General features: G+C 73.1%; 40 protein-coding genes and 1 riboswitch (1 of these 41 running past the window's edge). Of the genes, 14 read left to right on the top strand and 26 right to left on the bottom strand.

Annotated elements, in window-relative coordinates; all coding sequences use genetic code 11:
* Positions 1–187, bottom strand: the 5' portion of a protein-coding gene (locus tag AC3EQ1_RS14475) for a sulfurtransferase (protein ID WP_432094719.1). The gene continues 650 nt to the left of window position 1, outside the view; 187 of the gene's 837 nt are visible here — the first part of the coding sequence; the start codon lies at positions 185–187; the stop codon falls past the left edge of the window.
* Between the two features lie 260 nt (positions 188–447).
* Here AC3EQ1_RS14475 and AC3EQ1_RS14470 point away from each other — a divergent pair, with 260 nt between their 5' ends.
* Complete coding sequence (locus AC3EQ1_RS14470) at positions 448–1,212, top strand: VOC family protein (protein WP_432094718.1); 765 nt, start codon at positions 448–450, stop codon at positions 1,210–1,212.
* Positions 1,213–1,261: 49 nt separating this feature from the next.
* Here the strand turns inward: AC3EQ1_RS14470 and AC3EQ1_RS14465 are convergent, their stop codons facing one another.
* Positions 1,262–3,964 (bottom strand): type 1 periplasmic-binding domain-containing protein, encoded by a 2,703-nt coding sequence (locus AC3EQ1_RS14465; RefSeq protein ID WP_432094717.1) that lies wholly within the window; start codon positions 3,962–3,964, stop codon positions 1,262–1,264.
* 453 nt (positions 3,965–4,417) lie between these two features.
* On the opposite strand from AC3EQ1_RS14465, the gene AC3EQ1_RS14460 reads away from it, so the two are divergent.
* Positions 4,418–5,182, top strand: a complete 765-nt coding sequence (locus tag AC3EQ1_RS14460; protein WP_432094716.1) for a GNAT family N-acetyltransferase — start codon at positions 4,418–4,420, stop codon at positions 5,180–5,182.
* 187 nt (positions 5,183–5,369) lie between these two features.
* Here AC3EQ1_RS14460 and AC3EQ1_RS14455 read toward each other — a convergent pair whose 3' ends face one another.
* The gene (locus AC3EQ1_RS14455; RefSeq protein ID WP_432094715.1) at positions 5,370–6,524 is read right to left on the bottom strand and encodes a questin oxidase family protein; all 1,155 of its coding nucleotides are present in this window, start codon (positions 6,522–6,524) and stop codon (positions 5,370–5,372) included.
* 36 nt (positions 6,525–6,560) lie between these two features.
* Between AC3EQ1_RS14455 and AC3EQ1_RS14450 the strand changes: the two genes are divergently transcribed.
* The gene (locus tag AC3EQ1_RS14450; protein WP_432094714.1) at positions 6,561–7,052 is read left to right on the top strand and encodes a MarR family winged helix-turn-helix transcriptional regulator; all 492 of its coding nucleotides are present in this window, start codon (positions 6,561–6,563) and stop codon (positions 7,050–7,052) included.
* A gap of 90 nt (positions 7,053–7,142) precedes the next feature.
* Here AC3EQ1_RS14450 and AC3EQ1_RS14445 read toward each other — a convergent pair whose 3' ends face one another.
* The 4 genes from AC3EQ1_RS14445 to AC3EQ1_RS14430 form a co-directional block, all read right to left on the bottom strand.
* Complete coding sequence (locus AC3EQ1_RS14445) at positions 7,143–7,826, bottom strand: thymidine kinase (protein WP_432094713.1); 684 nt, start codon at positions 7,824–7,826, stop codon at positions 7,143–7,145.
* A gap of 67 nt (positions 7,827–7,893) precedes the next feature.
* Positions 7,894–9,093, bottom strand: a complete 1,200-nt coding sequence (locus AC3EQ1_RS14440) for an alkaline phosphatase family protein (protein WP_432094712.1) — start codon at positions 9,091–9,093, stop codon at positions 7,894–7,896.
* Positions 9,093–9,680 (bottom strand): DUF5998 family protein, encoded by a 588-nt coding sequence (locus tag AC3EQ1_RS14435; RefSeq protein ID WP_351505042.1) that lies wholly within the window; start codon positions 9,678–9,680, stop codon positions 9,093–9,095. Before AC3EQ1_RS14435 ends, AC3EQ1_RS14440 begins: the two co-directional genes overlap by 1 nt.
* Positions 9,681–9,869: 189 nt before the next feature.
* Positions 9,870–12,677 (bottom strand): bifunctional acetate--CoA ligase family protein/GNAT family N-acetyltransferase, encoded by a 2,808-nt coding sequence (locus AC3EQ1_RS14430; protein ID WP_432094711.1) that lies wholly within the window; start codon positions 12,675–12,677, stop codon positions 9,870–9,872.
* Positions 12,678–12,795: 118 nt separating this feature from the next.
* Between AC3EQ1_RS14430 and AC3EQ1_RS14425 the strand changes: the two genes are divergently transcribed.
* Complete coding sequence (locus AC3EQ1_RS14425) at positions 12,796–13,077, top strand: HPr family phosphocarrier protein (RefSeq protein WP_351505038.1); 282 nt, start codon at positions 12,796–12,798, stop codon at positions 13,075–13,077.
* Between the two features lie 261 nt (positions 13,078–13,338).
* On the opposite strand, the gene AC3EQ1_RS14420 is transcribed toward AC3EQ1_RS14425, so the two are convergent.
* From AC3EQ1_RS14420 to AC3EQ1_RS14405, 4 genes are all read right to left on the bottom strand, one after another.
* The gene (locus AC3EQ1_RS14420) at positions 13,339–14,046 is read right to left on the bottom strand and encodes a GntR family transcriptional regulator (RefSeq protein WP_432094710.1); all 708 of its coding nucleotides are present in this window, start codon (positions 14,044–14,046) and stop codon (positions 13,339–13,341) included.
* Between the two features lie 208 nt (positions 14,047–14,254).
* A complete protein-coding gene (locus AC3EQ1_RS14415) occupies positions 14,255–15,049 on the bottom strand; it encodes a M23 family metallopeptidase (protein ID WP_432094709.1) in 795 nt (264 codons plus the stop codon).
* Positions 15,050–15,063: 14 nt separating this feature from the next.
* Positions 15,064–15,221, bottom strand: a riboswitch (cyclic di-AMP (ydaO/yuaA leader).
* 320 nt (positions 15,222–15,541) lie between these two features.
* The gene (locus AC3EQ1_RS14410) at positions 15,542–16,909 is read right to left on the bottom strand and encodes a M16 family metallopeptidase (RefSeq protein ID WP_432094762.1); all 1,368 of its coding nucleotides are present in this window, start codon (positions 16,907–16,909) and stop codon (positions 15,542–15,544) included.
* A gap of 11 nt (positions 16,910–16,920) precedes the next feature.
* Positions 16,921–18,291, bottom strand: a complete 1,371-nt coding sequence (locus tag AC3EQ1_RS14405) for a M16 family metallopeptidase (protein ID WP_432094708.1) — start codon at positions 18,289–18,291, stop codon at positions 16,921–16,923.
* 341 nt (positions 18,292–18,632) lie between these two features.
* On the opposite strand from AC3EQ1_RS14405, the gene AC3EQ1_RS14400 reads away from it, so the two are divergent.
* A complete protein-coding gene (locus tag AC3EQ1_RS14400) occupies positions 18,633–21,083 on the top strand; it encodes a DNA gyrase/topoisomerase IV subunit A (RefSeq protein WP_432094707.1) in 2,451 nt (816 codons plus the stop codon).
* A 248-nt stretch (positions 21,084–21,331) separates the two neighbouring features.
* On the opposite strand, the gene AC3EQ1_RS14395 is transcribed toward AC3EQ1_RS14400, so the two are convergent.
* Positions 21,332–22,399, bottom strand: coding sequence for a CobW family GTP-binding protein (locus AC3EQ1_RS14395; RefSeq protein WP_432094706.1), 1,068 nt, complete (start codon positions 22,397–22,399; stop codon positions 21,332–21,334).
* Positions 22,400–22,658: 259 nt separating this feature from the next.
* On the opposite strand from AC3EQ1_RS14395, the gene AC3EQ1_RS14390 reads away from it, so the two are divergent.
* From AC3EQ1_RS14390 to AC3EQ1_RS14380, 3 genes are all read left to right on the top strand, one after another.
* The gene (locus tag AC3EQ1_RS14390; RefSeq protein ID WP_432094705.1) at positions 22,659–23,606 is read left to right on the top strand and encodes a ferredoxin family protein; all 948 of its coding nucleotides are present in this window, start codon (positions 22,659–22,661) and stop codon (positions 23,604–23,606) included.
* A gap of 202 nt (positions 23,607–23,808) precedes the next feature.
* Positions 23,809–25,449 (top strand): sensor histidine kinase, encoded by a 1,641-nt coding sequence (locus tag AC3EQ1_RS14385; RefSeq protein WP_432094704.1) that lies wholly within the window; start codon positions 23,809–23,811, stop codon positions 25,447–25,449.
* Positions 25,446–26,129, top strand: coding sequence for a DUF7342 family protein (locus AC3EQ1_RS14380; protein WP_432094703.1), 684 nt, complete (start codon positions 25,446–25,448; stop codon positions 26,127–26,129). Before AC3EQ1_RS14385 ends, AC3EQ1_RS14380 begins: the two co-directional genes overlap by 4 nt.
* Positions 26,130–26,260: 131 nt before the next feature.
* Here AC3EQ1_RS14380 and AC3EQ1_RS14375 read toward each other — a convergent pair whose 3' ends face one another.
* From AC3EQ1_RS14375 to AC3EQ1_RS14365, 3 genes are all read right to left on the bottom strand, one after another.
* Positions 26,261–27,853 (bottom strand): solute symporter family protein, encoded by a 1,593-nt coding sequence (locus AC3EQ1_RS14375; protein WP_432094761.1) that lies wholly within the window; start codon positions 27,851–27,853, stop codon positions 26,261–26,263.
* 56 nt (positions 27,854–27,909) lie between these two features.
* A complete protein-coding gene (locus AC3EQ1_RS14370; RefSeq protein WP_432094702.1) occupies positions 27,910–28,467 on the bottom strand; it encodes a DUF485 domain-containing protein in 558 nt (185 codons plus the stop codon).
* A gap of 400 nt (positions 28,468–28,867) precedes the next feature.
* Positions 28,868–31,000, bottom strand: a complete 2,133-nt coding sequence (locus tag AC3EQ1_RS14365; RefSeq protein WP_432094701.1) for a DNA gyrase/topoisomerase IV subunit B — start codon at positions 30,998–31,000, stop codon at positions 28,868–28,870.
* Between the two features lie 434 nt (positions 31,001–31,434).
* Between AC3EQ1_RS14365 and AC3EQ1_RS14360 the strand changes: the two genes are divergently transcribed.
* Positions 31,435–31,662 carry a DUF7455 domain-containing protein gene (locus AC3EQ1_RS14360; RefSeq protein ID WP_046925631.1) on the top strand — a complete coding sequence of 76 codons (228 nt, stop codon included), beginning with the start codon at positions 31,435–31,437 and terminating at the stop codon, positions 31,660–31,662.
* A gap of 124 nt (positions 31,663–31,786) precedes the next feature.
* On the opposite strand, the gene AC3EQ1_RS14355 is transcribed toward AC3EQ1_RS14360, so the two are convergent.
* The 6 genes from AC3EQ1_RS14355 to AC3EQ1_RS14330 all read right to left on the bottom strand — a co-directional run bounded on the left by AC3EQ1_RS14355 (position 31,787) and on the right by AC3EQ1_RS14330 (position 39,813).
* Positions 31,787–32,614 (bottom strand): S1 family peptidase, encoded by an 828-nt coding sequence (locus AC3EQ1_RS14355; protein WP_432094700.1) that lies wholly within the window; start codon positions 32,612–32,614, stop codon positions 31,787–31,789.
* A 143-nt stretch (positions 32,615–32,757) separates the two neighbouring features.
* The gene (locus AC3EQ1_RS14350; RefSeq protein WP_432094699.1) at positions 32,758–34,320 is read right to left on the bottom strand and encodes an RNA polymerase sigma factor; all 1,563 of its coding nucleotides are present in this window, start codon (positions 34,318–34,320) and stop codon (positions 32,758–32,760) included.
* Between the two features lie 356 nt (positions 34,321–34,676).
* A complete protein-coding gene (locus tag AC3EQ1_RS14345) occupies positions 34,677–35,564 on the bottom strand; it encodes a FadR/GntR family transcriptional regulator (RefSeq protein WP_432094698.1) in 888 nt (295 codons plus the stop codon).
* A gap of 156 nt (positions 35,565–35,720) precedes the next feature.
* Positions 35,721–37,469, bottom strand: coding sequence for an ABC transporter ATP-binding protein (locus AC3EQ1_RS14340; protein ID WP_432094697.1), 1,749 nt, complete (start codon positions 37,467–37,469; stop codon positions 35,721–35,723).
* A gap of 157 nt (positions 37,470–37,626) precedes the next feature.
* Complete coding sequence (locus tag AC3EQ1_RS14335) at positions 37,627–38,391, bottom strand: NUDIX hydrolase (protein ID WP_432094696.1); 765 nt, start codon at positions 38,389–38,391, stop codon at positions 37,627–37,629.
* Positions 38,392–38,511: 120 nt separating this feature from the next.
* Positions 38,512–39,813: a DUF4192 domain-containing protein gene (locus AC3EQ1_RS14330; protein ID WP_432094695.1), complete on the bottom strand. Its 1,302-nt coding sequence runs from the start codon at positions 39,811–39,813 to the stop codon at positions 38,512–38,514.
* A 145-nt stretch (positions 39,814–39,958) separates the two neighbouring features.
* On the opposite strand from AC3EQ1_RS14330, the gene AC3EQ1_RS14325 reads away from it, so the two are divergent.
* Both AC3EQ1_RS14325 and AC3EQ1_RS14320 read left to right on the top strand, forming a co-directional pair.
* The gene (locus AC3EQ1_RS14325) at positions 39,959–42,124 is read left to right on the top strand and encodes a RecQ family ATP-dependent DNA helicase (RefSeq protein WP_432094694.1); all 2,166 of its coding nucleotides are present in this window, start codon (positions 39,959–39,961) and stop codon (positions 42,122–42,124) included.
* A gap of 215 nt (positions 42,125–42,339) precedes the next feature.
* On the top strand, positions 42,340–42,999 hold the full coding sequence (locus AC3EQ1_RS14320; protein WP_432094693.1) for a hypothetical protein: 660 nt from the start codon (positions 42,340–42,342) through the stop codon (positions 42,997–42,999).
* Positions 43,000–43,295: 296 nt separating this feature from the next.
* On the opposite strand, the gene AC3EQ1_RS14315 is transcribed toward AC3EQ1_RS14320, so the two are convergent.
* The 5 genes from AC3EQ1_RS14315 to AC3EQ1_RS14295 form a co-directional block, all read right to left on the bottom strand.
* A complete protein-coding gene (locus tag AC3EQ1_RS14315) occupies positions 43,296–43,910 on the bottom strand; it encodes a hypothetical protein (protein WP_432094692.1) in 615 nt (204 codons plus the stop codon).
* A gap of 63 nt (positions 43,911–43,973) precedes the next feature.
* Entirely contained in the window at positions 43,974–44,675 is a 702-nt protein-coding gene (rnhB, locus tag AC3EQ1_RS14310) for a ribonuclease HII (RefSeq protein ID WP_432094691.1), read from the bottom strand.
* Positions 44,676–45,576: 901 nt separating this feature from the next.
* Positions 45,577–46,485 (bottom strand): ADP-ribosylglycohydrolase family protein, encoded by a 909-nt coding sequence (locus tag AC3EQ1_RS14305; RefSeq protein ID WP_432094690.1) that lies wholly within the window; start codon positions 46,483–46,485, stop codon positions 45,577–45,579.
* Positions 46,486–46,497: 12 nt separating this feature from the next.
* Entirely contained in the window at positions 46,498–47,157 is a 660-nt protein-coding gene (locus AC3EQ1_RS14300; protein ID WP_432094689.1) for a histidine phosphatase family protein, read from the bottom strand.
* A 405-nt stretch (positions 47,158–47,562) separates the two neighbouring features.
* A complete protein-coding gene (locus AC3EQ1_RS14295; protein ID WP_351504992.1) occupies positions 47,563–48,168 on the bottom strand; it encodes a YdbC family protein in 606 nt (201 codons plus the stop codon).
* A gap of 331 nt (positions 48,169–48,499) precedes the next feature.
* Between AC3EQ1_RS14295 and AC3EQ1_RS14290 the strand changes: the two genes are divergently transcribed.
* From AC3EQ1_RS14290 to AC3EQ1_RS14280, 3 genes are all read left to right on the top strand, one after another.
* Positions 48,500–49,030 carry a TerD family protein gene (locus tag AC3EQ1_RS14290; RefSeq protein ID WP_432094688.1) on the top strand — a complete coding sequence of 177 codons (531 nt, stop codon included), beginning with the start codon at positions 48,500–48,502 and terminating at the stop codon, positions 49,028–49,030.
* 268 nt (positions 49,031–49,298) lie between these two features.
* On the top strand, positions 49,299–56,492 hold the full coding sequence (locus AC3EQ1_RS14285; RefSeq protein ID WP_432094687.1) for an amino acid adenylation domain-containing protein: 7,194 nt from the start codon (positions 49,299–49,301) through the stop codon (positions 56,490–56,492).
* A gap of 4 nt (positions 56,493–56,496) precedes the next feature.
* The gene (locus AC3EQ1_RS14280; RefSeq protein ID WP_432094686.1) at positions 56,497–57,657 is read left to right on the top strand and encodes an FAD-dependent monooxygenase; all 1,161 of its coding nucleotides are present in this window, start codon (positions 56,497–56,499) and stop codon (positions 57,655–57,657) included.
* Positions 57,658–57,671 lie beyond the last annotated feature (14 nt).

Here is a 57,671-nt window from a genome sequence, read left to right as displayed (position 1 = left end):
CGTTGCTCCCCGGCGGGCCGGCGAGTTCGGTCTCCAGGTCGATGTAGACGGCGCCGGGCAGGTGCCCGGCCTCGTAGACGGGGCGTCCGGGCGGGCCGCCCATCTCGTAGCGGACGTCGAGCAGCACGGGCAGGCGCGGGCCGGCGGTCTCCCGCTCCAGGGCGGATGCGGTGATGATGGCATTCATGGTTCCCATCCTTGCGTAGCGACGGCTGCGCCGGATGCTGCCGGGGGAACCGGCACGCGGCGGAGGGTCACCGGAACGTGATCCCGGGGAATCGGATGCCGCGCGGCAAAACGGTCACCGGTCCGGGTCGGCCCGGACCCGGCGGCGCGGCCCCGGCGTGCCGTGTCGGAAGCGGTGCCAGCATCTGATGGGGCGTCCGCCCGGACGGCGCACGCCCGGTTCCCGCACGACCACCACGATGGTCCGAGGAGAGAATGCCCATGACCGAGGCCGAGACCCACCACAGACCGGGTACGCCTTGCTGGGTGAGCCTGATGGTGCACAGCCTGACCGCCACCCAGGACTTCTACAGCTCCCTGTTCGGCTGGACGTTCAGCCCGGGGCCCCCGCAACTCGGGCCGTACGCACAGGCCCTGCTCGGCGGCCGGGTGGTCGCCGGGATCGGGGTGCTGCCCCCGGACCGGCAGTTGCCCGTCGCCTGGACGACGTACCTGGCCACCGAGGACGCCCACACGACCGCCTACCGGATCCGGTGCTGCGGCGGCACCGTGGGCGTCGGCCCGCTGGACGCGGGCGCGGCGGGCCGGCTGGTGATCGCCGCGGACCCGACGGGCGCGGTGTTCGGTGCCTGGCAGAGCAGGGAGCACCGGGGGACGGAGGCGGCCGGCGATCCCGGCACTCCGGTCCGGAGCGAGCTGTTCACCCGGGAGTCCGGGACGGCGGCCAAGTTCTACGCGGCGGTCTTCGGCTTCGAGTCGGCGGCGGACGGGCCGGACCACCACGCGCTGCTGCTGGACGGCCGGCCCGTGGCCGCGGTGCACGGCCTGGGGGCGGCGCTGCCCCGTGAACGCGGCCCGTACTGGATGACGTCGTTCGCGGTCGCGGACGCCGACGCGGCGGCCCGGCGGGTGACCGAGCTCGGCGGCCGGGTGGTCCGGCCGCCGGGCGACGGCGCGGCCGGGAGGTCGGCGGAGGTCGCCGACCCGGAGGGCGCCGTCTTCACGGTGCTGGCGGTGCGTCCGTAGCTCAGCGGTGGGGCGAGGCGGCCGGAGCGCGCGATCCGCGCCCCGGCCGTCAGTCACCCGGCGTCTGCGGCACCGCGCAGTTGTGCGGCGGCACCCGGCCCTCGGGCCAGCCCACGCCCTCGAAGGTGAGCCGGGTGGAGGCCGGGTCCAGCCGGACCACGAAGGTGGCCTTGTCGTACGGATTGCCCGCGTTGGTCAGGCAGATCCAGCCGCCGGCCCCCTGCACCCGGGACGCGAGGTTCAGATGGGCGAAGTCCTGCTTGATCCGCTCCCGGGGCGGGACCTCCGTCTTGCTGATCGCGGCCGCCTTGGCGAGCGCCTCGGCGGCGGTGAGGACCACGTCGTGGGTGGTGATCGTGCGGCCGTCGTCGAGCTGGACCGGGCCGATGTTGCCGACGGCGGCGATGTCCGCGCGCAGGGAGTTCATGGCGTCCTGGGGCTCGGCGAGGTAGCGGGGCAGGTCCTCGCGGCGCGGCTTCGAGCCGTGCCGCGCCGCCTTCTCCCGCCAGCGCCGGGCCTCGACGTCCCAGGCGTCGGGGTGGGCGGGCGCCGTGTACCGGACGGACACCGAGGGCTTGCCCACGCCGGCGTCCCCGCGCAGCAGTGCGCGCTCGTCCCGGTCCAGCCGCTGCCCCAGGGTCGTCGCGTCGGAACCGGTGATCACGGTGTAGGACTTCTTGCCGGTGCAGTAGGTGCCGGCCAGCTTCTTGACGAACAGCTCCAGGTGGAAGGCGCGTCCGGCGAAGTACACCACGCGGGCGTTGGACTGGCAGATGTTGCGGGCGAAGTCCTCGAACTCGTTGGGCGTGACGCCCGCCTTCTCGCGTCCGGGCGAGGCGAACGTCATGTCCTGTACACCCGCGCCGCCACCCTGCCGGCGGCCGCCCCGGGCCTCGGTGAAGGTCGTCCAGAGCGACGCGTTGTAGCTGTCGTTCGGCCGGGTGTCGGCGACCAGCGCGGTGTGGGCACCGGCCAGTTCCGGGTCGAAGTCGAGCAGGGCGCGCGCCTGGTCCCGGCTGGTGGGCACGGCCCGGACCAGCCCCGGGTAGGGGTCCTCGGCCCGGCTCCGGCCCTCGGGGTTGGCGAAGTCGCCCGCGGTGACGACGCTCGCGACGACGGGGATCCCCAGCCGGTTCGTCACATGGGACATGGCGTCCCGGGTGGCCCGCAGGCTGAGGTTGAAGCCCGCGATCACCCGCAGGCCGGGCTCGCTCGCCACCAGTTGGTCCACGGTGTGCCGCCACAGCCGGTAGTTGCGGCCCGGGTTGGCCAGGACCAGCCGGACGGGCGGCTTGGCCCCGTCGGCGGCGTTCGCCCTCACCTGGGCCAGATGGGCGCCCTGCACCTCGCTCAGGATCTGCTTCCGGACGGCCGCGTTGCTCGACTCCAGGGGGATCAGCAGCGCCACCGTCGCGTGCTTCGCGCCGGCGATCCGCCGGTTCTCGGCCTCGATCCGGGCGGAGACCTCGGCCATCCCCTCGGCGTCCGGCATGAAGACCCCGGTGCCGTCCGAGACGCCCACGCAGTCCTTGCCGTGCACCTGCAGACCTTCGCCGCAGCTCTCGGGGCCCTCCGGCCCGAGGAGGAGGGACCCGCCCCGGCCCAGCCCCGCGAGCACGGCCAGCACGAGGCCGGCGACGGTGACCGGTCCCAGCCGGCCGTAGCGCCGTGCGGCCGCCGGCGCCCCCGGGTGTCCGGCGGTCCGGCCGGGGCCCGCGGTGACCTGGAGGAGCCGTCCGGGCAGCGGTACGTCCCGGCCCAGCCGCCGCTCCTCGGCGGCCGTCTCCCGGGCGTGGAACAGGGCGGGGACGGCGTGCCGCAGCCCGCTCGCTGGGACCGGCTCGTTCGGCACCTGCGGCGAGGGGGCGGCGCCCGGCGCCGAGGTGGCCACCACCACCGGGTACACCCGCAGCTCGCGGGAGCGGCCGTCGTACGCGGCGAGCAGGGTGTCCCGGATGGCCCGCCGGTCGGGGGCGGTGTCCACGTCCGGCAGCAGGATCACCGGGCGGCGGGCCCGGTTGAGGCGGCGGAAGAGGCCGTAGTGCGCGTCGATGTCCGCGAGCAGCGCCTCGACCAGCAGCAGCCGCTTGTCGGCCGGCGGGGTGCCGCGCCGCTTGTGCAGTTCCCGGAACACCTCGCGCGAGGTGCGCAGTTCCAGGGCGCCGAACCGCTTGCGCCGGTACCAGCGGACGGTCCGGTAGTGCGGGAACCGCAGAGCGTCGACGGCCCAGCCGCCCAGCGACACCAGCCAGTTCACCTGCTGCGGGGCGTTCTCCGGCCGGGGCAGCCCCTGGAAGCGCCGGCGTAACTCCGTCAGGACGTGCCGGCGCTCCTTGGCGATGGCCTGCCGGACCATGTGCGCCAGCTCGTCGACCTGCTCGGCCTCGGTGTGGCCGGGCACCGGCTCCCAGACGTAGAGCGCGGCGAAGGCGGCGGCGAAGCGGGGGAACACCAGGGGCAGCCGGTAGGCCGGGCGGCCGTCGTAGCCGCAGCCCTGGGCCACGGCGAGCAGCGCGGCGACGAGCTCCTTCTCCCCCGCGTTCTCGGCGGGAACGCCGCCGGGGCTGTTGACCGGCAGCACGCCCCGGTAGCGGGAGTGGTACTGCTCGGGCCAGGGCCGCACGGTGCTCTCCGGGCCTTCGAGCTGGAGGACCAGGGCCCCGCCGGACCGCCGGGAGAACCGGAGTCCCCGTCGCCGCAGCCGGTCCCGGATCACCAGTTGTGCCAGCGCGGCGTCCAGTTGCTCGTCCATACGCGACTCCCCGTCCCCCAACGGCGCCCGCCCCGGGGCCGGCGCCGAACCTGGGGAGCACTATAGAGACATACATCACGTGAATCGCCGGAACTTCGGGGTTTCCGGGACAACCCTCAGTGGTCCGAGGACGGTACGTCCGGTGGTCGCGACCGGGACGGGCGACGGCGCGGAGCCCGGGCACGGCGGGGCTCCGGGATCCGTCCGGGCCGCCGTCGCGGCGGCTCCCCCGATGTCCTCGCGACCGCCTCCGGGACAACTCCGGGTAACGGGCCGGAGGCCCCTCCTCCGGATTTGCTCCGGGCCAGGGGCGGTGTGCCACAGTAGGCCGTCCCGCTCGGCCGGGCGCGCCCGCGCGCCGCCGCCGGGGCTCCCCCATACCCAGAACAGCGGATCCGGCCGTGCCCGCGCGCGCCCGGCTCCGTCGTGCCCCTACGTCCTTGGTCAGGAGCGATGCAGGCAACCACTCTTGTTCCCCGGTCCACGGATCTGTTCGACCAGGGCCTGGAGCTCCAGGCCGGTTCCGCCCTGTTGCGGTTCGGTGCCGCCCGGCAGCGGTCCGACGGGCGGATCAGCTGGTCCGGCAGCGGCGCGGCCGCCTGGCTCGACGATGCCCGGGGGCACGTGTGGAGCGTCGGCGAACCGGATGCCGCCGCCGGGCTGGTGCTGCGCGCCGCCCATGAGCTGCCCGACCGGGTGCGGGAGTTCACCGGGCCCCGGGGCACCGACCGGCTGGTCGGCCGCCATCTCGCGGTGACCGACGTCATCGAGTGGATCTTCCGCTGGACCGTGGAGGAACCCGCCGTCCACCCGGCCGAGCACCGGGTGGTCACGCTCGACGAGAGCCACCACGACGAGCTGCTCGCCTTCCTCAACGAGCACAGCCCCGCGCACTCGACCGGCCCCGGCTCCTCGGACGTCCGGCTGTGGGCCGGTATCCGCGAGGCCGACGGACGGCTGGTGGCCTGCGGTGCCATGAGCAGCCTGCGGGACAGCGGCGCCCCGCTCATGGCGTCCGTGGCGACCGACACCCGGGTGCGCGGCCAGGGCCTCGGCGCGGCGCTGACCTCGTGGCTGACCCGCCACGCCGTGCGCCGGGACGGCTTCTGCACCCTGTGGCAGCTCGCCGACAACGCGCCCGCCGACCGCCTCTACACCCGCCTCGGCTACCGCAACGAGGACCCCTGCGTGGCCGCGCGCCTGGTCACCCTGTACTGACGGCGCGCGCCTGGCCATCCCGTACTGACGGTGCGCACCTGGCCATCCCGTACTGACGGCGCGCGCCTGGCCATCCCGTACCGGCCGGGGCGCAAGCGTCAGTGGATCCGTCGCTGCCGGGCCACGGCAGCGTTGCGCTGCGGCAGCCCGGTGCGTGAGCGTCCCGTAGCTCCGGTGCCCGCCGGGGTTACGGCGTGCCGGGCCGCACTCCGCCGACCCCGCCGCCGGCGTCCAGCGGGGTGATGCGCCGCTGTGCGGCGAAGGCGGCGGCCGGGTAGCGCGGGTCGGGCCGCAGGGCGTATTCGCGCAGGCACGCCTCGGTGAACTTGATGACGTGCTCGTCGCCGTGCTCGGCCGCCCGCGCCCCCAGTTCGGCGATCGGGGGCGGCTCCGGAACCTCCGAGCGCCAGGCGGCCGTGCCCTCCCCCCGCCGGTCGGTGGTGAACGCGAGCAGGAGGGTGGCCTGCACCTGCCACAACCGGGCCAGGGTGGGCCCGTGCAGTTCGCAGGGCAGGTGCGGCAGCACGATGCGCGCCGCGGCCGGGGCGGTGACGCCGTGGATCAGCGGCACCGGATACACCTCGGGATGGCCGAGATAGACATCGGCGAACTGCAGCGTCATCTCGCCGAGCAGCCGCGGGGCGTGCTCCGCGGCCGGCCACTCCAGCGCCTCGTGGTAGCCCGGAAGGCCGGAGAGGCCGTCCAGCCGGGCGCGGACGGTGCCCGGTCCCAGCCCGCCCTCCTGCGGCACCCGGGGCAGTTCCGCCACGGCGGCGGACAGCTCGCGGTGGCCGGTGAGCCGGGGACTGCCGGGCAGCACGGAGTGGCGGGCGGCCCAGTACGCCAGCCCGCGCGCGAGCTCGTCCCGCTGCAGCCGGGTCGGCCGGCCGGCCGCGGAGAGGGCGCGGACCGCGTGGGCGGTGCGGATGAGGCCATGCGTCAGTCCGGCGAACAGCCCCGGAAGCAGCCGGGGCCACCAGCGGACGAGGACGTCCCGCCAGTGCGCTTCGGTCAGTTCGCGGGCGAAGAGCAGCTCCCAGTCGCCGGCCCGGCCGAAGTCCCCGAGCGCCGGACGCCAGGAGGACTCGTCCGCGGGATCCAGGGCGAAGCGGGCGGCCGGGGGTTCGTGGTGCTCCATGGCGCGGCGGTAGCGCCCCACCCAGCGCGCGACCTCGTCCTCCTGCCCGAGCAGGGCGAGCGCCTCGGCCCCCATCGGGCCGTGGTTGGCGAGGTCGACCCCCTGCCCCCGCTCGTAGCCGAGGTCGTTCATCCGTTCCAGGGCATCGTTGACGGCATCGCTGTAGCTGATCGACGGCATGCGCAGCACCCTTCGAAAGTCCAAACAGTTTGGATATCCAAACCATCTACACTGCGCAGTATGCGTCAGGAGCTCAGTGAGCGGAAGGCGGGCCGGAGGCCGACCGCCGAGGAGATCGAAGTCGTGGCTCTCGTACCGCTGTTGGAGCCCTTCTACCGCGGAGCCGTCGTCCGGGACCTCATGCCGGAGATGCTCCGCGAGGCGATGGAGACCCATCGGCTGACGCCGCGTCACGGCGCCGTGCTGCCCCATCTGCTGGCCGGCCCGCCACTGACCGTCGGCGACATCGCCCGCCGGCTCCATGTGTCGCTGCCCACCGCCAGCGAGCTGGTCGGCGGGCTGAGCCGGGCCGGGATCGTGGTCCGGGGCGAGGACCCGGCGAACCGCCGCCGGGTGCTGGTGTCCCTGGCCGAGGAGTACCGCCCGGCGCTGGAGACCTTCGTCGTCCGGCGGGTCGAGCCACTGCTGCGGGCCCTGGAGGGGCTGTCGCCCGTGGAGCGGGCGGGATTCCTCGCGGGGCTGACGGCCTGGGTCCGCGCGGTGCAGAGCTAGGGTCCTCCCCGCCCGACGGCCACGGAACGGCAACGCCCGCCGCGGGGACGCCCCAGGGCCGGAACGGGCAGGCGCCGGACGGGGCGTGTCCTACCGCCGGACGGCACCCACGGCGTCCACCGCATCCACGCCATCCACCGGCAGCACATCCGGGGAGAGCGCGGCCGCCCGCGCCGCGGCCGAGGTCATCCGGCGCCGGTGGTGGCGCCGGCACAGCACCTCGTACCCCACCTCGTCCTCCCCGTGGCTGACATCCCCGATGACCACTTGGGCGCCCTCCACGACCATCCGGCCGCCCACGGTACGGGCGTTGTGCGTGGCGCGGGCTCCGCACCAGCACAGCGACTCGACCTGGAGGACCTCGATGCGGTCGGCGAGCTCCACCAGCCGCTGCGAGCCGGGGAAGAGCTTGCTGCGGAAGTCGGTGGTGATCCCGAAGGCGAACACGTCGAGTTCGAGGTCGTCGACGACCCGGGCGAGCTGGTCTATCTGCTCGGGCTCCAGGAACTGCGCCTCGTCCGCGATGACGTAGTCCGCCCGGCCGCCGGCCGAGAGGTGGCCGACGAGATGGACGTAGAAGTCGAACCCGGTCCCGGCCTCGACCGCGTCCGTGACCAGGCCGAGGCGGGAGGAGAGCTTGCCCTCGCCGGCCCGGTCGTCCCGGGTGAAGATCATGCCCTTCAGGCCCCGGGCCGAGCGGTTGTGCTCGATCTGCAGAGCGAGGGTGCTCTTTCCGCAGTCCATGGTTCCGGAGAAGAACACCAGCTCGGGCATGGGAGTGGCAGGGCCTTTCGGTGGCGCGCGGGAGCGGGCGGACGGCGGGCGGGGCCCGCGGAAGGGATCAGGTACGGACTTCGAGGAGCGGCACGAGCTGTTCCACGGCCGTCATCGAGCCGTGCAGGCCGACCATGGCCGATTCGTTCGGCTCGGTCTCCGAGGCCACGATGGCGACGTCGTCGCAGGCCGCGGCGACCACATCGCCGATCCGGCCGCGGACCCGGTCGTCCACGTGCGGGCCGAACCACCCGGCGTCGATGGCCTCTTCGCGGGTCGCCACCCACATCCGGTCCCCCACGACCTCGCGCCAGACGGCAGCCACGTCGCCGGCCGCGCCGGGCACGGCGTAGAGGTGCCGGGCACGGCCCTCACCGCCCAGCACGGCGACTCCGGCACGCAGCTCCCAGTCCTCGTCGAAGTCGATCCGGGAGTCCGGGTCGAACGGGAGGTCGATCATGCCGTGGTCGGCGGTGACGTAGAGGACGGAACGCGGGGGAAGCTGTTCGGCGAGCCGCTGCGCGAGCCGGTCCACGTACATGAGCTGGCCGCGCCAGGCGTCGGAGTCCACCCCGAAGCGGTGCCCCTTGCCGTCGACTTCGCTGTAGTACGTGTAGACCAGCGAGCGGTCCGCGGCCCCGAGCTGGGCCGCGGCGAAGTCCATCCGGTCCTCACCGGTGAGCCGCCCGTGGAAACTGCCGCCGCTGAGCGCGATCTTCGTCAGCGGGGTGTGCTGGAAGTCCGGCGCCGAGACCTGGCAGGTGTGCACCCCGGCAGCGTCGGCGAGTTGGAAGACCGTCGGGTACGGCTGCCACAGGTGCGGGTCGGTCCAGGGCCGCCAGCGCAGCTGGTTCATCAGGGCGCCGGTGTCCGGATCGAGCACGGTGTACCCCGGCAGTCCGTGCTCGCCGGGCGGCAGACCCGTGCCGACGGAGGCCAGCGAGGTCGCCGTGGTGGACGGGAAGCCGGCGGCTATCGGGGCTCCGGTGCCGCCGCGCGAGCTCGCCAGCAGGCCGGTCAGGAAGGGCGCCTCGTCGGGGTGGGCCTTCAGCAGCTCCCAGCCGAGACCGTCGACGAGGAAGACGCAGACCCGGTCGGCGGGCTCCAGCGCCAGCCCGGCGTCCAGCCCCGGAACGCCCTGGCCGGCGGCGAGGGTGGGCAGCAGCTCCGCGAGCGTGCCGCTGCCGTAGTCGGGGACGGGGGCGGTGCGCGGGTCGAGGGGCGCGGGCTCCGGCCAGGCGGAGCCGGCGGTGGCGGGCTGGACCATCAGCGGCCGGACGCCACGGTGGCCTCGGACAGGGCCTGGGCGAACGCCAGGGTCTGCCGCACCGAGTCCGGGCCGTCGCCGGCCTCGCTGACCCGGAGGCTGAGGTCGTCCGCGGTGGAGGAACCGGTGTAGCCGTGGTCCGCCTCGCAGTTGGGGTCACCGCAGGCCGCGGGCTCGAGGTCGAGCCGGCTGACGGCGCCCCAGCCGATGGTGAGCACCACCTCGCGGGGCAGGGCTCCCGGAGTGTAGGACTCCGGGTTGGCCACGACCCGGCTCAGCACGACCGAGGAGATCCGGTCGATCCGGACGGACTCGGTGGAGGTGGTGGCGTACGGCGACGGGGACGTGCCGTCGGCGGCCTGCTCGTCGGTGTGGCTGACGATGAAGCGGGTGCCCGTGAGGACGAGCACCGTCACATGGCGGCGGACCTCGTTCGCGTCGAAGGTGGTCTCCTGGTGGACCAGGTAGGACGTGACCGGCTCACCGCCCACGGCGGCCTCCACCGCCTCGGCCACGAGGGCCGGGTAGTAGCCGCTGCGCTCGATCGCCGCGCGCAGCCCCTGGGTCGTCGTACCGGTCTTCGCCATGACCCCCATCCTAAGGGGCGAACGGGGCACCGGACCCTCCCCCTGCCGGGCGGCGGACGGCCGGGCGCCGGGCCGGTGCCCGCTCGCTCCCGGCGGGAGGACACCCCGTGGGAGCGGGGGCCGGTGGTCCCGGGCGTCAGGCGGGGCGGGCGGCCTGCGGTACCGCGCGAGGTCTCCGGCCGGCGGGGGCTAGTACGCGGGGAGGCGGCGCGGGCCGAGGTCCGGGGAGGCCGGGCGCGGGGCGAGCCGCACCGAGGCGCCGAGCACGGTGAGCCCGTGCGGGGCGACCACCACCGGCTCCAGGTCGACGGCCACGACCTCGGGGTGGTCGTCCACGAGCCGGGAGACCCGCAGCAGCAGCTCCTCCAGCGCGTCGGTGTCCACCGGCTGCGAGCCCCGCCAGCCGAAGAGGAGAGGGGCGGTCCGGATGGACCGGATGAGCTCGGCGGCGTCCCGGTCGGTCACCGGGACGAGCCGGTGGGCGGTGTCGCCGAGCAGCTCCGAGGGGGCTCCGGCGAGGCCGAAGGAGAGCACGGCACCGGCGGACGGGTCGATGGCGGCCCGGACGACCGTGTCCACCCCGCGCGGGGCCATGGCCTGGACGACGGGCCACAGCTCGTCGGCCTTGCCGAGGGAGTCCGTCAGCTCCTGATGGGCGCGGCGCAGCTCCTTCTCGCTGGTGAGGTCCAGCCGGACTCCCCCGAGGTCGGCGCGGTGCCGCAGGTGCGGGGCGGTGGTCTTGAGGGCCACCGGGTAGCCGAGGCGGGCGGCGGCAGCGGCGGCGGTGTCCGGGTCGGGGGCGGGCAGGGTGCGCCGCACGGCGATGCCGTAGCGGGCGAGCAGCCGTTCCGCGTCGGCGGGGCCCAGGGGCGTGCTGCGGGGCATCGCCGTGCCGCCGGACCGCTCCGTGGCGGCCGGGCCGCCCGTACCGGCGCCGAGCAGCAGATCGATGTCGGCCCCGGCCTCGGCCTCCTGGATGTCGTCGTACTCCGGCACCCGGCCGGTCTCGGCCGCGTGCCGCCGCCACTGGGCGTACCGGACGGCCTCGGCGAGGGCCCGGACGGCCCGCTCCGCGGCGGGGTAGGCGGGGATGCGGGCGCCGTCCGGCTCGCCCTCGGGCGGCGCGGCCGGCGGCGCCCCCAGCGCGCCGACGAGTTCGTCGATCTCCAGGTGGACCACGGTCACCGGCTTGCGGACGGGGCTCGCGGCGACCGCCTCGCGCAGCGCCGCGGCCAGCGCCCGGCCGCCGTACCCGCCGTCCGGGGGGCCGTCGTCGCCGACCCAGGGGATGGCGGTGACCACGACGGCGTCGCAGAGGTCGTCGGCCAGCGCGGCGGAGAGCGCCGCGCGGAAGTCGTCCGGGGTGGCGCCCGTGGTGAGGTCGCGCGGCGGGAGGGGGCGGAGCCGCTCGGTCAGACAGGCGTCGTAGGTGAGCAGGCCCAGCGACTCGGAGTTGCCCAGGATCGCGACCCGGGGCCCCTCGGGCAGCGGCTGCCCGGCGAGCAGCAGCCCGGCGTCGGCCAGTTCGGTGACGGTGTCGACCCGGATCACCCCGGCCTGCCGGAGCAGCGCGGAGACGGTGCCGTCCGGGATCCGGGTGGTGGGGACGGCATGCCCGGTGGGCGCGCTGCCGCTGTGCCGGGCGCCCTTGACGACGACCACGGGCTTGACCATGGCCGTGCGCCGGGCGAGCCGGGTGAACTTCCGCGGGTTGCCGATGGACTCCAGGTACATCAGCGCCACATCGGTGTTCGGGTCGTCGTGCCAGTACTGGAGGAAGTCGTTGCCGGAGACGTCGGCCCGGTTGCCGGAGGAGACGAAGGTGGAGATCCCGACGTGGCCGCCGCCGCGCCGGTGCAGGCCGGAGAGGAGGGCGATGCCGATCGCGCCGGACTGGGTGAAGAGGCCGAGCCGCCCCGCGGGGGGCAGCTCGGGCGAGAGGGAGGCGTTGAGGCGTACCCCGGGGTCGGTGTTGAGGACGCCGAAGGCGTTGGGCCCGATGATCCGCATGCCGTACGAGCGTGCCTGCCGCACGAGTTCGCGCTGCCGGTCGCGCCCCTCCGGCCCGCTCTCCGCGTAACCGGAGGAGACGACCACCAGCCCCTGCACCCCGTGCTCGCCGCAGTCGGCGACCACCGCCGGCACGTGCTCGGCGGGTACGGCGACGACGGCGAGGTCCACCGGCTCGCCGATGTCCGTCACCGAGCGGCAGGCGGGGACGCCCTCCAGCTCCGTCGTGCCGTCCGGGAAGGCGCGGTTCACGGCGTAGGCGCGGCCGGTGAAGCCCCCGTCGAGGAGGTTGCGCAGCACCGAGCGGCCGACGCCGCCGGGCCGCCGCCCGGTTCCGATGACGGCGACGGAGCCCGGGCCGAGCAGCCGCTGCACCGAACGGGCCTCGGCCCGCTGCTCCCGGCCGCGCTGCACGGCGAGCGACCGGTCGGTGGGTTCGAGACCGAACTCGAGCCGCACCACCCCGTCCTCGAAGCTGCGCTTCTGGGTGTACCCGGCGTCGGTGAACACCTTGATCATCTTGGTGTTGGCGGGCAGCACCTCGGCGGCGAACCGGCGGATGCCGCGCTCGCGGGCGACCGCGCCGATGTGCTCCAGCAGTGCGGAGGCCACGCCCCGGCCCTGGTGGGCGTCCTGTACGAGGAAGGCGACCTCGGCCTCGTCGGCGGGGGCGGACGCCGCCATGCCCCGCTCGTCGATCCGGTCGTACCGGACGGTGGCGATGAATTCCCCGCCCACCGTCGCCGCCAGGCCGACCCGGTCCACGTAGTCGTGGTGGGTGAACCGGCGCACATCGCGATCGGAGAGCCGGGGGTACGGTGCGAAGAAGCGGTAGTACTTCGACTCGTCCGAGACCTGCTCGTAGAAGCTCACCAGGCGCTGGGCGTCATCGGGAGTGATGGGCCGGATCTGTGCGGTGCCGCCGTCACGCAGCACGACGTCGGCTTCCCAGTGGGTCGGGTAGGCGTGCTCCGACGGCAGTTCCATGGCCCAAGCCTACGGGCGCAGGGCCGCGGTGAGCACCGGAAGTGCCGTGAGAGACTGGCCGCGTCTGGTCTAGACAACTGTCCCATCTGAAGACCGCCACGACCCGAAGGGCAACACCATGGTTGAGCGCCGCGTCACTGTCGGCTGGGCCGAGGGCCTGCATGCCCGGCCCGCTTCGATCTTCGTTCGCGCGGCGAACGCCTCCGGCGTCCCCGTGACGATCGCCAAGCCCGACGGCACCCCGGTCAACGCCGCTTCGATGCTGGCCGTGCTGGGACTGGGTGCCCAGGGCGGCGAGGAGATCGTCCTCTCCTCCGAGGCCGACGGTGCCGAGGCCGCTCTCGACCGGCTGGCGAAGCTGGTCGCCGAGGGGCTGGAGGAGCTCCCGGAGACCGTCTGAGGGCTCCTTGCGCCCGGCCCGCCCCCGGCGGGCGGGTCCTGCGGGTGTCCGGCGCGCAACCGCCGCGGGAAGGGACACCGAGCAGACTGCCCACGTGCGGGCCGCCACCGTGCGGACCGCCGGGGAAATGCCGTGCACGGCCGGGCCGTGGTGAACCTTTCGGAGGGACGCCGCGGCCCTGTCCTTTTTCCGCTCCCGTTCCCGTTCCCGTTCGACGCAAATGTGCGGACCGAATTCCCGCCCGCCGTTACCGGAATTCTGTTAATTCCCCGCGCTCAGCGTGTTGACGGGCTGTTTCGGATTTCTCACCGGAAAGGGCCGGCGCAGCCGGTAGGCCGCCAGGGAACGTTCGGCGTGCGCGGCCATCAGCGTGCGGGCCCGGTCCGCGTCACGCCGCGCCACCGCGTCGGTGACCGCGCCGTACTCCTGCCAGGACTCGGCCCTGCGGACCGGCGGATGGGCCGCGTACACCCAGGTGACCTTGCGGCGGACCTGGGTGAGCAGCGAGGCCAGGCTGGGGCTGCCGGACGCCTGGGCGAGGGTCTCGTGGAACCAGTCGCCGAGCGGCCGCAGATCCGCGGTGTGCCCCCGGCGGGCCCGCTCCTGGCCCAGCCGGACCAGTCCGCGCAGCACCTTGAGATGGGCCTCGGTGCGGCGCTGGGCGGCGCGGGCGGCGCCCAGCGGTTCCAGCAGCACCCGCATGTCGAGGAGGTCGGCCGCCTCCTGCGCGGTGGGCTCGGCGACACAGGCACCGGCGTGCCGGCGCGTGGTCACGAACCCCTCGGACTCCAGCGTGCACAGGGCCTCCCGGACCGGCACCCGGGAGACGCCGTAGCGGCGGGCCAGCACCTCCTCGGTGAGCCGGCTGCCGGGCGGGTGCGCACCGGAGACGATGTCTTCCCGGATCGCCTGGCACACCGCGTGCGCCGGAATTCCCTTACCGGCCGTCGGCAGCGCATTTCCGTTCACCGTCGCCCCCGCATGGCCCGACCTCCTGTGAAAGGTGAAGGGCGAAGCACAATTCGCTGCCGCCCCGTTCAGGAACTCTATGGCAATGCGGAGGCGTTTCCGACGCGTACGGCCGGACCGGCGCTGACTTTCGGACAGGCCGGACCGGCGTTGCCCCGCTGGAGGTGCGGGATCGGCGCTGCCTTGCGGCCGGCGGCGGTCGGGGACTTCAGAGGCTGAGGCCGTGCGACCGGAGGTAGGCGACCGGGTCCATGTCCGAGCCGTAGTCGGGCGAGGTACGGGCCTCGAAGTGCAGGTGCGGGCCAGTGGTGTTGCCGGTGTTGCCGGACAGGCCGATCTGCTTCCCCGGGGTGACCGTCTCGCCCACGGAGACGCCGATGGACGACAGGTGGCCGTACTGGGTGTACGTGCCGTCCTTCATCTTGATCACCACGTTGTTGCCGTAGGCGCCGCCCCAGCCGGCCTCGACGACCTCGCCCGCGCCGACGGCGTGGACGGAGGTGCCGACAGAGGCGTGGAAGTCGATGCCGGTGTGGCTGCCGGAGGACCAGGCGCCGCCGGATGCCTGGTATCCGGTGGAGACGCTGCTGCCCTCGACGGGGAGGACGAAGGTGTTCAGACGCTTGCGCTCGGCCTCGCGGGCGGCCCGCTCCTTGGCCTCGCGCGCCTTCTCGGCCTTGGCGGCGGCCTCGCGCCGGGCCTCGGCGGCCCGCTTCTTGGCCTCGGCCTCGGCCTTGGCCTTGGCGGCGGCCGCGTCGGCGGCCTCCTGCTGGGCCTTCGCCTGGGCGTCGATCGTGTCGGCGAGGGTGTCCCCGGCGACGATCGCCTGACGCAGCCCGGTCTCCTCGGGCGCCGGGGTCTCCCCGGGCGCGGCGAGCGCGGGCGAAGCGACCGAGGTGACGGCGCCGGCGGCGGTGAGCGTGGCTATGCCTGCGATGTTCGCGCCGGAGCGGGCCATGCGGCTCGGACGGCGGTGTTTCCCGGTGGCACGGGTGAACGCCATGGGGCGGCGTACTCCTTTCCTTCCTTCTCGCCTACCGGGTTAGCTGACGGGTTCGGAGCAGGAAGGTCTCCTACGGACCCCTCCGGAGAGGCGTCCGATTCACCCCAGGGACTGCGCACGGGTCCCCGGCTCCCCTGGCTCGCGCCGTACGGGGACTCGGCGATGACTGTCCGGTGCCGCGGGTGCGGCCGGTGTCCGACCGAACAGCCGCACCGACGCTAAACGGGACATCTTTCAATCGCCAAAGAAATGCCGATCTTTGTTGCGCACACCACAGGAGAACACTCACCCTCACCAACAAAACGGGCATACGACCGAACCCCGGTGCCGTACCCGGCACCGGGGTTCGCTGTCGTGTCACGGCCCGCCGGAACGGACCGACGCGGCGTCAGCCGCCCCGGGGGACAAGCCCTTTGGGGCGCCTGACGCCACAACGGGACCGGCGGACTCACGAGTTGGGGACGGGCCCGCCCCGCCGCCGGGCCGGGCGGCTCAGCCGCCGACCACCTTCACCTCGCCGATGCCGAGCGCCCGCACCGGCTCCTCGATCTGCGAGGCGTCGCCCACGAGCACGGTGACCAGCCGGTCCACCGGGAAGGCGCTGACGGCCGCCGCCGTCGCCTCCACGGTGCCGGTCTCGGCGAGCCGGGCGTAGAGCTGTGCCTGGTAGTCGTCCGGCAGGTGCTGCTCCACCTGGTCGGCGAGGGTGCCGGCGACGGCCGCTGCCGTCTCGTACTTCAGGGGCGCGACCCCGACGAGGTTCTGCACGGCGACGTCCCGCTCGGCGTCGGTCAGGCCCTCGGCGGCGAGAGTGCGCAGCACCTTCCAGGCGTCGTCCAGGGCGGGGCCGGTGGAGGCGGTGTCCACCGAGCCGCTGATGGCCAGCAGCGAGGCGCCGGTGCCGTCGGGACCGGAGCGCAGGACCTGGCCGAAGGACCGCACGCCGTAGGTGTAGCCCTTCTCCTCCCGCAGCACCCGGTCGAGCCGGGAGGTGAGGGTGCCGCCGAGGCAGTAGATCCCGAGCACCTGGGCCGACCACACCCGGTCGTGCCGGTCCGGGCCGATCCGGCCGATCAGCAGCTGGGTCTGGACGGCGCCGGGCCGGTCCACGATCACCACGCGGCCGGTGTCGTCGGCGGTCACCGGCGGTACCGGGCGCAGCTCGGCGGGGCCGCCGGTCCAGGCGCCCAGGGTGTCGCCGAGCACCGCGGCGAGGTCGGTGCCGGCCAGGTCGCCGACGACCACCGCGGTGGCGGTGGCGGGCCGGACGTGGGCCTCGTAGAAGGCCCGGACGGCCGCGGCGTCGATGCGTGCGACGGTCTCCTCGGTGCCCTGCCGGGGGCGGGACATCCGGGACGAGGCCGGGAAGAGCTCCTTGGAGAGCTCCTTGGCCGCGCGGCGGGCCGGGTTGGCCTGCTCGTGCGGGATCTCGTCCAGCCGGTTGGCGACGAGCCGCTCGATCTCGCCGTCGGGGAACGCCGGGGCGCGCAGTGCGTCGGCGAGCAGCCCGAGCGCCTTGGCCAGCCGGGAGGCGGGGACCTCCAGGGAGACCCGGACGCCGGGGTGGTCGGCGTGCGCGTCGAGCGTGGCGCCGCAGCGCTCCAGCTCGGCGGCGAACTCCTCGGCCGTGTGCTTGTCGGTGCCCTCGGACAGGGCCCGGGCCATGATCGTGGCGACCCCGTCCAGCCCCTCGGGCTCGGCGTCCAGCGGGGCGTCGAGGTTGATGTCGACGGCCACCACCTGCTGGCCCGGCCGGTGGCAGTGCAGCACGGTGAGGCCGTTGGGCAGGGTGGCGCGCTCGGGGGCCGGGAAGGCCCACGGCTTGGCGATGCCGCCCTGCGGCTGGGGGTGGAAGGTCATGGTGGCGTCGGTCACCGGTCCGCCTCCTCGTCTGCGGTGCCGTCGGCGGGGGTGCCGGCGGCGGTGTCGTCGTCGGCGGGGGCGGTCGGCTCGTAGACGAGGACCGCGCGGTTGTCCGGGCGCAGCCGGGCGGCGGCCACGGCCTGCACCTCCTCGGCGGTGATGTCCAGGACCCGCTGGACGGCGGTCAGCGCCAGCTGCGGGTCGCCGAACAGCACGGCGTAGCGGCACAGCTGGTCGGCGCGGCCGCCGACGGTGGCGAGCTGGTCCAGCCACTCGCGCTCCAGCTGGGCCTGGGCGCGCTCCATCTCCTCGGGGGTGGGCCCCTCCGCGGCGAAGCGGGCCAGCTCCTCGTCGACGGCGGCCTCGATGGCCGGCACCTCGACGCCGCCGGAGGTCTTCACGTCCAGCCAGCCCAGCGACGGCGCCCCGGCCAGCCGGAGCAGGCCGAAGCCCGCGGCGACGGCCGTGCGGTCGCGGCGGACCAACCGGTTGTGCAGCCGCGAGGACTCACCGCCGCCGAGCACGGTCAGCGCCAGGTCGGCGGCGTCGGCCTCCCGGGTCCCGTCGTGCGGCAGCCGGTAGGCGGCCATCAGGGCACGGGCGGGCACCTCCTCCTCGACGACCTCGCGCAGCTGCCCGCCCAGCACGTCGGGCAGCGAGCCGTCACGCGGCGGCTGCTTGCCGTCGTGGCCGGGGATGGTGCCGAAGTACTTCTCGATCCAGGCGAGCGTCTGCTCCGGGTCGATGTCGCCGACGACGGAGAGCACCGCGTTGTTCGGCGCGTAGTACGTGCGGAAGAAGTTCCGCGCGTCCTCCAGCGAGGCCGCGTCCAGGTCGGCCATCGAGCCGATGGGGGTGTGGTGGTACGGGTGGCCCTCGGGGTAGACCATGGCGGTCAGCTTCTCGAAGGCGGTGCCGTACGGGACGTTGTCGTAGCGCTGGCGCCGCTCGTTCTTGACGACGTCGCGCTGGTTCTCCATGCTCTCCTCGTCCAGCGCGGTGAGGAGGCTGCCCATGCGGTCGGCCTCCAGCCAGAGCGCGAGCTCCAGCTGGTGGGTGGGCATGGTCTCGAAGTAGTTGGTCCGCTCGAAGCTGGTGGTGCCGTTCAGGGAGCCGCCGGCGCCCTGCACCAGCTCGAAGTGGCCGTTGCCCGGGACGCTCGACGAGCCCTGGAACATCAGGTGCTCGAAGAGGTGAGCCAGACCCGTACGGCCCTTGACCTCGTGGCGCGACCCGACGTCGTACCAGAGGCACACCGCGGCGACCGGGGTGAGGTGGTCCTCGGAGAGCACCACCCGCAGGCCGTTGGCCAGGCGGTGCTCGGTCGCTGTCAGGCCGCCGGAGCCGGCCTGTTGCGTTGCCGTGTGACCCATCGGCATGTACGTCCCTTCGATCGCTGGGGGGAGAAATGCTGCCACTGTATGCAAGCGCGGTGACGCCTGGCGAAGTTCCCGGACGGCCGGGCGGCTACGCTTCCGCGATCGGCGCGTGTCGGGTAACCGGACGCTGATGTTCCATTCCTGGTGTCCAACGTACGGTGCACCGGCCGGCGCCGTGACGCGCTGGGTTCCCCGGCCGGCCCGCCGGGGCGCACGCCCCCCCGCAGCGGGCCGGGAGCCGCCGCGCCCCGGACGGGTCGTGGAACGCGCTGTCGGTCGCGGGGTCCACAATGGTCCGCGTCAGCACCCGCTCAGGCAGTTTCTAAGGAGCAGCAGCCGAGATGGCCCGCCGCAGTACGAAGACCCCGCCGCCCGACGACTTCGAGGAGCGCATCCTCGACATCGACGTCGTGGACGAGATGCAGGGCTCCTTCCTGGAGTACGCCTACTCGGTCATCTACTCGCGCGCGCTCCCCGACGCCCGCGACGGGATGAAGCCCGTGCACCGGCGCATCGTCTACCAGATGAACGAGATGGGCCTGCGCCCGGAGCGCGGGTACGTGAAGTGCGCGCGGGTCGTCGGCGAGGTGATGGGTAAGCTCCACCCGCACGGCGACGCGTCGATCTACGACGCCCTGGTGCGCATGGCGCAGTCCTTCTCGATGCGGCTGCCGCTGGTCGACGGGCACGGCAACTTCGGTTCGCTGGGGAACGACGACCCACCGGCCGCGATGCGTTACACCGAGTGCCGGATGGCCTCGGCGACCTCCCTGATGACCGAGTCGATCGACGAGGACACCGTCGACTTCGCGCCGAACTACGACGGCCAGGAGCAGGAACCGGTCACCCTGCCGGCCGCCTATCCGAACCTGCTGGTCAACGGCGCGTCCGGGATCGCGGTCGGCATGGCGACCAACATGCCGCCGCACAACCTGGGCGAAGTGATCGCCGCCGCCCGTCACCTGATCAAGCACCCGGGCGCGGACCTCGAGACGCTGATGAAGCACGTCCCGGGGCCGGACCTGCCGACCGGCGGCCGGATCGTGGGGCTGAACGGCATCCGCGACGCCTACGAGACGGGCCGCGGCAGCTTCAAGATCCGCGCGACCGTCTCGGTGGAGGACGTCACCGCCCGGCGCAAGGGCCTGGTCGTCACGGAACTCCCCTTCACGGTGGGCCCGGAGAAGGTGATCTCCAAGATCAAGGACCTGGTCGGCTCGAAGAAGCTCCAGGGCATCGCGGACGTCAAGGACCTCACCGACCGGGCGCACGGGCTGCGCCTGGTGATCGAGATCAAGAACGGCTTCAACCCCGAGGCCGTGCTGGAGCAGCTCTACAAGCTGACGCCGATGGAGGAGTCCTTCGGCATCAACAACGTGGCGCTGGTGGACGGCCAGCCGCTGACCCTGGGCCTCAAGGAGCTGCTGGAGGTCTATCTGGACCACCGCTTCGAGGTGGTCCGGCGGCGCAGCGAGTTCCGGCGCACCAAGCGCCGCGACCGGCTGCACCTGGTCGAGGGCCTGCTGATCGCGCTGATCGACATCGACGAGGTCATCAGGATCATCCGGTCGAGTGAGAACTCCGCGGAGGCCAAGCAGAGCCTGATGGCCCGCTTCTCGCTCAGCGACATCCAGACCCAGTACATCCTGGACACCCCGCTGCGCCGGCTCACCAAGTTCGACCGGCTGGAGCTGGAGTCCGAGCGCGACAGGCTGGGCGAGGAGATCGAGAAGCTCACCCGGATCCTGGAGTCGGACGCGGAGCTGCGCAAGCTGGTCTCGGCCGAACTGGGCCAGGTGGCGAAGAAGTTCGACACCGACCGGCGGACGGTGCTGCTGGAGTCGGCGGGCGCGCCGGTCACGGCGGTGCCGCTGGAGGTCGCCGACGACCCGTGCCGGGTGCTGCTGTCCTCCACCGGGCTGCTGGCACGCACGGCCGGCGCCGAACCGCTCGGGGATCCGGGCGGCAAGCGCGTCAAGCACGATGTGATCGTGTCCGCGGTCCCGGCCACGGCCCGTGCGGACGTGGGCGCGGTGACCTCGGCGGGCCGGCTGCTGCGGCTCCCGGTGATCGACCTGCCGATGCTGCCGGACACCTCCGGCGCCCCGAACCTCGCGGGCGGCGCTCCGATCGCGGAGTTCCTGACGCTGGAGGCGGACGAGACGCTGGTCTGCCTGACCACGCTGGACGAGTCCTCGCCCGGCCTCGCGCTCGGCACGCAACAGGGTGTGGTGAAGCGCGTGGTGCCGGACTACCCGGCCCACAAGGAGGAGTTGGAGGTCATCTCGCTCCGCGAGGGCGACCGGATCGTCGGCGCCGTCGAGCTGCGCACCGGCGAGGAGGACCTGGTCTTCGTCACCGACGAGGCCCAACTGCTGCGCTACCCGGCCGCCCAGGTGCGGCCGCAGGGCCGCGCGGCGGGCGGCATGGCGGGCATCAAGCTCGGGGCGGACGCGAAGGTGATCTCGTTCGCCGCGGTGGACCCGGCGGCGGACGCCGCGGTGTTCACGGTCGCGGGTGCCCGGGGCACCCTCGGCGGCCCCGCGCAGAGCTCGGCGAAGCTGACGCCGTTCGACCAGTACCCGCGCAAGGGCCGGGCCACCGGCGGGGTGCGCTGTCACCGCTTCCTGAAGGGCGAGGACGGCCTCGTCCTGGCCTGGGTGGGGACGACTCCGGCCCGCGCGGCCACCGCCACCGGCACACCGGCGGACCTGCCCGAGCCGGATCCGCGGCGCGACGGCTCGGGGCTGCCGCTGCCCAAGGCGGTGGCCGTGGTGGCGGGACCGGTGTAGACGTTCCACTCCCCCGGACCGGGCCCGACGGGGCGCGGTCCGGGGGCGTCCCGTCCTCGGCTCCCGAGCCACTGAGCGCATGAGCCGCCGACGGGACGGGAGCTGCCCGGGACCACCACGACGGCGGACGTGCCCGGCCTGGGGGCCACGTCGCCTGGGGCTGCGTCGACGGCCCCGCCCGGCCGGGGGCACCATGACGACGGACTCGCCGCTCCGGGGCCCCGGCGGAAAGAAGCAGAAAGCCCGCGCTACTCCTGGACGTAGCGGAGCACGCCCCACATGCTGCGCGCCCCGGTCCCGTCCGGCTCGGTCCCGTCCAGCCCCGTCCCGCCCGGCTCGGTCCCAGCCGACTCGGCCTGTACACACGCCTCCAGGCCCCCGCGCAGCGCCTCGGCGTCGATGCCGGAGCCGATCAGCACCAGATGCGTCGTCCGGCGCTCCCCGCGCGCCCAGGGCGACGGGTTGAAGCGCAGGAAGTCGCCGACGGCGTGCAGGGAGAACTTCTGCCGGTGCCCGTCCACCCCGAAGTGGACGAACCCCTTGATGCGGTAGAGCCCCTTCGGCCGGCTGTCCAGGAACTCCATGAACCGCCGCGGGTCCAGGGGTTCGGGCGAGCTGAACGCGACGCTGTCGTAGGCGGCGTGCAGATGCTCCCCGTGCTCGTCGTCCGCGCCGCACAGCTCGTCGAAGGACAGCTGTCGCACCGCCTCCTCCCGCTCCGCCCGGCGCTCGAAGAGGAGTTCCGGATCCAGCCGGCCGTGGGAGGCCGCGACGACCGGCCGCCCGGGGCTGAGTTCCGCGAGCACACCGAGGAGCCGCTCCTGCTCCTCCGTGTCGATCCGGTCGGTCTTGTTCAGCACCACCAGATCGGCGACGCCCAGATGCCGGTCGATCTCCGGGTGCCGGGCCCGGGTTTCCGCGAACTCGGCGGCGTCCACCACCTCGATCAGCCCGCCGTAGACGATGTGCCGGTTCGTGCTGGAGAGGATCATCCTGACCATGGTCTCCGGCTCGGCCAGACCGCTCGCCTCGATGACGATGGCGTCGAGCCGGGCCGCGGGGCGCGCGAGACGGTCCAGGATGCCGTCCAGATCGCTGGTGTCGACCGCGCAGCAGAGGCAGCCGTTGCCCAGGGAGACCATCGCGTCGACCTGCCCGGCCACCGTCATGGCGTCGATCCCGACGCTGCCGAAGTCGTTGACGACGGCGCCGATCCGGTTCCCCCTGCTGTTGCGCAGCAGATGGTTGAGCATCGTCGTCTTGCCGGACCCCAGGAAACCGGCGAGCACGATGACCGGGATCTGCTTCTTGGCCACGGACTCGGCCTCCATGATGCGGGCGGGAGCAGGGCACGGGACGGCAGCGATCGTATCGGGCGGTCCGGGACGGGCATCCGCCCGGGGGACCGCGCACGGCCCCTCCCCGCGCCCCCGCCGTCGCTTCTGTACGCCCGCCTGCCGCCCGGTGCGCCGACCGTCCGCCCCGTTCCGCCGGAGCTCACCGTTCGGGCTCCACAAAGCCCCCGGAAGCGCCGGAGAACGGCCTCGGACCGGCCCGGGATTAGGCTCACCTGCTGTGAATGCCTGTACGACCGCCTCGCGGGATCTGGCCGAGCCCGTGGAGGCCACCGCGGCCACCGCCCCCACCTGGCTGCTCATCGAGCAGCCGGGCCCGTGGGGCGCCAAGGCCGCCACCTCCAGCCACCTCGATCCGGAGCTCGGGCGCGCCCTGGAGCGGGCCGCCCAGGGCACCGGCGTACGGGTCGCGCTGATCCGGCGCCCCGGCCCGCACGCCGACCCCCACGGCCCCGCCCCGCGCCGGGTCTATGTCGCGCACACACGGCCCGGCCGGTCCTGGATCCGGACCGCCGAGCTCGGGCCCGGGTCGGGCGCCGGCGGCCCCGAGCAGCTCCTGGACCTCGACTTCGCCGCCCTCGGCGCCGGCCACCACCGGGGCCTCTGGGAGGCGTACGAGGGCGGGCCGCTCGCCCTGGTCTGCACCAACGGCAAGCGCGACCGGTGCTGCGCGCTGCTCGGCCGCCCGCTCGCCGCCGAGCTGGCGACGGACGGGGACGAGAGCGTCTGGGAGGTCACCCACATCGGCGGGCACCGCTTCGCCCCCACCTTCGTGCTGCTCCCTTACGGCTACGCCTACGGGCGGGCCACCGCGCACACCGCCAAGGGCGCGCTGGAGGCCGCGCGGCTGGGCCGGATCGTCACCACGGGCTCGCGCGGCCGCTCGGCCTGGGACCGGCCCGGGCAGGCCGCGGACCTCGCCGTCCGGCAGCTCACCGGTGAGGACCGGGAGGACGCGCTGGACGTCGTCCGGACGCAGGCCCGGCCCGGAGGGCCACCGCCCCACTGGACCGTGACCGTGGCCCACACCGACGGCCGGAGCTGGCAGGTGGACGTGGCCCGGTCGGCCGCGGAACCGCCGCGTCCGGAGAGCTGCGGAGCCGTGCCGGGCTCGCCCGCGCGCATGGATGTCCTGGCCGTCCGCGCCCTGCCCCGCGCAACCGGCTGACGCTCCCGCCGTCCGGTCCCTGTTCTGCGCCTTTTGCTCGCGCTAGAACAGCTCAGGCACCGTCCCCTCTCCGCGGGAGCGGCGCGACGGGCCCCGGCTGCCGCGTCGGCCGCCTACCCTTCGTTCACACGACCGAAGCGGAGGAGGGCCTTCCGCACCCCGGCGGCGCGTGGTGCACGAGCGATGGAGCGGAGGCGGACGGATGCGGATCGGATGGCCCCGTCGTGTCTTCTCCCAGGTGCTGCTCACCCAGCTCGTCATCGCCGCCGGCGTCACCGCCCTCGCCACCGGGCTCTTCCTCGCCCCGCTCAGCGCCCAGCTCGACGACCAGGCGATGCGCCGCGCCCTGGCGATAGCCCAGACCACGGCGGCCCGCCCCGGGCTGGCGGACGCGGTCGGGACGACCCGGCCCACCCCGTACGGTCCGGTGCAGGGCGAGGCCGAGCGCATCCGCCGCTCCACCGGCGCGGAGTACGTCGTGATCATGGACGACCACGGTGTCCGCTGGTCGCACCCGTCGCCGGACCGGATCGGCCGGCACGTCTCCACCGACCCCAGCCGGGCACTCGCGGGCCACGAGGTCATGCAGATCGACAACGGCACCCTCGGCCGCTCGGCCCGCGGCAAGGTGCCGCTGCGCGACGGCGAGGGCGGGATCGTCGGCGCCGTCTCGGTCGGCATCGCCTACGAGAGCGTGCGCGACCGGCTGCTGGCCGTCGTCCCCGGCCTGCTGGTGTACGCGGGCGGAGCCCTCGCCGTCGCCGCCCTCGCCTCCTACGTGGTGTCCCGCAGACTCCAGCGCCGCACCCACGACCTGGCCTTCTCCGACATCTCCGCGCTGCTCGCCGAGCGCGAGGCGATGCTCCACGGCATCCGCGAGGGCGTCGTCGCCCTCGACGCCCGGGGCAGGATCCGGCTGCTGAACGACGAGGCCCAGCGCCTGCTGGGCCTGGACGCCCGGGACACCGGGCGCCCGCTGGACGAGGCGCTCGGCCCGGGGCGGACGACCGATGTGCTGGCCGGGCGGGTGACCGGCGAGGATCTGCTCACCGTCAGCGGCAACCGGGTGCTCGTGGCCAACCGGATGCCCACCGACGACGGCGGAGCCGTGGCCACCCTGCGGGACCGCACCGAACTGGAGCGGCTCGGGCGGGAGCTGGACGGCACCCACGGGCTGATCGACGCGCTGCGCGCTCAGGACCATGAGCACGCCAACCGGCTGCACACGCTGCTGGGGCTGCTGGAGCTCGGCCTGCACGACGAGGCCGTGGAGTTCGTGACCGAGGCCGTCGGCGTGCACCGGGCCACCGCGGAACAGGTCGCCGAGCAGGTGCGCGACCCACTGCTGGCCGCCCTGCTGGTCGGCAAGGCCACGGTGGCGGCCGAGCGCGGCGCCTCGCTCCGGATCGGCCCCCGCACCAGCTTCCCGGACCGCGTGGTGGATCCGCGGGGCCTGGTGACCGTGCTGGGGAACCTCGTGGACAACGCGCTGGACGCCACGGCCGGGACGCCCCGGCCCGAGGTCGAGGTGGAATTGCGGGCGGAGGGCCGCACCGCGATCCTGCGTGTCGGCGACCGCGGTCCCGGCGTCCCGCCGGAACACCGCGAACTGATCTTCACCGAGGGCTGGTCCACCAAGGAGCCCCCGCCGCACGGCGGGCGCGGCATCGGGCTCGCCCTGGTGCGCCGGCTGGCCGAGCGGCAGGGAGGCAGCGCCACAGTGGCGGGCCGGGAGGGCGGCGGGGCAGAGTTCACCGTGGTCCTGCCCGAGGCCCTGGCGACGGCGCTGGACCGGCCCGGGCCGGACGAGGCCGGGCTCACGGCGGCGGGGGAGACACGATGATCGACGTGCTGGTGGTGGACGACGACCTGCGGGTCGCGGAGATCAACGCGGCCTACGTGCGGAAGGTGGCCGGCTTCCGGGTCGCCGGGACGGCCCACACGGCCGCCGAGGCCCTCGCCTTCCTCCAGCGGCACGAGGTCGACCTGGTGCTGCTCGACCACTACCTCCCGGACGAGACCGGCCTGGCGCTGGTGCGCAGGCTGCGCGACCTCGGCCGCCACACCGACGTGATCATGGTGACGGCCGCCCGGGACATTTCCACGGTCCAGGACGCCATGCGCCTCGGCGCGCTGCAGTACCTGGTGAAGCCGTTCACCTTCGCCGGGCTCCGCACCAGACTCGACGCCTACGCGGATCTACGGCGCGCTCTCGCCGACGGCGGGGACGCCGAGCAGGAACAAGTGGACCGGATCTTCGGCGCGTTCGGCGCGGCCTCCGCCACCCCCGCCGAACTGCCCAAGGGCCACTCCGCGCTGACCGCCGACCGCGTACGGGAGGTACTGCGGGGCGCGTCGGGCCCGCTGTCCGCCCAGGAGGTCGCCGACCGGTGCGGCCTCAGCCGGCAGACCGCCCAGCGGTATCTGAAGCTGCTGGAACGCGCCGGCCGGGTGCGGATGAACCTCAAGTACGGCGAGACGGGACGCCCCGAGCACCGCTACACCTGGCACCGGCCCGGCTGAGGCGACCGCCGCACCGCCCGAGCGGCGGAGCGGGGCCCGCCCCAGGGACCGCGCCGCGCGAACAGCACGGCACGATCCGGCAGGACGGGCCCCGAGGGCACACCGGGCGGACCGGCTCCGGTACACAGGCGCTACGCGGCCCCCGCACCGGTGAGGGCCCGGACCTCGGTCTCCGCGTGCTTGGCCGGCTCGGCGGCCTCGGCCGAGGTGACCGTCCCGAGCCAGCCCGCGAGGAAGCCCAACGGCACCGAGACCAGCCCCGGGTTCTGCAGCGGGAAGAGGTGGAAGTCCATGCCCGGGAAGATCGACTCGGGGCTGCCGGAGACCACCGGTGAGAGCACCACCAGCACCACGGCCGGGGCCAGTCCGCCGTACACGGACCACACCGCCCCACGGGTGGTGAACCGGCTCCAGAAGAGGGAGTAGAGCAGCGCCGGAAGGTTGGCCGAGGCCGCGACGGCGAAGGCCAGGCCGACCAGGAACGCCACATTGAGGTCCTGCGCGAGAAGCCCCAGCGCGATCGCCACCGCACCGATGCCGACCGTGGCGACCCGGGCCACGGCGACCTCACTGCGCTGCTTCGTGACGTTGCGGCGCAGCGACGCGTACAGGTCGTGGGCCACCGACGCCGAGGAGGCGAGGGTGATACCCGCCACCACCGCGAGGATGGTGGCGAAGGCCACCGCGGCGACGACGGCGAACAGCACCGTGCCCCCGGTGGACCCCTGACCGCCGCCCAGGTCGAGGGCGAGCAGCGGAAGGGCGGTGTTCCCGGCCGGGTTGGAGGCGTGCACGACATCGGGCCCGACGACGGCCGCGGCGCCGAAGCCGAGCACGATCGTCATCAGGTAGAAGCCGCCGATCAGCACGATGGACCAGACGGCCGACCGGCGCGCGGCCCGCGCGGTCGGCACCGTGTAGAAGCGGGAGAGGATGTGCGGCAGCCCGGCGGTGCCCAGGACGAGCGCGAGGCCGAGGCTGATGAAGTCCAGCCGGGCGGTCCAGTCGCCGCCGTACTTCAGCCCCGGGGCGAGGAAGTCGCTGCCGTGCCCGCTGCGGTCCGCGGCGGTGGTCAGCAGGGCGCCGAGATCGAAGTCGAAGCGCACCAGCACGAAGACGGTGAGCCCGATCGTCCCGCCCATCAGCAGCACGGCCTTGACGATCTGGATCCAGGTGGTGGCCCGCATGCCGCCGAAGGCCACGTAGACGACCATCAGCGCCCCGACGCCGACCACCGTCCAGGCGCGGGCGTGCGGCCCGGAGCCGCCCAGCAGCAGCGCCACCAGACTGCCCGCACCCACCATCTGCGCGACGAGGTACAGCACGGAGACCGTGATCGAGGAGGTTCCCACGGCGATCCGGACGGGGCGCTCCCGCATCCGCGCCGCCACGACGTCGGCCAGGGTGAACCGGCCGCAGTTGCGGACGAGTTCGGCGATCAGGAGCAGGACCACCAGCCACGCCACGAAGAAGCCGACGGAGTAGAGCATGCCGTCGTAGCCGAAGAGGGCGATCAGCCCGGAGATCCCCAGGAACGAGGCGGCCGACATGTAGTCGCCGGCGATCGCGAACCCGTTCTCCATGGGCGTGAAGAGGCGCCCTCCGGTGTAGAACTCCTCCGCCGATCCCTGGCGTTTGCGGCTGACCCAGGTGGTGATCGCCAGGGTCAGCGCGACGAACGCGCTGAACAGCACCAGAGCGAGCGTCTGCTGTTCCACCGTCAGGGTCTGGGTGGTCACATCGCTCGCGGTCATCACCGAGGTCGTCGTGCCCTGTCCGGTCAACGGTCCTGCTCCCGCGCCATGTCCTGCTGCCTGTTCTGCTCGAAGACGATCCACCGCAGGTCCAGCGCCGGCTTGTCCCGCCGCAGCCGCGCATGGCGGGCATAGGCAAAGGTCAGCAGGAATGTGGTGGCGAACTGGGCGAGCCCGGCCACCATGGCGACGTTCAGCGCGCCCACCACCGGCCGCCCCATCAGCCCGGGGGCTGTGGTGGCGGCGATCACATAGGCGAAGTACCAGGCGAGGAAGGCCGCACAGGCGGGCAGGACGAACCGGCGGTACCGGCTGCGCACTTCCTGGAAGGCCGCGCTCCGCTGTACTTCCAGATAGATGTCGGCGGTGGACTCCGGCCCGGCCGCCGCCTGCCGCGGGGCCGCCTCACCGGACGCGGCCGGTGGCGTCTCCGGCGGCGTCTCCGGTGGCGGGGCAGGTGCGGGAACCGGTGCTTCCGGCGGCGCGCTCTCGTCGGCGGACTCGCCCCAGCCCGAGGCGATCACGTCGTACCAGGGGTCGTCCAGCCGGATCGTTCCGGATTCACGCCCGTCGTGCTTCTCCACCCGAACTCTCCTTGATCCGCGGCCTCGTTGGCCACGCCTCCCAAGGATGGACAGAGCGGGAACATCCGGGCCTGCACAATCCCGGACCTTCACCCCATCAGGTGACGGATGTCCTCGGCGGCCCCACCGGTCCACGACGTCCCAGGTCACACCGGCCGACCGAGGAGCGCCGCCCTGCGACGACGCCGCCGGCCGGGCGCACCCGGGCCCCACCCGAGACCGTCCGCCCCCGTCCCGGCCGCGCTGCGTCCCGCACCCGCGCCCCGGCCCCACGAAAGCACGCCCGGCATCCCGGCACGCGGCGGTCGGGGGAAGCCCTGGACGGCGGGGTCACTCGTACGCGGACGGCCGCCGCCCGGGACTCCCACCGGGCGACGGCCGTGAACTGCGGGAAGGGTGCTCAGGTGTCGATGCGCGAGCGGTCCAGCGTGGCCGCCGAGCTCGAGATGAACTCCTTGCGCGGCGCCACCTCGTTGCCCATGAGCAGGTCGAAGATCTGCTCGGCCGACTCCAGGTCGCCGATGTTGATCCGGCGCAGCGTCCGGTGCCGCGGGTCCATGGTGGTCTCCGCCAGCTGGTCCGCGTCCATCTCACCGAGGCCCTTGTACCGCTGGATGGACTCCTTGAACTTGATGCCCTTGCGCTGGAACTCCAGCAGCGTGGAGCGCAGTTCGTTGTCCGAGTACGTGTAGACGTACTTGTCCTGCCCCTTCTTGGGGTGCGTCAGCTCGACCCGGTGCAGCGGCGGCACCGCGGCGAACACCCGCCCCGCCTCGACCATCGGGCGCATGTAGCGCTGGAACAGGGTCAGCAGCAGACAGCGGATGTGGGCCCCGTCCACATCGGCGTCGACCAGCAGCACGATCTTGCCGTAGCGGGCCTGGTCGATGTCGAAGGTCCGGCCGGACCCGGCTCCTATGACCTGGATGATCGCTCCGCACTCGGCGTTCTTGAGCATGTCCGAGACGGACGACTTCTGAACGTTGAGGATCTTTCCCCGGATCGGCAGCAGCGCCTGGAACTCGGAGTTCCGGGCCAGCTTGGCGGTGCCGAGGGCCGAGTCCCCCTCCACGATGAACAGCTCGCTGCGCTCGACGTCGTCGCTGCGGCAGTCGGCGAGCTTCGCCGGGAGCGAGGAGGACTCCAGCGCCGTCTTCCGGCGCTGCGCCTCCTTGTGCTGACGGGCCGCGATCCGCGTGCGGGCGGCGGCGACCACCTTCTCCAGCACCGACCGGGCCTGCGCCTTGTGGTCCCGCTTGGTCGAGGTCAGGAAGGCCTTGAGCTCCTTGGCCACGACCTGCGCGACGATCCGGGACGCGGCCGAGGTGCCGAGCACCTCCTTGGTCTGCCCCTCGAACTGCGGCTCGGCCAGCCGGACGGTGACGACCGCGGTGAGCCCCTCCATGGCGTCGTCCTTGACGACGTCGTCCTCGGCGACGCGGAGGATCTTGTTGGAACGCAGCGCCTCGTTGACGGTCTTGGTGATGGAGCGCTCGAAGCCCGAGACGTGGGTGCCGCCCTTGGGGGTCGCGATGATGTTCACGAACGACTTGATCGTCGTGTCGTAGCCGGTGCCCCAGCGCAGCGCGATGTCGACCCCCAGCTCCCGGGTGACCTCGGTGGGCGTCATGTGGCCCCGGTCGTCCAGCACCGGCACCGTCTCCTTGAAGGTGCCCTGGCCGCTCAGCCGGAGGACGTCGCAGACGGCCTTGTCCTGGGCGAGGTACTCGCAGAACTCGCTGATGCCGCCGTCGTACCGGAAGGTCTCCTCGGTCGGCGCCTCGGAGCCCTCCGGCCCGCCGGCCGTCCGCTCGTCGCGGACGAGGATGGTCAGGCCGGGCACCAGGAACGCCGTCTGCCGGGCCCGGGCGTACAGGGTGTCCAGCGAGAGCTTGGCGTCCTTGAGGAAGATCTGGCGGTCCGCCCAGTAGCGGACGCGGGTCCCGCGCCGGTTCTTCGGCACCTTCTTGGCCTTGAGGAGGCCGCTGGAGGGGTCGAAGGGGGCGTCGGTGCCGGACTCGGTGAAGATCCCCGGGACGCCGCGCCGGAAGCTGATGGCGTGGGTGTGGCCCGCGCGGTCGACCTCGACGTCCAGGCGCGAGGAGAGCGCGTTGACGACCGAGGCGCCGACGCCGTGCAGGCCGCCGGAGGCCGCGTACGAGCCGCCGCCGAACTTGCCGCCCGCGTGCAGCTTGGTCATCACCACCTCGACGCCGGAGAGGCCGGTCTTCGGCTCGACGTCGACCGGGATGCCGCGGCCGTTGTCCCGGACCTCGACCGACCCGTCGTCATGGAGGATCACTTCGATGCGGTCGCAGTGACCGCCGAGGGCTTCGTCGACGGAGTTGTCGATGATCTCCCAGAGGCAGTGCATGAGGCCCCGGCTGTCGGTCGAGCCGATGTACATGCCGGGCCGCTTGCGCACCGCCTCCAGGCCCTCCAGGACGAGCAGGTGCCGCGCTGTGTAGTTGGAACCGTCTCGGTCTGCTCCCGTCAGCAGCGCAGTGGACGGCACGGACGTCTCGGCGGTCACGCGGTTCGCTCCTCGCTGAATTTCTGGTGAGTCCACTGGGGGACTCGGTGGTGGCTTGGTCGCCCGTCAGAGGGTACCGAGGCCTGATAGAGCCTTTGCGCCGCCACCCGTGAGAAAGTCCATGCTAGCCCCATTTCGTTCGTACGTTCGATACCTCATTCGGGTGACGCGTACATCACGTTCCCTTCCAGGCATGAACCATTTAGGCTCCGGGCACGTCCTCATGAACAACCGGCAATCCAGCCGGGCGGACAAACCACGACAAGCGCGATGAATACGTAAGCCCCGAGCACTACGGCTCATTCGCCGCCAACCGGCAGCATCCGAATCACCCCGGAAGGAACTTTCCAAGGTAAGGCACGAGCGGGAACGTTTTCGGCCTGGTTGGATGTTGACCCTGGTACGACAGCTCGTCGAGCTAGAGAAGAGGCGACGTGACTACTGTTCTGACCCCCGCGAGCCCGCTGACGGCCGCTGACCGCTGCGACCGCTGCGGCGCCCAGGCCTACCTGCGCGTCGTCCTGATGAGCGGCGGTGAACTGCTCTTCTGCGCCCACCACGGACGCAAGTTCGAGCCGGAACTCAAGAAGATCGCCGCGGAAATACAGGACGAGACGGAGCGTCTCACCGCTCCGGCTTCGGCCCCCGACGAGGAACGCTGACGCTTCGCACAACGACGAGCCAGTGCCGGCCCAGGGCCGGTCGGCGGGCGGTTACCCCTGACAACAGGGGTAACCGCCCGTTTCTCTGTCCGCCGCGCCCGGCACGGACCGGCCCGACCGGCCGTCAGGACCGCGCCGCGACCAGGCCGGCGACGGCCGAGACCCTGGTGTAGACGCCGGGCTGACCGGCCTCCCCGCACCCGCTCCCCCACGAGACCAGGCCGATCAGCCGCCCATGGGCCATGAGCGGCCCTCCACTGTCCCCCTGGCAGGCGTCACGCCCGCCCCCGGGCTCTCCGGCGCACACCATGGAGTCGGCTTCGTAGCGGCCGTCCTGCGTCCCTGGATAGGCGTTCCGGCACACCGCGTCGTCCAGCACCGCCACACCGGCGGCATGCAGCGTCGAGGAGTAGGTGCCGCGCCCGGTGGTGTCGCCCCAGCCGTACACCGTGGCCTGGGTACCGGGCCGGTACGCGCCGTCCCCGGCGGGCGCCATGGGCGCGACGTAGCTCTGCGGCAGCGCCGAGGCCAGGGTGAGCACCGCGACGTCGCCGGCATTGGTCGTGGGGTTGTAGGCGGGGTTGACCCAGACGTCGCGGACCGCGATCTCCTGCCCCGCACGGCCCCGCAGATCGTCCCGCCCGGCGATCACCTGGAGGTCGCGCACGGCGCTCCGGTCGGTCCCGAGCACCTCGCGGCTCATGCAGTGCGCCGCGGTGAGCACCGTCGTCCGGCCGACGACGACGGCGCCGCAGAACTGTCCCGACCTGCTGCTGCCGAAGCGGTCCCGGCTGGCGAGCGCCACCGCCCAGGGACTCTGGTTCACCGGAACCTGCCGGCCTCCTATGATCACGCTGTCCGCGGTGGCGGGAGTGGGCGCCACCAGGGAGGGACCGACGGCGACGGACGTCAGCGCCAGCGCACCCAACAGCGCGCGGGGGATGGAAGGCATACTCACTCCTGACTCTGTGGCGCCATGTGCACACCCAGGGTGACCCAAACGGACACGGTCCGCACCCGGACGGACGCATTCAGGAAGCACGAAGGCCCGGAACCCCGCTAAGGGTTCCGGGCCTTCGCGCTACGGCGTACCGATCAGTCGAGGTAGTCGCGCAGCACCTGCGAGCGGGACGGGTGGCGCAGCTTCGACATGGTCTTGGACTCGATCTGCCGGATGCGCTCACGCGTCACGCCGTAGACCTTGCCGATCTCGTCCAGCGTCTTCGGCTGGCCGTCGGTGAGCCCGAACCGCATGGACACGACTCCCGCCTCGCGCTCGCTGAGCGTGTCGAGGACCGAGTGCAGCTGCTCCTGGAGGAGTGTGAAGCTCACCGCGTCGGCCGGGACGACGGCCTCGGAGTCCTCGATGAGGTCACCGAACTCGCTGTCGCCGTCCTCGCCCAGCGGGGTGTGCAGGGAGATGGGCTCGCGGCCGTACTTCTGGACCTCGATGACCTTCTCCGGGGTCATGTCGAGCTCCTTGGCCAGCTCCTCCGGGGTCGGCTCGCGGCCGAGGTCCTGGAGCATCTGGCGCTGGACGCGCGCGAGCTTGTTGATGACCTCGACCATGTGCACCGGGATACGGATGGTGCGGGCCTGGTCGGCCATGGCCCGGGTGATCGCCTGACGGATCCACCAGGTGGCATACGTGGAGAACTTGTAGCCCTTGGTGTAGTCGAACTTCTCGACCGCACGGATCAGACCGAGGTTGCCCTCCTGGATGAGATCCAGGAAGAGCATGCCGCGGCCCGTGTAGCGCTTGGCCAGCGACACCACGAGGCGGAGGTTCGCCTCGAGCAGGTGGTTCTTGGCGCGGCGGCCGTCCTCGGCGATGATCTCCAGCTCGCGCTTGAGCTTCGGGGCGAGCTTGTCGGAGTTCGACAGCTTGTCCTCGGCGAAGAGACCGGCCTCGATGCGCTTGGCGAGCTCGACCTCCTGCTCCGCGTTGAGCAGCGGGACCTTGCCGATCTGCTTGAGGTAGTCCTTGACCGGGTCCGCGGTGGCACCGGCGGCGGCGACCTGCTGGGCGGGAGCGTCGTCCTCGTCCTCGTCGGACAGGACGAAGCCCGCGTTCTCCGGCTCGCCCTCGGCGCCCTCGGCGGCGGGCTTGCCGGGCGCCGCCGGCTCCTCCACCACGTCGTCGACGTCGAGCAGCTCGTCGGCTTCCTTCTTGGCGGCGGTCTTCTTGGCCACCGTCTTCTTGGCGGCGGTCTTCTTCGCGACCGTCTTCTTGGCCGCGGTCTTCTTCGCGGCCGCCTTCTTGGCGGGCGCGGCCGTCGACTCGTCCTCGGCGGAGGCCGCGGAGCGCGAGACGGCGGGCTCGGTGGGGGCGGCGGCCTTCTTGGCCGCGGCCGTCTTGGAGGCGACGGTCTTGGTGGCGGTGCGCTTGGCCGGGCTCTTCGCTGCGACGCTCTTACGGGTGCGCTTGGGCGCCTCCGCGGCACTGACCATCAGCGTCACACCCTCCTCGTCGAGGATCTGGTTGAGGCTGCGCAGAACGTTCTTCCACTGGGTTGGCGGAATCTGGTCAGCCTCGAAGGCCCGACGCACGTCGTCGCCGGCGATCTGCCCATCAGCCTTTCCCCGCTCGATGAGCGCCATGACAGACTCGGATTCGGCGATCTCCGGCGGGAGCGTACGGGATGTGCTGGCCGACACGAACAACCTCTCGGAACGATGGAAACGGCTTCCGGCTCGGTCCACAACAGACCGGAGCCGACGACCGTCGGCGGGGATGGACCGACGACGCGGGCGGAACCGCAGAGCAACACAGCGTCGCGAACGACATCCGTATTCCCTCAGCGACTGTCACCTCTTAGGTCATCGCACTGCTCCGAAGAGTGTTACGCCCAATCCGCGTGGCCCGAGTCACATCGTGCACCGGTTTCGAACCGGTCATACCCGGCACATGCCCGCGACGGGCACGGATGGGGCGGCTGACCTGCGGCCGCCCCGGTCGAGGCCGCCGGATCCCCGGGCGGGATCCGGCGGCAGGCCGCCCGCCGCTCCCGCGGTCAGTGCTCACGCGGTGCGGGCACCACGCGCTCCACCTCGAGGTGCACGGTGAGCAGCTGGCGCATCGCCGCCTCCGCTCCGGCGGCGTCGCCGGCGCCGAGGGCCTCGACGATGCGTGCGTGGTTCCCGACCGAGGTCTCGCTGGGCCGGTCGCAGCCGGTGGCGGGGCCGCCGGAGACGTGGAGGGCGGACCCGACGATGCCCGACAGGTGCTCGAGCATGCGGTTGCCCGCGAGCTGCAGCAGCAGTGCGTGGAACTCGGTGTCGGCGCGGGAGAACGTGAGGGAGTCGCCCTGGGCCAGGGAGTGGCCCATGATCTCGACCATGTCGGCGAGCCGCTGCTGGACGTCCTCACGGCCGTGGCCGGCGGCGAGCCGGGCGGCGAGCGGCTCGATCGTCCAGCGCAGCTCGCACAGCTCCCGGCGCTGGTCGTCGCGCTGCGGGCCGAACGCCCGCCACTCGATGATGTCCGGGTCGAGCAGGTTCCAGTCGCTCACCGGGCGGACCCGGGTCCCGACGTTCGGGCGGGCGCTGACGAGGCCCTTGGCCTCGAGGACGCGGAGCGACTCGCGGACGACGGTCCGGGAGACCTCGAAGCGCTGGCCGATCTCCTCGGGGACGAGCGGGCGGTCGGCGCCCAGGTCGCCCGAAACGATCATTTGGCCGAGCTGCTGGACGAGTTGTCCGTGCAGCCCTCGGCCCCGGCTGCCGGCGGCACGGCGGCCGACTCTCCCCATCTCCGGGTCGGTCCCCTCCCAGGACGGGGCGGCGGGGCGCTCGGTGCCGGGAGCGTCGCCGTAGGGGTAGCGGTCAAGCTCGCCCGGACCGGGGAGGCCGGAGTCGACGGGGCGAGCCGCGGTCATCATGGTGTGCGCAAGGGTACTCACGCATCCTTTGTCGGCGACGCTCCGGGCACCCTTGAGGTCTTTGGTGAAAAGCACACGAAAGGGTGATCGCCCATCACCTCATAATTGACGCCTAATCGGAAGCAAACGGGCTCGCTCCGCCGGGGTCCGGGCAGTTCGCGCCCGGCGCGCCCGAGATCACGGCCACCAGCGGGTTCTCCCCCTCAACACCACGATCAGGTAGGCGCAGAGCAGCGCGCCGAGGGACAACGCCATCGCCTGTCCGACCGGTTGGGAACCGAGCCGCACGGCGCCGGAGACCCACGGGTCCACCCCGGAGGGCCACTGCACCAGAGAACCGGCGCGGAACAGGCCGGACAGCCCCTGGAAGGCGTGGACCGCCGGACCTTCCAGCAAGTGCTGCACCGCGGGCACGACGAGCATGGGCACCGACAGGACGGCGACCAGCCCCATCAGCGTCGACCGGAACAGCCCGGCGGCCAGCAGCCCGGCCCAGGCGCAGCCCATGACGAGCCCGGTCCAGCCCAGGGCCGCCACCGGCCAGTCGGGCGGGAGGCCCACGGCACCGGGCCCGAAGACCAGCCGCAGCACCAGGCCGTTGACGGCCACCGACACCGCCCCGAGCACGGTGGCGACGGCAGTGCAGACCAGGAGCTTGGCACCCAGCAGACCGAGCCGCCTGGGCACCGGGCTGTGGCCGTGGGCGAGCGCCGGATAGCGGAACTCCTGACCGAAGGCGAGAGCCCCGAGCAGTCCGGCGCCGAACGCGGCGGGCGGCAGCGGCAGTTCCTCGGGCCAGCCGGTGAGCAGCCGCGCCGCCGAGGTGTCCCCGGCGCGGGCCAGGGGCAGGGCGACGAGCAGCGCCGCGACGAGTGCGGCGGCGGCGGCCAGCCAGCCGGTCCGCACACCGCCCGCGCGCCGCAGTTCGTAGCGCACCGGCCAGACCGGGCCGGGCGGCGACATCCGCGGGATCGGGATGGTGGCGTCGTCGAGCAGATGCCCGGCAGCGGCGGAGGCAGAGCCGCCGTCCGGCCCGTCGGGGACCGCGGTCGGGCCCATGTCCCCGACCTCGTCCGCCAGCTGATGCACGAGGATGCCGTGCCGGAAGGCGGCCTCCCCCACGTCCGCACAGCTGCTGCCGTAGACGGAGATCCGGCTCCCGCCCTCGCGGACGACCTCCACCGCCGGATTCCCGGAGTGGATCTCGTCGGCCAGCAGGGCGGAGAGCCGGGCGGCGTGCGGGGTGCGGACCGCGACCCGTGGACGCAGACGGGTCCGGGCGAACTCGGCCACGGGCTGGTCGGCGACGACGCGGCCGCCGTCCAGGGTGACCACGCGGTCGGCGAGGCGCGCGGCCTCCTTGGGGTCGTCCAGTGCCACCAGGACGGTGCCGCTCCCGGCCGCGTGGTCGCGGAGCAGTCCGTGCAGCCAGGCCGTCTCGCGGGACGACAGCCCCTTGGTGGGCTCGTCGAGGACGAGCGTGTGGGGGTCGCCGATCAGTGCTGCCGCCAGACCGAGCCGGCGGTCCATGCCGCGGGAGAGCGAGCCGAGGCGCTGTTCGGTGAGGCCGCCGAGGCCGACGGCCCCGAGCACCTCATCGGCCCGCTCGGTGGGGACACCGGCCGCGGCCGCCAGCATGCGCAGATGGTTTCCGACCGTCCGCGCGGGGTGACCGGGGACGTCCCCGAGCAGCACCCCGACCTCGCGGGACGGGTGCGCCATGTGGTCCAGCGGACGCCCCTCGAAGAGGGCGACCCCGCGGCCGGGGCGGAGTTGCAGCATGAGCCGCAGGGCAGTGGTCTTGCCCGCACCGTCGGCACCGAGCAGAACGGTGACGTGTCCGGGGCGGGCCTCGAAGGTCAGTTCCTCGACGGCGGGCGGTTCACTGCGTCGGGGTGCGCTGGTCAGTCCGATGGCCTGGATCATCGCTTCTCTCGCGGGACGGGGAGACCGCTCCTCGGCAAGTGCGGCAGGTACCGGAGCAAGATAACGCGACATGTCCTATTTTCCATGCGGCACGCTGCCGATGACCGCCGACCGGGTACCTCCTCTCCCCGGGCGGCCCAACGGAGCTGACGCGCGCTCAGACCTCGGGCCGGAGCATGGGCGGGTTGAGGAGCGTCGCGCCGCCCGCCCGGAACAGCTGGGCGGGGCGTCCGCCCTGACGGGTCGTCGTGCCGCCCGTGGGCACGAGGAAACCGGGGGTGCCGGTCACCTTGCGGTGGAAGTTGCGCGGGTCGAGGGCGACGCCCCACACGGCCTCGTAGACCCGGCGCAGCTCGCCGACGGTGAACTCCTGGGGGCAGAACGCGGTCGCCAGGGACGAGTACTCGATCTTCGACCGGGCGCGCTCCACACCGTCCGCCAGGATCCGGGCGTGATCGAAGGCGAGCGGGGCCACCTCCTCCCCGTCCCGGGTGAAGCCGCCCTCCGGCCCGAGAAGATCCTCCACGGGAGCCCACCGCACACTGTGCGCGTCACCGCCCGGACGCGGGGCGGGCAGGTCGGGGGCCAGCACCAGGTGCGCCACACTGACGACCCGCATCCGGGGGTCCCGCTTCGGCTCGCCGTAGGTGGCGAGCTGCTCGAGGTGGGCCCCGTTCACCGCCGTGGGCCCGGAGGGATCGTGCGCCAACAGCCCGGTCTCCTCGGACAGCTCGCGGGCCGCGGCCGCCGCGAGATCCTCGTCGCCCCGCACGAAGCCGCCCGGCAGCGCCCAACGCCCCTGGTACGGCGGCTCCCCGCGGCGGACGGCCAGCGCACAGAGCGCATGCCGTCGCACCGTGAGCACGACCAGGTCGACAGTGACTGCGAAGGGCGGAAAGGCCGACGGGTCGTAGGGCGACATGCGGCGATCATAGTCGTCTGCCTGACGATAAACAGGCCCTTCGGCAGGCACTTCAGGCCACACGTGTGCCCGGTGGGTCACCACCCCCTTCCCCGCCCCCGGCGCTGTCGACGAGCGGGCTCATCCGCTGCTCCGGGCGCCGCGGCGGCCGGTCCGTCGGCGGGTACGGCTGCGGTTCGCCTGCACGGGCGGCCGGGTGCCACCCCGCGACCCCCGGCCGCCCCGCCGGCCCGGTCCCCGGTCGGGCGCGCGGCCCGGGGCGTCACAGGCCGAGGGGCCGGACCCGCGGTCGCTGCGGGCGGCCCGCTCCTTGCGGAGGCAGCGGCGGAGCAGCTCCGGGTCGAGCCCTTCGTTCGCTCCCTGGTGCAGCAGCTTGGCGAACACATAGTCGGGGTCGGCCCGCAGCGCCATGCCCAGGGCCACCCGGGCGGTGGGCTCGTCCCCGGCGGCCCAGGCCACCCACCCCGCGAGCGTCAGCGGGGCAGCCGCGTGATCGCGATAGGCGCCGACGCACCGCCGGGCGACTGACCGCCAGAGGCGCAGGGCGGAGTCCACGTCCGGGGCTTCCATCCACTCCGCGGCCCGGTCGCGAGTCGTCCGGTCCTGCAGCCCCACGACGATCGCTGCGGCCTCCTCATCGGTGACCAGGGCGTCGTCACGGACGTCGGCGTCATGGTGGGTGCCGACCGGTGACACCCCGGCGAACCGGCCCAGGAGCCGGCGGATGAGCGCCAGCGTCTCCTCGCAGACCGTCTCCCGGGCGACACCCCCGAGGATCCTGGGGACCAGCTCCGTCGCGACCGCGTCCAGCACCTCCTCCTGCGCCCTCGCGGCCGGCCCCGTACGAGGAGCCAGCCTGGCCTCCATCTCGCGCAGCGAGCCGCGCACCTGGATCCCGGCGAAGGTGGCCGCCGCCGCCATGACCGACGTACCGGGCAAGGTCAGCGGGCTGCCCTGCGCCGGACAGCACCGGACGTCCGGGCAGCAGTAGGACCAGAAGCGGCCCCCGGAGATGCACAGCGCCTCCGGCACGGGAACATCCAGCTCTCCGCAGGCCGTACGCAGGCTCTGGGCCAGCGGCCGCAGCCGCTCCATCACCTCCTGCGCCGCCTCCTCCCCCGAGGGGTCCTGGCAGAGGAAGACGAGAATCCCCTCGGGCCGGGAGCCGCGCTTGGCGCTGCCGCTCACCAGGCACTCCGCGAGCTGCCGCGCGACCTCCGGCCACTCGTCGGGACCTCCGGGGATGCCGAGCCGCAGACGGCCGCCGAACCGGCCGTGGGCGCCGTGCAGCGCGACCATCACGATGCTGTCGTCGGGATGGAAGCCAAGCAAGTACGGCAGGGCGTCGGCGAGTTCGGCGGGACTGCGGAGGGTGATCCGGTCTTCGGGGGACGGCTGGGGCGGTTCGGTGTGCTCAGTCATGCCACGACGGTGCCGCGAGGACGTGGCACCCACCACCCCTGTGGATAACTCCGGGCATCTTGTCGTACGCATGCTGTGGACAGGGTTGTCCACAGGCCCTCCGCCCCGTTCGCGCGATGTCGGCGGTATCGGGTTGCATGGGGGCATGACCAACGAAGACCTCCGGTCGGCCGCCGACGCCGTACTCGCCCGCCTCGTCGCGGATCCCTCCGGCGCGGCCACCCTGCGCGAAGACCAGTGGAAGGCGATCGAAGCGCTGGTCGCGGACCGCCGCCGCGCGCTGGTCGTGCAGCGCACGGGGTGGGGCAAGTCGGCCGTGTACTTCGTGGCCACCGCTCTGCTGCGGGCCCGCGGAAGCGGTCCCACGGTGATCGTTTCACCGCTGCTCGCCCTCATGCGGAACCAGATCGAAGCGGCCGAGCGGGCCGGTATCCGGGCGCGCACCATCAATTCGGCGAACACCGAGGAGTGGGACGCCGTCCAGGCGGAAGTGGCCGCCGGCGAGGTGGACGTGCTGCTGGTCAGTCCCGAGCGGCTGAACAATCCCGACTTCCGCGACCAGGTCCTCCCCAAGCTCGCGGCGGGCACCGGACTGCTCGTGGTCGACGAGGCACACTGCATCTCCGACTGGGGGCACGACTTCCGGCCCGACTACCGCCGGCTGCGGACCATGCTGGCCGACCTGCCGCCCGGTGTCCCCGTGCTCGCCACGACCGCGACCGCCAACGCCCGCGTCACGGCGGACGTCGCCGACCAGCTCGGCACCGGCGAAGGAGCCCCGGAGGCCCTCGTGCTGCGCGGGCCGCTCGACCGGGAGAGTCTCAGCCTCGGCGTTCTGCGGCTGCCGGACGCCGCTCACCGGCTGGCCTGGCTGGCCGACCACCTCGACGACCTCCCCGGGTCCGGGATCATCTACACCCTGACCGTCGCGGCAGCCGAGGAAGTGACGGCGTTCCTGCGGCAGCGGGGTCACGCCGTCGCGTCGTACTCCGGGAAGACCGAGGACGCCGACCGGCGGGCGGCCGAGGCCGACCTGCTCGCCAACCGGGTCAAAGCCCTGGTCGCCACCTCCGCCCTCGGTATGGGATTCGACAAGCCGGACCTGGGATTCGTCGTGCACCTGGGGTCCCCTTCCTCCCCCATCGCCTACTACCAGCAGGTGGGGCGCGCCGGCCGCGGGGTGGAGCACGCCGAGGTACTGCTCCTGCCCGGCCGTGAGGACGAGGCGATCTGGCGGTACTTCGCCTCGCTCGCCTTCCCGGGCGAGGAGCAGGTCCGCCGCACACTCGACGTGCTGGCCCAGGCCGGGCGGCCGCTCTCGCTTCCCGCGCTCGAACCGCAGGTGGAACTGCGGCGGTCGCGGCTGGAGACGATGCTCAAGGTGCTGGACGTGGACGGCGCGGTGCGGCGGGTGCGCGGTGGCTGGACGGCGACCGGCCGGCCGTGGACCTACGACGCGGAACGCTACGCCTGGGTGGCCCGGCAGCGTGAGGCCGAACAGCAGGCGATGCGGGAGTACGCCGGCACCGGCGACTGCCGGATGGAATTCCTGCGGCGGCAGCTGGACGACGAGTCGGCGGCCGCGTGCGGGCGCTGCGACAACTGCGCGGGAGCGCGCCTGGGCCCCGAGGTGTCGGCCGCGTCCCTGGAGGCGGCGCGGGGTGAGCTCGGCAGGCCGGGTGTCGAGGTGGAGCCGCGCCGGATGTGGCCCACCGGCCTTCCCGCCATCGGCGTGGAGCTCAAGGGCCGGATCCCCACCGCGGAACAGGCCGCCCCCGGGCGGGCCCTCGGGCGGCTCTCCGACATCGGCTGGGGCAACCGGTTGCGGCCGTTGCTCTCCCCTCAGGGGCAGGACGGGCCGGTGCCCGACGATGTGGCCGACGCCGTGGTCACCGTGCTGGCCGACTGGGCGAGGGGACCCGGCGGTTGGGCCTCCGGGACGGCCGGCGCCCCGGCCAGGCCGGTCGGGGTGGTCACGCTCGCCTCCCGGTCACGCCCCCAGCTGATCCGGACGCTCGGGGAACGCATCGCCGCCGTCGGCCGGATGCCGCTGCTGGGATCCGTGGCGTACACGGACGGGGAGGCGGACCCCCGGGTTCCGCGGTCCAACAGCGCTCAGCGGCTCCGGGCGCTGCACGGTGCGCTGACCGTACCCCCGGCGTTGTCCGAGGAGTTGGCGCGAGCCGCGGGTCCGGTGCTGCTGGTGGACGACCTCGCCGACACCGGGTGGACGCTCGCGGTCGCCGCGCGGCTGTTGCGCAGGGCCGGAGCGGAGGAGGTGTTTCCGCTGGTCCTCGCCGTACAGGGGTAACCACGGGCGCGGTGGCCGAAATATACGCGGCAGAACGGCAGTTAACGGTCGGCCGGGCGGATTGCTCATTGCCGCAGGCCAGTCCGCCCGGAAGAATTGGCAGCGATCCGCGCACCGGCCGCACCCGGGTTCGTCGTGCCCCGGCCTGCCGTGCCGCGGTTCGCTCCGCGACAGACTCCGCCCGAGCTGCGGGCGGCGCAGACCGAGGGAGGACCGTGACCTCCGGCTTCGCTCCTCCTCCTGCCGCGCCCTTCGGCGGCGCGACGGCCTCCCCGTCCAGGTCGGGGCGGATCCTCGAGCCCGCGGAGTGGGCCGCGGCGGGAATCCCGTTGCTGCGCAACCCCCGCGAGGTCGTCACCGGACTGCACTCCCGCCACGGCCCGACTCCTTCGACAGCCGTGGTGGCGGTGCTCGGCACGGACGAACGGGTCAGTGCCAGCGCGTCGTTCACCCATCCGTCGGCCGCGGCCGACGGGTGGGTGCTCCGCAACGCGCTGCTGGCGCAACTGCGCCGGATCGTCCCGCACGACCTCAGGCGCCGGGTGCCCGTGCGCACGGCCGTGCTCCTCCACTGCCGGGACGGAGACCCCGGCTGGACGGAGGAGGACGGCGCGTGGATGTGGGGGCTGCGCGACGCGTGCACGCTGCACGGTCTGCGCTGCGGGTCGTACATCACCCTGACGAGCGGCGGCTGGCAGGTGTTCGGCGAGGGGCGCGGCGGCCGACGACCGCACGCGGCCTCCCCCTCGGAGGAGAACCGCGGCGGACCGGATCACCGGAACGGTGCGTCCGCCCGCCCGCGGCACATCGCGGACACGGCAGCGGAATGGGCCCACCCCGGTGTGGAATGGGCACGTCCCAGCGCTGTCCACTGACGAACGAGGGGCATCTCCCACCCGCCGTCCGTTGACGAGCGGGAAGGTCACCTCCCACCCGCCCTCCGCTGACGGACTTCGGCGGGAGCCGTCGTGCAGCTGCCGCCCCGGCCGGAGGACCCACCGGAGCGACCCACCGGAGCGACTGACCGGAGGAACGCACCGGCAAGGCCGGTGTGTCCGGGCGACCCGCTGCGCGGGGCCCGGCCCAACGGCCGGGCACAGCGCATCCGGTCGTCCGGCGCACCGCGTCCGACCATCGGGCGCGGTGTGCGTTCCGACGGCCGGCAGTGCGCTCAGGCGCCAGCGCCGACGAGCGCGTTGATCCGCTGGGGATCACCGCAGACGATCAGCAGCACTCCGGCTCTGGTCATGGCGGCGGGCAGGGCACGGGCGGCGGCGTCGTCCGGGCCACCGTTGACCGCGACCACCACGACGGGGCGGCCGGCAGCGCGCTCGGTGGCGGCGGCGTCCAGGTAGAAGACGTCGTCGCCGGCGTCGTGCTGCGCCCAGTAGGACGCTTCGCCGAAGGACAGTTCGTGCGCGGCCCACGGGTGCTGGTCACCGGTGGTCAGCACGAGGATGTCGTGCGGCGCACGTCCGGAGTCCAGCAGCAGATCCACCGCTTCCTCGGCCGCGTCCAGCGCGCCCTCCGCGGAAGCGGGGATCAGCTGGATCTGGGGGGTCGAGGCGGCGGGCGCCTTGGACTTGGCCGCGTCACGCGGGCCGCGCTGCGACGGCGTGGCGGACGGGCCTCGCTGGGGACCGGGACGGCCGGGCCGCGACGTTGCGGGCCGGGGGCCGGGGCCAGGGACGGGACGGGGGGTCGACGCGGCACGGCCGGGGGCCGGAGTTGCGCGGGGACCCGGGACACTCTCGTGAATCTGAGGCTCCTCGGGGATGAGAGGCATGGGCTGATGTCTATCAAACGCCGGTGCGAAACGCATCAGCGGGGGTGGTCGCGGATTGGCCGCTCAGAAGTCGAAGCCGAGCTGCCCCCCGGATTCCAGGGCCGCCGCTTCCGTCCCGATCCGCTCCTGTTTGAGATGCCGCCAGCGCGGCAGCCCATCCAGGTAGGCCCAGGACATGCGGTGATGTTCCGTGGGGCCCAGCTCCTGCAGCGCGGCACGGTGCACGGGCGACGGGTAGCCCGCGTTGTCGACGAACTCGAAGTCGGGGCAGCCCAGGCCCAGTTCGGCCATCATCGCATCCCGGCGCACCTTGGCGATCACCGAGGCCGCGGACACGGCGATGCAGGACTGGTCGCCCTTGATGACCGTACGGACCGTCCAGGGCGCGCCCAGGTAATTGTGCTTGCCGTCGAGGATGACCGCGTCGGGACGGACCGGCAGCAGCTCCAGGGCCCGCACGGCGGCGAGCCGCAGTGCGGCGGTCATTCCCGTGCGGTCGATCTCCTGCGGCGTGGCGTGCCCCAGGGCGTAGGACGTGACCCACCCCTCCAGGACCCCGGCCAGTGCGGTGCGGCGCTTGGGGGTGAGCAGCTTGGAATCGGTCAGCCCCTCGGGCGGTCGGCGGAGGCCGGTGACCGCGGCGCACACCGTGACCGGACCGGCCCAGGCGCCGCGCCCGACCTCGTCGACGCCCGCGACGACTTTGGCACCGGTCGTCGCGCGGAGTGAGCGCTCGACGCTGTGGGTAGGCGGTTCGTACGGCATGGCGCAGTCAGATTACGCCGCCCGGCCGGGCTTGCGGCAGGCGGGGATCGGTCACCTCGGGACCGGCCCCGGGGCGCCCGCTCCGGGGCCGGCTTCCCCGTACCGGCACGTTCGCTTGCGCACACTCCCGCCGCCCGGGTGGAATGATCACCTGCCGGTACCGGCAACCCCTCCGCGAAGATTTCCGGAGCATTGCCGTCCGCCCCGCAATTCCGCACCCGTTGGCCTCCCCTGTGGATCAGATTCCTTGTCGGGCAGACACATGCAGCCCCTGCGGACGGTCCGGTTCTGCGCACCGAACGACGGGACAGCAGTCGCTTTCGCGAACACGGAGCCAGGTTCGGACCGGGAGTGTCCGCCGCGGGGCCGGGGTGGGGGCAAGCACGGCCCGAGGCGGGTGCGCGGCGCGCGGCGAACGGTGCGCGGCGAACGGTGCGCGGCGCGCGGCGAACGGTGCGATGCCCAAGGGCCGTGGACCGGCCCGGAGATGACGGTCACGCGCCGTCGGTGAAGCGGCTCGCTCTTCGTGTCGTTCGCGCCGGTATCCGATCACGGCGCCCCGGCCACGGCCCCACGGTGCCACCCGAAGTACACCCCCCGGCCGCCTCGCCGTCGGGCGGCAGCGGCCACGTTCCCGCGCTCGTCGGCACGGGGCGTATCCCTACGGCAGCTTGGCCGGATCCGGACGGCACCACCGGGATGCGGTCTGCGGTCACGGCACGGATTCGAGCCACCGGCCGAGACGCGTCGGCGCGGCCGAGAGACGGGCGCCCGTGCCGTGATGCGGGTCGCGATGCGGGTCGGCGGGTCGGCGGGTCGCGACGCGGGTCGCGTGATCAAGGCCACGGCTTCCGTCAGCGAGAGAACCGAGCGGAGGCGCCCCAGAGAGACCGCTCGGCCGTCAGCCGGTGGCGTCCGGAGCCCAGCCGGGCAACGGCTCGGTGCGGTCCCGCCACTCGGCCGGCGGCGCGCCGTCCGCCGCGGCCGCGACCACGCCGCCCACGATCGCGCAGGTGGTGTCCACATCCCCGCCCACCTGCGCCGTTGTCCAGAACGCCGCCTCGAAGTCCCCGAGGTGGCGGGCGGCCGCCCAGAGCGAGAACGGCACGGTGTCGTGGGCGCTGGTGCGGCGGCCGGAACCGAGCACCGCGGCGACCGTCCCGGCGTCGCCGTAGTCCAGCATGTCCAGAGCACGGCGCAGTCCCGCCTGCACGGCGCTGCGCGGAACGAGTTCGATCACCCCGCTGAGCAGGGATTCGGGGCTGCCGCAGCCCTCGGGGGCAGCCACCAGGGCCGCGGCGGCCGCGACCGCCATCGCCCCGGCGACGGCCTCACGGTGCTGGTGGGTGGTGTACGCGGAGATCTCCGCCTGATGCGTGGCCTGCTCCGCGTCGCCCGCGTACCAGGCGCCCAGCGGGGCGATCCGCATCGCGGCGCCGTTGCCCCACGACCCCTGGCCGTTGAACAGGGCGGACGCGAGTTCGCGCCAGTCGCCGCCCTCCCGGATGAGCCGGAGCATCCGGTTCACCGCGGGCCCGTAGCCGCGGTCGAAGTCGTGGTGCTCGGCGAAGGAACGGGCGAGCGCGTCCTGATCGATGCGGCCGTGTTCGGCGAGGACCGCCACCACCGAGCAGGCCATCTCGGTGTCGTCGGTCCACTGCCAGACACCCGGCGGCAGCGCGCGCCGCTTCAGCGCGGGGTAGTTCGACGGCACGAAGAACTGGGAGCCCAGTGCATCACCGACAGCCAGCCCACGCAGGCCGGCCAGGGCACGCTCACAGCGTCGCAACGGAGAAGGGTCAGCGCTCATCGCTCCGACACTCTAGCCGGTGGCGCCGTACGACTCGGGGGTGCACCAGCGCTCGAACGGCCGGTCCAGGTGGTAGCGGCCGCCTGTGCCGAGGATCAGCGTCCGGCTGTCGGCGTTCCCCGGGTTCGACAGTGACTCGAATTCGGCCACCGTCCAGTGGAACCAGCGCATGCAGAACAGCCGCATGGTCAGTCCATGGGTGACGAGCAGCACATTCGGCGGATGGTCGGGGTCCTCGAAGCTGCGGTGCAGGCTCTCCAGGAAGGCCCCGACCCGGTCGTAGACGTCCGCCCCCGACTCCCCCTGGGCGAAGCGGTAGAAGAAGTGCCCGTACGCGTCCCGGTAGATCTTCTGGAGCCGCACGTCCTCGGCGTCCTGCCAGTTGCCCCAGTCCTGCTCCCGCAGCCGCGGCTCCTCCCGGATCCGTACCCTCCGGGGGTCGAGACCGAGCGCGCGGAAGGTCTGGTGCGTCCGCCGGTACGGCGACACATAGGCGCTCACCCGCTCCTCCCCGAAGACCTCCCGCAGCCGCCGGCCGGCCTCCGTGGCCTGCCGCCACCCGGTCTCCGTCAGGTGGAGCGCATGATCGGGCTCGCGCTCGTAGACCGTGTCGTCGGTATTGCCCTCCGACTCTCCGTGCCGGAGGAGGACGATGCGCCGGGGCCGTGCCATGCGGCCACCATAGATCCGTCCTCCGGGGGCCGCCCCTCACGCCCGGTGGGGCGGCGGGGAGCCGGTCGTTCCGCGCCGTCGGCATCGGCTCCGGGGCACCGCGGGCGCTCCGCACCGGGCCGGGCACCGAGCCCGTGGGGCGGCCGAGCCCGTCGGGCGCCGACGTGGTGGCCCGGCGCACGCCCGGCGCGCCCGTCGTCGCCCCCGCTACCGGCTCCGGGAGCCTCGGGGGTCATCCGGCCGCAGACGGGCCCCGGCCGGGAGCCGCACCTGAGCCGCGCCCGGAGGTGGTACCGGCCCCCGGAGCGTGGTTCCCGGAGGTGGTACCGGTTCCCGGAAGGTGGTTCCCGGAGGTGGTACCGGTTTCCCGGAGGGTGTTCCGGCCCGGGCCGCGGCACGGTCCCGTCACACCGACCAGGAGGGCTCCAGCGCCACGACGTCACCGGCGAGCGCGGAGACATCGGCCTCGATCTGCGTCCGCAGGGCGAGCCGCTCCACCCGCTCCGTGCGGTACTTCCCGTGCTCGGCGGCGGAGTCCCACAGGGACAGCACCAGGAACTCGCTCCCCGGCGCCTCGCCGAAGAGGCCGCGCAGCATCCCGGGGGATCCGGCCATCGCCGGGTTCCACACCTTCTCCTGCATGAGCGTGAAGTGCTCCACCCGTTCGGGACGGACGCGGCAGTGCGCCACCCGCGCCACATCCGCGTCGGAGAAGACCGGCCGAAAACCGACCTTCACATCGAACCGGTGCTCGAAGAGCCGTATATGGGCGTCCTTGAACGTCCCCGACTGGGCCGCCGCGAGACGGTCGTGCGACCGCGCCATGAAGGAGTCGTAGAACGCCCGGCTCTCCCAGAAGGCGAAGAGGTGCGCCACACCGGGGCGCGCCCGGCTCCACCCGCCGCCCTGCCCCCGGAAGCCCGGCTCGCCGAGCAGCCCCGCCCACTTCCGCTGCCCCCGCTCGAAACCGCGGCGGTCCACCACGGTGCAGCGAATCCACTTGACCAGCACCGCGCCATCGTACGGCCCGCGACGTGCCCTGCATCACTCCCCGGCCGGGTCCGGTGACCCCGTACGCCCCCGGCGGTCCCGGGCGCCTCCCGCCCCGGGCACCGGCCGCGGAGCCGGTAGCGCGCGAGCACCCCGGCAGGCGGCCTGCCGCATGGCACCATGGGTAACCGGGTTGCAACACCTGGCAGTTACAGAGGGGATCCCGTGGGGGGGAGCCGTTCCCCAGCAGGCTCGAGCTCTGCCGGCGGTCGGGTACGGCCACCGGTCCGCGACGCTGCGGCACCCCGCGGACACATTCCACATCGGCGCGGTTCCGAGGAAGGGAAGTCTGGTGAACAGTCTCAACAAAGGGCTCAGGAAGGTCGAGGTCACGCTCAAATGGGACCCCAGCCCCGCGGGTGCGCCGGACAATGACCTCGACATCGTCGCCGCGACCTACTCCACGGAGAACCCGCCCGGCGAGCCCGCGTACCTGGTGCATTTCGACAGCCGTTCGCCCGACGGCACCATCACGCTCAACCGGGACAGCCGGACCGGCCAGGGATTCGGGTTCGACGAGGTGATGACGCTCGAACTCGACCGACTGGCCCCCGTGTACACCCGGGTCGTCGTGGGGGTGGCCATTCAGCAGAGCGAGGGCCGGAAGACCTTCGGTGACATCGAGAGCACCGGCGTGCGGATCGTCGAGGACCATCACGAGTTGCTGACGGACGACTTCGCCGGGGTTTCCGGCGCCACAGCGGCGACCGTGGCCGAATTCAGCCGTGACGAATCCGGCGCATGGACACTCCGCCGGTCCATGCGGGGTTTCGACGCCGACCCCGCCTCCTTCACCGCACTGATGGGCGGCCTTCCCACCTGACCGCACCGGACGCTCCCGTCCGGCCTGCCCGGGGGCGGTGGGTTCACCCGCCGCCCCCGGGCGCCGCATGGCCGCACCGGGCACCAACCCCGGACCGGGGTATCGACATGTCCAATTCCAGCCATGGAGACGAGATGTGACGGTGTCTCTGTTCACCCTGCACGGCAGCATGATCTAGATCACCCTGTGATCTGCACAATAAGCCGGTCTCGATGAGTCGCTGACGATGGTACGACCCCGATTCCTGACCGGAAGGCTCTCCCCCCTGATGTCGACGACATCCCTGACGGCTTACCAGAGAGATGTGTGGACGGCCGGTTCCCAGCACGAGGACTCGCCCCAGTTCAACTGCGTTCTCCATGAGCGCGTCGAAGGCGAACTCGATCGCGCGACTCTCGTCACAGCTGTGGAACAGGTACTGCAACGCCACGACACATTTCGTTTACGCTTCGACGAACACGACGGAACACCGTGTCAATGGTCCGTTTCCGAAGGCCCGAAGCTCCGCGTCCTCGATCTCTCGGGAGAATCCGACCCGGCCGCTTCCTGCGCCGCATGGAGGGAACGCACTCTCCAGCGGCCTCTTCCGCTCCGGCGCAGCCCCATGGTGGAGGTGTCGCTGCTGCTGGAAAGCCCTTCGGTGACGCACCTGCACCTCAAGGCACATCACATCGTCGCCGATGGCTGGACTCTCAACCAGTTGTCCCATCAGATCTTCGCGGACTATGCGAGGATTCGGCGCGGCGAGGAATCCTCCGGCGACTCCTCCTCCTATCTCGAATTCGCACAGGAGGAACGCGCCTACCGCGCCTCCGCGGAGTGCACCCGCGACCGGGAATTCCATCGCAGCAGGCTGGCCGACGTAACTCCGGCGCTGTTCGCCCACCGGGCCGTCGACGGTTCCGCGCAGCGGGCACGCCACTCGTTCCTGCTGGAAGGTCCCCTGATCGCACAGATCCGGGCGGCCGGCCTGTCACCCTTCGCCTATATCGCCGCCATGCTCGGCACCTGTCTCTCCCGGATCCACCGCGCCGAGGAAGTGACGATCGGCGTCCCCTTCCTGAACCGTCCCGAAGAGCATCACCAGGACGTTCTGGGCCACTTCGCGAATACCCTTCCGCTGCGGATCCGGACGGAGGGCGGGCAGTCGGTGCGTGATCTCGTCGCCGACGTCCGGCAGGCGACATCGGCCATCCGCCGGCACGAGCGGACGGCTCTCGGGGACGTGCTGCGGGACATTCCCGGGCTTCCCGCCGGAACACGGCAGTTGTCCGACGTCACGTTCTCCTATATGCGGTATCCGCGGGCCTCCCGGCTCCCCGGAATCACCCGTGCACTGACCCTGCAGGCTCCGTCGCACGATCAGGACGCCCTGGCCGTCTATGCCATCGCGTTCGACGACGTCGACCATGTCCAGGTCGATCTGGACTACGCCTGCGACGTCTTCGACGCAGACCTCCCCGTGGAGGCCGTGGCCCGGCATCTGAAGGTCCTGCTCACCGAGGGCGTCGGCCGGCTGGACGAGCCGGTGTCGGCGGTGCCGATGCTCACCCCCGCGGAGCGCCGGGACCTGCTGGCGGAGCACAGCCGGGGGCCCGTCGTCCCGTTCGCCGACGAGGCCACCTTGTCCTCCCTGTTCGAGGCGCAGGCGGCCCGGCACCCGGACCGGGTCGCCGTCGTCGCCGCCGGCAGCGGCGCGTCGCTGACCTACGGCGAACTCGATGCCCGGGCCAATCAGGTGGCGCGGGCCCTGCGGGCCGACGGGGTGCGGCCGGGCGACCGGGTCGCCCTGCTCATGGAGCGCGGACCGCAGCTGCTGGTGGCGCTGTTCGGCATCCTCAAATCCGGTGGTGCGTACGTACCGGTGGACCCCGGCTATCCGGCGGACCGCATCCGCTTCCTGCTGGAGGACAGCGGGGCCCGGATCGTGCTGGCCGACGACGTGGACCGGGCACCGGACGTGGCGGGGACGGCGGTCCGCCGGCCGGCCGACCTGCTGCACGGGCCGGCCGGCCCGCTCGAACCGGTCGCCACCTCGCGCGACCTCGCCTATGTCATCTACACCTCCGGTTCGACCGGCAGGCCCAAGGGCGTCATGGTCGAGCACCGGTCGGTGGTCAACCGCCTCGCCTGGATGCAGCGGCAGCATCCGCTCGGAGAAGGGGACATGCTGCTGCAGAAGACCCCGGTCTCGTTCGACGTCTCGGTGTGGGAGCTGTTCTGGTGGGCCGTCGAGGGCGCCGGACTGGTGCTGCTGCCGCCCGGTGGTGAGAAGGACCCCGAGCAGATGCTGCGGGCCGTTCGCGATCACCGGGTCAGTGCCCTGCACTTCGTCCCCTCCATGCTCGGCCCGTTCCTCGACCTGCTCCAGGAGTCGCCGGAGCGGGCGGAGGAGGCGGCCCGCTCGCTGCGGTTCGTCTTCTGCAGCGGTGAGGCGCTCGCGACAGCGCAGGTCGACCGCTTCAACCGGGTGTTCACCCAGGGCCGTTCGCCGCGCCCGGCACTGGTGAACCTCTACGGCCCGACCGAGGCCACCGTGGACGTGTCGTACCACAGCTGTCCCACCGACCCGGACCGTCCGGTCGGCCGCGTACCGATCGGCCGGCCCATCGACAACATCCAGCTGTACGTCCTGGGCCCGGACGACCACCTCCAGCCGTCCGGCGTACCGGGCGAGTTGTGCATCGGCGGCGTCGGCGTGGCCCGCGGCTATCTGGACCGTCCGGACCTCACCCGGGAGAAGTTCGTCGACGACCCGTTCACCCCGGGCGGCCGGCTGTACCGCACCGGTGACCTGGTGCGTCTGCTGGCCGACGGCGAGCTGGAGTACCTGGGCCGGCTGGACGGACAGGTCAAGATCCGGGGGAACCGGGTGGAGCTCGGCGAGGTCACCAACGCGCTCCTGACCGCCCCCGGGGTGCACGAAGCCCTGGTGGTGGACCGCGCCACGGCGGCGGCCGGAACCCAGCTGGTGGGCTATTACACCGCCGGCTCCGACCTCCCTGTGGCCGGGCTCCGCACTCATCTCGCCCGGTCCCTGCCACCGTTCATGATCCCGTCGCACTTCCTGCGGATCGGCCGGATCCCGCTCACCCCCAACGGCAAGGCCGACCGCCGGGCCCTGCCCGCTCCCGGCACCTCCGGCGGAGCGGCCGGGCACCAGGAGCCGCGCACCCCGGTGGAGACGGTGCTCGCCGAGGTCTGGGCCGAGGTGCTGGGCGTGGAGCGCGTCGGGGTGCACGACGACTACTACGCACTGGGCGGCGACTCGATCCTGATGCTCCGGATCCGCGCCCTGGCCGAGCGGCGGGGGGTGACCTTCGCCCTGGGCGACCTGGTGCGGAGCCCCACCGTCGCCGGTCTGGGCGCCTCGGCCGACACCGCGGAGCCGGCACCCGAACCCGGTCTCGCCCCGTTCGCCCTGGTCTCCGGTGTGGACCGGGCCCGGCTCGGCGATGCGGAGGACGCCTATCCCCTCACCCGGCTCCAGCTGGGCCTGATCTATCACAGCCGGCGCCAGGAGAGTTCGGCCGTCTACAAGGACGTCTTCCGGTACACCCTCCGCATGGCCTGGGACGAAGCCGCGTTCCGCCGGGCGTTCGACCGGCTGGTGGCCCGCCACCCGGTGCTGCGCGCCCACTTCGACCTGACCGGTGAACCGCTGCAGATCGTCCGGCCCACGGTGCGGGGCGGCCTGGAGGTCGCCGACCTGCGGGCGTACGGTGCCGCGGAGGCGGAGTCCCGGATCGAGGAGCACATCCGGCACCGCCGCTTCCACGACTACGCCTTCGAGCGGGCACCGCTGTATCTGTTCCGTGCCCATGTCCGGCCGTCCGCCGTCGACCTGGTCCTCAGCTTCCACCATGCGCTGCTGGACGGCGGCAGCGTGGCCAACCTCCTCGGGGAACTGCTCGAGGACTACGCGCACGGGCTCGGGCTGCCCACCGGCCCCGTCCCGGACACCCCGCTCCCCTCGGCCGCGCACCACGTCCTCGCCGAGCGGCGGGCCCTGGAGCACGAGGAGAGCCGGCAGTACTGGCGGGCGAAGCTGGACGGACGCACCCCCGTCCAGATCGACGCCTTCCGGCCGCACCAGCCCGCGGACGGCGGCGAGGAAACGATCGTGCGGCTGGTCGAACTGCCGGCGGAGACCGGAACCCGGCTGCGGGCACTGGCGCAGGAGCGGGCGCTGTCGGTGAAGTCGGTGCTGTTCGCCGCGCACGGACTGACCCTGGGCACGCTCACCGGCACCGCGGAGGTGACCACCGGGCTGGTCTCCCACGGCCGTCCGGAGCGGGCGGGGGCGGAGCGCATCGCCGGACTGTTCCTGAACACCCTGCCCATCAGGATCAGTACCGCCGCGGAGAGCCGGCTCGACATCGCGCGCGAGGCCCTGCGGCAGGAGCGGGAGAGCCACCCCTACCGGCACTACCCGCTGAGCGCCGTCCAGGAGGACCTCGGCGGCGGCACGGTGATCGAGACCGCCTTCAACTATGTGCACTTCCAGCAGCTCGCCCCGGTCCTGGGGCTGGACGGCATCGAGCTGACCGGCTTCCGCACCTGGGAGGAGACCAACTTCACGCTGCTGGTCAACGCCGTCACCGACCCGGTGGACCACCGGGTGCGGCTGCGCATCGACTGCGACGGACGGACCTTCACCCCCGAGCAGGCCGACCTCTACGCCGACCTCTACGTCCGGACCCTGCAGCGGCTGGTGGACCGGCCCGACGAGGCGCCCGACCAGTCCTTCCTCGCCGAGGAACCGCGGCCCGCCCCGGCCCCGCTGGACGATCCCCGGGACACCGTGGTGACCTTGTTCGACCGGCAGACCGCCCGTACCCCCGGGGCGACCGCCCTGGTCATGGGCGGGGAGCGATGGAGCTACGCACAGCTGTCCGCCGCGGCGGCGGCCGTGGCCGGAAAGCTGCGAGCACTCGGCGCCCCGCACGGTGCCCGGACCGGCATCGCCATGGACCGCTCCCCCGGAACGATCGCGGCGATCCTCGGGGCGCTACGCGCCGGGACGACGGTGGTGCCCCTGGACACCGGGTATCCCGAGAAGCGTCTCCGGAGCATGATCGAGCAGGCCGGGCCGTTCCGCGTCATCGCCCATGCCCGGTACGCCGGCCTGATCGGTGACCCGGCGCTGCTGCTCCCCGCGGAGTCCGTGACCGAACCGGGCCCCGGCGCCGACGAGGCGGAACCGCCCGTGATCGATCCGGAGGACCCCGCGTATCTGCTGTTCACCTCCGGCTCCACCGGGGAGCCCAAGGGCGTGTCGATGCCCCACCGGGCGCTGGCCAACCTCGTGGCGTGGCAGGCCCGGACCGCCAGCGGCGCCGTCGGCGGCGGCACCCTGCAGTACGCCCCGCTGAGCTTCGACGTGTCCTTCCAGGAGATCTTCTCCACGCTCTGCTCGGGCGGCACCCTGCACCTGGTGCCGGACGACGTCCGCCGGGACATGCCCGCACTGCTGCGTTTCCTCGACGAGCAGGGCGTGGAGCGGGTGTTCATGCCCTACGTCGCGCTCCAGCAGCTCGCCGAGGCGGCGGACGGCCTCGGCCTCGTCCCGTCCCGGCTGCGGGTGCTGATCTCCTCGGGCGAGCAGCTACGCGTCACCGAGGAGATCCGCCGGCTGTGCCGCCGGCTGCCGGGGGTGGTGCTGGAGAACCAGTACGGCCCGACGGAGACCCATGTCGCCACCCGCTTCACCATGACCGGCGACCCGTCCGCGTTCCCGGCGCTGCCCCCGATCGGTACCCCCATCGACGGTGTCGAGGCGTATGTGCTCGACGCCCGGCTGCGCCCGGTGCCGCCCGGGGTCCGCGGGGAGGTGTACCTCGGCGGCAGCTGTCTGGCCCAGGGCTACGCGGGCCGGCCGGACCTGACGAAGGAACGATTCCTCGACCATCCCTTCGGCCGCCCCGCCCTCGTCTACCGGACGGGGGACCTCGGCATGGTGCTGCCCGGTGGCGACATCGTGTGCGTGGGCCGCGCCGACACCCAGGTGAAGGTCCGCGGCTTCCGGGTCGAACCGGCCGAGGTGGAACTGGCCGTCACCGCGTTCGCCGACGGCTGCCCGGGGCTGCGGGAGGCAGCCGTCGTCGCCCGGCGGCGCGGCGCGGACGATGCCTTCCTCAGTGCGTTCCTCGTCGGGGACCCGGCGTCCGTGGACCTCGGCGACCTCGCCCGGCACCTGCGGAGCGTGCTGCCGGAGTACATGGTTCCGTCGCACTTCCAGTGGCTGGAACGCCTGCCGCTGACGCCCAGCGGCAAGCGCGACGACGCCGCACTGGGGCGGATTCCGCTCACCGGGACGGCCGGCTCCGGCACCACGACCGCGCCGCGCGACGAGCACGAGCGGGTGATCGCCGAGATGCTCGGCGACCTCCTCCAGGTGACCGGACTCGGCGTGCACGACAACTTCTTCGACCTCGGCGGAACCTCGCTCACCGCGATGCGCCTGGTCGTCTCGGTGGAGCAGCGCTACGGCGTCGGCATCCCGCTGGGCCGGCTGATCGCCGCACCCACCGTCGCCGAACTGGCCGCCGAGGTGCGCTCCGCGGTCTCCGGCGGCGCCCCCGCGCCGTTCGACCCGCTGGTGGCGATCCGCCCGCAGGGAGACAGGCCGCCGCTGTTCATGGTGCATCCGATGGGCGGCAACGTGCTCTGCTATCTGCCCTTCGCCCAGTACCTGCCGGACGACCAGCCGCTGTACGCGCTGCAGGCCGCGGGGGCGGACCCGGGGACCGAACCGCTGCGGAGCATGGAGGAGATCGCCGCCTCCTACGTGTCCGCGCTGCGCCGGATACAGCCGCACGGCCCGTACACGATCAGTGGCTGGTCCTTCGGCGGCTTCGCCGCGTTCGAGATCGCCCGGCAGCTGCGGGAGGCGGGCGAGGAGGTCTCCCGGCTGATCCTGCTCGACACCACCGCGGTCGACACCGAGCAGCGGAACCAGTACACCGAGGACGCCCTGCTGGGCTGGTTCTTCTGGGAGCTGCTCTGGCTGGAGCGCGGCGGCGCCTCGCCGGTCGAGGAGATCCCGGACGACATCACCTCCCTGGACGGCAGGTTCGCCTACATCGCCCGGCGCGCCACCGAGGCCGGAGTGCTGCCGGCGGGCAGCTCGGGAGCCGTGATCGGCCGGCTGTTCCGCGTGTACGAGGCGAACTGGAACGCCACGCTCGCCTACCGGCCGGAACCCTCCGCCCATGAGCTCACCCTGATCCGCGCGACCGAGCCGCTGCCCGAGGTCCTCGCCGCGATGCACGGTGCCGCGGGCAGTCGGCACCGGGACCCGGCGAACGGCTGGGGAGCCCTGGCGGGCGGCGGCCTCGACGTCATCGGCGTACCCGGCGATCACCTCACGATCATGGAAGAACCCCATGTCGGGCACGTGTCCCGGACCGTTGCCCGCATCATCCGCACGGCTCCGGCCGATGCTTCGAAGGAGAACTGACACCATGCCGGAGAACCGACCCACCAAGGTCCTGATCATCGGTGCCGGGATCGGCGGACTGACGCTCGCCATCGCGCTCCGCAGACTCGGCATGGAGGCCGTGGTCCACGAGCGGGCCACGGAGCTGCGCGCCGCGGGCTCCGGGCTGTCGGTGACGAGCAATGCCATGGCCGCGCTGGACACCCTCGGCATCGATCTCCACCTGACCAAACGGGGCCAGGCCGTGACGTCGTTCGACGTCCGCAGCCCCCGCGGCCGGCTGATCCGGCGGCTGCCGCTGCCCGAGATCGGCGCCGAACTGGGCGTGCCCACCGTGTGCATCAGCCGCACGGATCTGCAGCAGGCGCTGCTGGAGGCGGCGGGCGACACCCCGATCGTCCTCGGTTCGGCCGCCACCCGCGTCGAACCGGACGGCACCGTCCACTTCGAGGACGGCACCACGGCCCGGGGCGACGTCGTGGTCGGCGCCGACGGGTTCCACTCCGTCGTGCGTCGCGGGATCGTCGGCCCCGAGGAGGCCCGGGACGGCGGCTACGTCTGCTGGCTGGGGATCGTGCCCTTCAGCCATCCGCGGCTGTCCACCGGGGGCGTCGTCCACTACTGGGGCAGCGGACAGCGGTTCGGTCTGATCGACATCGGGCACGGCCGCGTCTACTGGTGGGGTACGAAGAACATGCCCCCGTCCCGGTCCCTGAACTGGCAGGGGGACCAGGACGAGATCCTGAGCGCCTACTCCGGCTGGGCCGAGGAGACCCAGGCAGCGGTCCGGGCCACCCCGCCGGAGGACATCCTGGCCGTGGGTTCCCGCTACCGCACGTTCCAGGACCGCTGGGGGGAGGGCCCGGTGACGCTGCTCGGCGACGCGGCCCACCCGATGCCCACCAGCCTCGGGCAGGGCGCGGCGATGGCGATGGAGGACGCCGTGGTCCTGGCCAGGACCCTCGCCGGAGCGACCGACCTCCCCGCCGCCCTGCGGACGTACGAGGACCGGCGCCGGGAGCGGACCCGGGCCGTCGTGAACGCCTCCATCGCGACGAGCGATATGGAGCAGCTGGAGAACCCGCTGCGCCGGCTGGCCCGCGACAGCTATCTGCGGCTGGTCCCGAACCGCACGCTGCTCCGCCAGCAACGTGCGGCGCTCACCTTCCCGGGCATCCCGGACTGACCCGACAGCCGGAA

It is taken from the genome of Streptomyces sp. bgisy100, assembly GCF_057709105.1.
The sequence above is the reverse complement of the archived record's forward strand: the minus strand, read 5'-3'. Positions and strand labels throughout refer to the sequence as shown.

What these genes read in the sequence shown, in the direction of transcription:
- AC3EQ1_RS14385 (WP_432094704.1), top strand. Translation starts at nt 23,809, where the DNA reads ATGCGGATCGGATGGCCCCGTCGTGTCTTCTCCCAGGTGCTGCTCACC.
- AC3EQ1_RS14380 (WP_432094703.1), top strand. Translation starts at nt 25,446, where the DNA reads ATGATCGACGTGCTGGTGGTGGACGACGACCTGCGGGTCGCGGAGATC.
- AC3EQ1_RS14425 (WP_351505038.1), top strand. Translation starts at nt 12,796, where the DNA reads ATGGTTGAGCGCCGCGTCACTGTCGGCTGGGCCGAGGGCCTGCATGCC.
- AC3EQ1_RS14450 (WP_432094714.1), top strand. Translation starts at nt 6,561, where the DNA reads ATGCGTCAGGAGCTCAGTGAGCGGAAGGCGGGCCGGAGGCCGACCGCC.
- AC3EQ1_RS14285 (WP_432094687.1), top strand. Translation starts at nt 49,299, where the DNA reads ATGTCGACGACATCCCTGACGGCTTACCAGAGAGATGTGTGGACGGCC.
- AC3EQ1_RS14415 (WP_432094709.1), bottom strand. Translation starts at nt 15,049, where the DNA reads ATGGCGTTCACCCGTGCCACCGGGAAACACCGCCGTCCGAGCCGCATG.
- AC3EQ1_RS14305 (WP_432094690.1), bottom strand. Translation starts at nt 46,485, where the DNA reads ATGAGCGCTGACCCTTCTCCGTTGCGACGCTGTGAGCGTGCCCTGGCC.
- AC3EQ1_RS14355 (WP_432094700.1), bottom strand. Translation starts at nt 32,614, where the DNA reads ATGCCTTCCATCCCCCGCGCGCTGTTGGGTGCGCTGGCGCTGACGTCC.
- AC3EQ1_RS14280 (WP_432094686.1), top strand. Translation starts at nt 56,497, where the DNA reads ATGCCGGAGAACCGACCCACCAAGGTCCTGATCATCGGTGCCGGGATC.
- AC3EQ1_RS14340 (WP_432094697.1), bottom strand. Translation starts at nt 37,469, where the DNA reads ATGATCCAGGCCATCGGACTGACCAGCGCACCCCGACGCAGTGAACCG.
- AC3EQ1_RS14330 (WP_432094695.1), bottom strand. Translation starts at nt 39,813, where the DNA reads ATGACTGAGCACACCGAACCGCCCCAGCCGTCCCCCGAAGACCGGATC.
- AC3EQ1_RS14440 (WP_432094712.1), bottom strand. Translation starts at nt 9,093, where the DNA reads ATGGTCCAGCCCGCCACCGCCGGCTCCGCCTGGCCGGAGCCCGCGCCC.
- rnhB (WP_432094691.1), bottom strand. Translation starts at nt 44,675, where the DNA reads ATGCCGTACGAACCGCCTACCCACAGCGTCGAGCGCTCACTCCGCGCG.
- AC3EQ1_RS14325 (WP_432094694.1), top strand. Translation starts at nt 39,959, where the DNA reads ATGACCAACGAAGACCTCCGGTCGGCCGCCGACGCCGTACTCGCCCGC.
- AC3EQ1_RS14460 (WP_432094716.1), top strand. Translation starts at nt 4,418, where the DNA reads ATGCAGGCAACCACTCTTGTTCCCCGGTCCACGGATCTGTTCGACCAG.
- AC3EQ1_RS14470 (WP_432094718.1), top strand. Translation starts at nt 448, where the DNA reads ATGACCGAGGCCGAGACCCACCACAGACCGGGTACGCCTTGCTGGGTG.
- AC3EQ1_RS14335 (WP_432094696.1), bottom strand. Translation starts at nt 38,391, where the DNA reads ATGTCGCCCTACGACCCGTCGGCCTTTCCGCCCTTCGCAGTCACTGTC.
- AC3EQ1_RS14430 (WP_432094711.1), bottom strand. Translation starts at nt 12,677, where the DNA reads ATGGAACTGCCGTCGGAGCACGCCTACCCGACCCACTGGGAAGCCGAC.
- AC3EQ1_RS14445 (WP_432094713.1), bottom strand. Translation starts at nt 7,826, where the DNA reads ATGCCCGAGCTGGTGTTCTTCTCCGGAACCATGGACTGCGGAAAGAGC.
- AC3EQ1_RS14465 (WP_432094717.1), bottom strand. Translation starts at nt 3,964, where the DNA reads ATGGACGAGCAACTGGACGCCGCGCTGGCACAACTGGTGATCCGGGAC.
- AC3EQ1_RS14410 (WP_432094762.1), bottom strand. Translation starts at nt 16,909, where the DNA reads ATGACCTTCCACCCCCAGCCGCAGGGCGGCATCGCCAAGCCGTGGGCC.
- AC3EQ1_RS14300 (WP_432094689.1), bottom strand. Translation starts at nt 47,157, where the DNA reads ATGGCACGGCCCCGGCGCATCGTCCTCCTCCGGCACGGAGAGTCGGAG.
- AC3EQ1_RS14405 (WP_432094708.1), bottom strand. Translation starts at nt 18,291, where the DNA reads ATGCCGATGGGTCACACGGCAACGCAACAGGCCGGCTCCGGCGGCCTG.
- AC3EQ1_RS14435 (WP_351505042.1), bottom strand. Translation starts at nt 9,680, where the DNA reads ATGGCGAAGACCGGTACGACGACCCAGGGGCTGCGCGCGGCGATCGAG.
- AC3EQ1_RS14315 (WP_432094692.1), bottom strand. Translation starts at nt 43,910, where the DNA reads ATGCCTCTCATCCCCGAGGAGCCTCAGATTCACGAGAGTGTCCCGGGT.
- AC3EQ1_RS14400 (WP_432094707.1), top strand. Translation starts at nt 18,633, where the DNA reads ATGGCCCGCCGCAGTACGAAGACCCCGCCGCCCGACGACTTCGAGGAG.